At 64.6% G+C, this 56,481-nt stretch carries 53 protein-coding genes (1 of these 53 only partly in view); 24 read left to right on the forward strand and 29 right to left on the reverse strand.

Features of this window, described 5'->3' with window-relative positions; genetic code table 11:
• Positions 1-92 (reverse strand): SDR family NAD(P)-dependent oxidoreductase (locus DID99_RS29510; protein ID WP_124488979.1); only part of this gene is annotated, 92 nt, incomplete at its 3' end.
• 51 nt (positions 93-143) lie between these two features.
• Positions 144-884 carry an acetoacetate decarboxylase gene (locus tag DID99_RS29515; protein ID WP_044846508.1) on the reverse strand — a complete coding sequence of 247 codons (741 nt, stop codon included), beginning with the start codon at positions 882-884 and terminating at the stop codon, positions 144-146.
• Positions 885-1,333: 449 nt separating this feature from the next.
• On the opposite strand from DID99_RS29515, the gene DID99_RS29520 reads away from it, so the two are divergent.
• Positions 1,334-1,915: an undecaprenyl-diphosphatase gene (locus DID99_RS29520; protein WP_044846507.1), complete on the forward strand. Its 582-nt coding sequence runs from the start codon at positions 1,334-1,336 to the stop codon at positions 1,913-1,915.
• 39 nt (positions 1,916-1,954) lie between these two features.
• Here DID99_RS29520 and DID99_RS29525 read toward each other — a convergent pair whose 3' ends face one another.
• The 3 genes from DID99_RS29525 to DID99_RS29535 all read right to left on the reverse strand — a co-directional run bounded on the left by DID99_RS29525 (position 1,955) and on the right by DID99_RS29535 (position 3,869).
• Positions 1,955-2,179 (reverse strand): hypothetical protein, encoded by a 225-nt coding sequence (locus DID99_RS29525; RefSeq protein WP_124530144.1) that lies wholly within the window; start codon positions 2,177-2,179, stop codon positions 1,955-1,957.
• A 119-nt stretch (positions 2,180-2,298) separates the two neighbouring features.
• Positions 2,299-3,120, reverse strand: coding sequence for a siderophore-interacting protein (locus tag DID99_RS29530; protein WP_124668086.1), 822 nt, complete (start codon positions 3,118-3,120; stop codon positions 2,299-2,301).
• Between the two features lie 38 nt (positions 3,121-3,158).
• Positions 3,159-3,869 carry a PadR family transcriptional regulator gene (locus DID99_RS29535; RefSeq protein ID WP_044846504.1) on the reverse strand — a complete coding sequence of 237 codons (711 nt, stop codon included), beginning with the start codon at positions 3,867-3,869 and terminating at the stop codon, positions 3,159-3,161.
• 876 nt (positions 3,870-4,745) lie between these two features.
• On the opposite strand from DID99_RS29535, the gene DID99_RS29545 reads away from it, so the two are divergent.
• From DID99_RS29545 to DID99_RS29560, 4 genes are all read left to right on the forward strand, one after another.
• On the forward strand, positions 4,746-7,529 hold the full coding sequence (locus DID99_RS29545) for a type VI secretion system Vgr family protein (RefSeq protein WP_124668087.1): 2,784 nt from the start codon (positions 4,746-4,748) through the stop codon (positions 7,527-7,529).
• 11 nt (positions 7,530-7,540) lie between these two features.
• Positions 7,541-9,715, forward strand: coding sequence for a DUF3274 domain-containing protein (locus tag DID99_RS29550; RefSeq protein ID WP_124668088.1), 2,175 nt, complete (start codon positions 7,541-7,543; stop codon positions 9,713-9,715).
• Between the two features lie 149 nt (positions 9,716-9,864).
• Positions 9,865-11,349 (forward strand): DUF2875 family protein, encoded by a 1,485-nt coding sequence (locus DID99_RS29555; protein ID WP_260434459.1) that lies wholly within the window; start codon positions 9,865-9,867, stop codon positions 11,347-11,349.
• A gap of 19 nt (positions 11,350-11,368) precedes the next feature.
• On the forward strand, positions 11,369-11,629 hold the full coding sequence (locus tag DID99_RS29560; protein WP_124668089.1) for a PAAR domain-containing protein: 261 nt from the start codon (positions 11,369-11,371) through the stop codon (positions 11,627-11,629).
• Between the two features lie 69 nt (positions 11,630-11,698).
• Here the strand turns inward: DID99_RS29560 and DID99_RS29565 are convergent, their stop codons facing one another.
• From DID99_RS29565 to DID99_RS29575, 3 genes are read right to left on the reverse strand one after another with little or no spacing between them, the layout of a single operon-like run.
• Positions 11,699-12,820, reverse strand: a complete 1,122-nt coding sequence (locus DID99_RS29565; protein ID WP_124488989.1) for an aromatic ring-hydroxylating dioxygenase subunit alpha — start codon at positions 12,818-12,820, stop codon at positions 11,699-11,701.
• Entirely contained in the window at positions 12,814-14,394 is a 1,581-nt protein-coding gene (locus DID99_RS29570; protein ID WP_124668090.1) for a GH3 auxin-responsive promoter family protein, read from the reverse strand. Before DID99_RS29570 ends, DID99_RS29565 begins: the two co-directional genes overlap by 7 nt.
• Before the next feature lie 13 nt (positions 14,395-14,407).
• Positions 14,408-15,343 carry a fatty acid desaturase gene (locus DID99_RS29575; RefSeq protein ID WP_124668091.1) on the reverse strand — a complete coding sequence of 312 codons (936 nt, stop codon included), beginning with the start codon at positions 15,341-15,343 and terminating at the stop codon, positions 14,408-14,410.
• A 113-nt stretch (positions 15,344-15,456) separates the two neighbouring features.
• Here DID99_RS29575 and DID99_RS29580 point away from each other — a divergent pair, with 113 nt between their 5' ends.
• Complete coding sequence (locus tag DID99_RS29580) at positions 15,457-16,341, forward strand: metal-dependent hydrolase (protein WP_063927848.1); 885 nt, start codon at positions 15,457-15,459, stop codon at positions 16,339-16,341.
• Complete coding sequence (locus DID99_RS29585) at positions 16,338-17,258, forward strand: hypothetical protein (RefSeq protein ID WP_124530148.1); 921 nt, start codon at positions 16,338-16,340, stop codon at positions 17,256-17,258. Before DID99_RS29580 ends, DID99_RS29585 begins: the two co-directional genes overlap by 4 nt.
• On the opposite strand, the gene DID99_RS29590 is transcribed toward DID99_RS29585, so the two are convergent.
• Positions 17,246-18,364 (reverse strand): hypothetical protein, encoded by a 1,119-nt coding sequence (locus DID99_RS29590; RefSeq protein ID WP_260444730.1) that lies wholly within the window; start codon positions 18,362-18,364, stop codon positions 17,246-17,248. The genes DID99_RS29585 and DID99_RS29590 overlap by 13 nt on opposite strands.
• Positions 18,357-19,046, reverse strand: coding sequence for a hypothetical protein (locus DID99_RS29595; RefSeq protein ID WP_260444731.1), 690 nt, complete (start codon positions 19,044-19,046; stop codon positions 18,357-18,359). Before DID99_RS29595 ends, DID99_RS29590 begins: the two co-directional genes overlap by 8 nt.
• Here DID99_RS29595 and DID99_RS29600 point away from each other — a divergent pair.
• Positions 19,045-20,604 (forward strand): fatty acid desaturase family protein, encoded by a 1,560-nt coding sequence (locus tag DID99_RS29600; protein WP_260444732.1) that lies wholly within the window; start codon positions 19,045-19,047, stop codon positions 20,602-20,604. The genes DID99_RS29595 and DID99_RS29600 overlap by 2 nt on opposite strands.
• Before the next feature lie 327 nt (positions 20,605-20,931).
• Positions 20,932-21,300 carry a cobalamin-dependent protein gene (locus tag DID99_RS29605; RefSeq protein WP_260444733.1) on the forward strand — a complete coding sequence of 123 codons (369 nt, stop codon included), beginning with the start codon at positions 20,932-20,934 and terminating at the stop codon, positions 21,298-21,300.
• Positions 21,301-21,465: 165 nt separating this feature from the next.
• Here DID99_RS29605 and DID99_RS29610 read toward each other — a convergent pair whose 3' ends face one another.
• Positions 21,466-22,413 carry a ketopantoate reductase family protein gene (locus DID99_RS29610; protein ID WP_124668093.1) on the reverse strand — a complete coding sequence of 316 codons (948 nt, stop codon included), beginning with the start codon at positions 22,411-22,413 and terminating at the stop codon, positions 21,466-21,468.
• Between the two features lie 227 nt (positions 22,414-22,640).
• Here DID99_RS29610 and DID99_RS37440 point away from each other — a divergent pair, with 227 nt between their 5' ends.
• The 4 genes from DID99_RS37440 (at position 22,641) to DID99_RS29625 (ending at position 25,889) form a co-directional block, all read left to right on the forward strand.
• Complete coding sequence (locus DID99_RS37440; protein WP_185733837.1) at positions 22,641-22,793, forward strand: hypothetical protein; 153 nt, start codon at positions 22,641-22,643, stop codon at positions 22,791-22,793.
• A gap of 134 nt (positions 22,794-22,927) precedes the next feature.
• Positions 22,928-23,836: a LysR family transcriptional regulator gene (locus tag DID99_RS29615; RefSeq protein WP_124668094.1), complete on the forward strand. Its 909-nt coding sequence runs from the start codon at positions 22,928-22,930 to the stop codon at positions 23,834-23,836.
• 352 nt (positions 23,837-24,188) lie between these two features.
• Positions 24,189-25,121, forward strand: coding sequence for an MBL fold metallo-hydrolase (locus DID99_RS29620; protein ID WP_124668095.1), 933 nt, complete (start codon positions 24,189-24,191; stop codon positions 25,119-25,121).
• Between the two features lie 237 nt (positions 25,122-25,358).
• A complete protein-coding gene (locus tag DID99_RS29625; RefSeq protein ID WP_124668096.1) occupies positions 25,359-25,889 on the forward strand; it encodes a YbhB/YbcL family Raf kinase inhibitor-like protein in 531 nt (176 codons plus the stop codon).
• A gap of 16 nt (positions 25,890-25,905) precedes the next feature.
• On the opposite strand, the gene DID99_RS29630 is transcribed toward DID99_RS29625, so the two are convergent.
• Entirely contained in the window at positions 25,906-26,655 is a 750-nt protein-coding gene (locus DID99_RS29630; RefSeq protein WP_124668097.1) for an SDR family NAD(P)-dependent oxidoreductase, read from the reverse strand.
• Between the two features lie 110 nt (positions 26,656-26,765).
• Between DID99_RS29630 and DID99_RS29635 the strand changes: the two genes are divergently transcribed.
• Together DID99_RS29635 and DID99_RS29640 are read left to right on the forward strand one after the other, a co-directional pair.
• Complete coding sequence (locus DID99_RS29635) at positions 26,766-27,650, forward strand: LysR family transcriptional regulator (protein WP_124668098.1); 885 nt, start codon at positions 26,766-26,768, stop codon at positions 27,648-27,650.
• A 435-nt stretch (positions 27,651-28,085) separates the two neighbouring features.
• Positions 28,086-29,081 (forward strand): alpha/beta fold hydrolase, encoded by a 996-nt coding sequence (locus DID99_RS29640; protein ID WP_124668099.1) that lies wholly within the window; start codon positions 28,086-28,088, stop codon positions 29,079-29,081.
• A 224-nt stretch (positions 29,082-29,305) separates the two neighbouring features.
• On the opposite strand, the gene DID99_RS29645 is transcribed toward DID99_RS29640, so the two are convergent.
• Together DID99_RS29645 and DID99_RS29650 are read right to left on the reverse strand one after the other, a co-directional pair.
• Positions 29,306-31,030, reverse strand: coding sequence for an ATP-binding protein (locus DID99_RS29645; protein WP_185733838.1), 1,725 nt, complete (start codon positions 31,028-31,030; stop codon positions 29,306-29,308).
• A 708-nt stretch (positions 31,031-31,738) separates the two neighbouring features.
• Entirely contained in the window at positions 31,739-32,689 is a 951-nt protein-coding gene (locus tag DID99_RS29650) for a helix-turn-helix domain-containing protein (protein ID WP_124668101.1), read from the reverse strand.
• Positions 32,690-32,953: 264 nt separating this feature from the next.
• On the opposite strand from DID99_RS29650, the gene DID99_RS29655 reads away from it, so the two are divergent.
• Positions 32,954-34,441, forward strand: coding sequence for an NAD-dependent phenylacetaldehyde dehydrogenase (locus DID99_RS29655; protein WP_124668102.1), 1,488 nt, complete (start codon positions 32,954-32,956; stop codon positions 34,439-34,441).
• Positions 34,442-34,513: 72 nt separating this feature from the next.
• Here DID99_RS29655 and DID99_RS29660 read toward each other — a convergent pair whose 3' ends face one another.
• The 5 genes from DID99_RS29660 to DID99_RS29680 all read right to left on the reverse strand — a co-directional run bounded on the left by DID99_RS29660 (position 34,514) and on the right by DID99_RS29680 (position 39,511).
• Complete coding sequence (locus DID99_RS29660) at positions 34,514-35,605, reverse strand: porin (protein ID WP_124668103.1); 1,092 nt, start codon at positions 35,603-35,605, stop codon at positions 34,514-34,516.
• Between the two features lie 220 nt (positions 35,606-35,825).
• A complete protein-coding gene (locus DID99_RS29665; RefSeq protein ID WP_124668104.1) occupies positions 35,826-36,548 on the reverse strand; it encodes an SDR family NAD(P)-dependent oxidoreductase in 723 nt (240 codons plus the stop codon).
• On the reverse strand, positions 36,526-37,647 hold the full coding sequence (locus DID99_RS29670; protein ID WP_124668105.1) for a 2,3-butanediol dehydrogenase: 1,122 nt from the start codon (positions 37,645-37,647) through the stop codon (positions 36,526-36,528). The genes DID99_RS29665 and DID99_RS29670 overlap by 23 nt, the downstream gene beginning before the upstream one ends.
• Before the next feature lies 1 nt (position 37,648).
• Complete coding sequence (locus tag DID99_RS29675) at positions 37,649-38,959, reverse strand: MFS transporter (RefSeq protein ID WP_124668106.1); 1,311 nt, start codon at positions 38,957-38,959, stop codon at positions 37,649-37,651.
• Between the two features lie 18 nt (positions 38,960-38,977).
• On the reverse strand, positions 38,978-39,511 hold the full coding sequence (locus DID99_RS29680; RefSeq protein WP_044846474.1) for a 2,4'-dihydroxyacetophenone dioxygenase family protein: 534 nt from the start codon (positions 39,509-39,511) through the stop codon (positions 38,978-38,980).
• A 177-nt stretch (positions 39,512-39,688) separates the two neighbouring features.
• On the opposite strand from DID99_RS29680, the gene DID99_RS29685 reads away from it, so the two are divergent.
• Entirely contained in the window at positions 39,689-40,651 is a 963-nt protein-coding gene (locus DID99_RS29685; RefSeq protein WP_124668107.1) for a helix-turn-helix domain-containing protein, read from the forward strand.
• 92 nt (positions 40,652-40,743) lie between these two features.
• Here the strand turns inward: DID99_RS29685 and DID99_RS29690 are convergent, their stop codons facing one another.
• From DID99_RS29690 to DID99_RS29705, 4 genes are all read right to left on the reverse strand, one after another.
• Entirely contained in the window at positions 40,744-42,333 is a 1,590-nt protein-coding gene (locus DID99_RS29690; RefSeq protein ID WP_409362712.1) for a GMC family oxidoreductase, read from the reverse strand.
• A gap of 187 nt (positions 42,334-42,520) precedes the next feature.
• A complete protein-coding gene (locus tag DID99_RS29695; RefSeq protein ID WP_124668109.1) occupies positions 42,521-43,489 on the reverse strand; it encodes a helix-turn-helix domain-containing protein in 969 nt (322 codons plus the stop codon).
• 583 nt (positions 43,490-44,072) lie between these two features.
• The gene (locus DID99_RS29700; RefSeq protein ID WP_124489009.1) at positions 44,073-45,020 is read right to left on the reverse strand and encodes an aldo/keto reductase; all 948 of its coding nucleotides are present in this window, start codon (positions 45,018-45,020) and stop codon (positions 44,073-44,075) included.
• 359 nt (positions 45,021-45,379) lie between these two features.
• Positions 45,380-46,000 carry a LysE/ArgO family amino acid transporter gene (locus tag DID99_RS29705; RefSeq protein ID WP_124489010.1) on the reverse strand — a complete coding sequence of 207 codons (621 nt, stop codon included), beginning with the start codon at positions 45,998-46,000 and terminating at the stop codon, positions 45,380-45,382.
• 106 nt (positions 46,001-46,106) lie between these two features.
• Between DID99_RS29705 and DID99_RS29710 the strand changes: the two genes are divergently transcribed.
• A complete protein-coding gene (locus DID99_RS29710; RefSeq protein ID WP_124663577.1) occupies positions 46,107-47,000 on the forward strand; it encodes a LysR family transcriptional regulator ArgP in 894 nt (297 codons plus the stop codon).
• A gap of 60 nt (positions 47,001-47,060) precedes the next feature.
• Here the strand turns inward: DID99_RS29710 and fnr are convergent, their stop codons facing one another.
• The 3 genes from fnr to DID99_RS29725 all read right to left on the reverse strand — a co-directional run bounded on the left by fnr (position 47,061) and on the right by DID99_RS29725 (position 49,229).
• Positions 47,061-47,807 carry a fumarate/nitrate reduction transcriptional regulator Fnr gene (gene fnr / locus DID99_RS29715; RefSeq protein ID WP_124668110.1) on the reverse strand — a complete coding sequence of 249 codons (747 nt, stop codon included), beginning with the start codon at positions 47,805-47,807 and terminating at the stop codon, positions 47,061-47,063.
• 184 nt (positions 47,808-47,991) lie between these two features.
• Positions 47,992-48,459, reverse strand: a complete 468-nt coding sequence (locus DID99_RS29720) for a universal stress protein (protein ID WP_124489012.1) — start codon at positions 48,457-48,459, stop codon at positions 47,992-47,994.
• Positions 48,460-48,818: 359 nt separating this feature from the next.
• Complete coding sequence (locus DID99_RS29725) at positions 48,819-49,229, reverse strand: DUF3005 domain-containing protein (protein WP_044846465.1); 411 nt, start codon at positions 49,227-49,229, stop codon at positions 48,819-48,821.
• Positions 49,230-49,508: 279 nt separating this feature from the next.
• On the opposite strand from DID99_RS29725, the gene DID99_RS29730 reads away from it, so the two are divergent.
• Both DID99_RS29730 and epsC read left to right on the forward strand, forming a co-directional pair.
• Positions 49,509-49,742 carry a hypothetical protein gene (locus DID99_RS29730; protein ID WP_044846464.1) on the forward strand — a complete coding sequence of 78 codons (234 nt, stop codon included), beginning with the start codon at positions 49,509-49,511 and terminating at the stop codon, positions 49,740-49,742.
• A 146-nt stretch (positions 49,743-49,888) separates the two neighbouring features.
• Positions 49,889-50,809 (forward strand): serine O-acetyltransferase EpsC, encoded by a 921-nt coding sequence (gene epsC, locus DID99_RS29735; protein ID WP_124524118.1) that lies wholly within the window; start codon positions 49,889-49,891, stop codon positions 50,807-50,809.
• 125 nt (positions 50,810-50,934) lie between these two features.
• Here the strand turns inward: epsC and DID99_RS29740 are convergent, their stop codons facing one another.
• From DID99_RS29740 to DID99_RS29750, 3 genes are all read right to left on the reverse strand, one after another.
• Positions 50,935-51,738 carry an SDR family oxidoreductase gene (locus tag DID99_RS29740; protein ID WP_044846462.1) on the reverse strand — a complete coding sequence of 268 codons (804 nt, stop codon included), beginning with the start codon at positions 51,736-51,738 and terminating at the stop codon, positions 50,935-50,937.
• Positions 51,738-52,367 (reverse strand): GTP cyclohydrolase I FolE, encoded by a 630-nt coding sequence (folE, locus tag DID99_RS29745; RefSeq protein ID WP_044846461.1) that lies wholly within the window; start codon positions 52,365-52,367, stop codon positions 51,738-51,740. Before folE ends, DID99_RS29740 begins: the two co-directional genes overlap by 1 nt.
• Positions 52,368-52,468: 101 nt before the next feature.
• A complete protein-coding gene (locus DID99_RS29750) occupies positions 52,469-53,395 on the reverse strand; it encodes a LysR family transcriptional regulator (protein WP_044846460.1) in 927 nt (308 codons plus the stop codon).
• A 117-nt stretch (positions 53,396-53,512) separates the two neighbouring features.
• Between DID99_RS29750 and pobA the strand changes: the two genes are divergently transcribed.
• The 4 genes from pobA to DID99_RS29770 form a co-directional block, all read left to right on the forward strand.
• Positions 53,513-54,745, forward strand: coding sequence for a 4-hydroxybenzoate 3-monooxygenase (pobA, locus tag DID99_RS29755; RefSeq protein ID WP_044846459.1), 1,233 nt, complete (start codon positions 53,513-53,515; stop codon positions 54,743-54,745).
• 145 nt (positions 54,746-54,890) lie between these two features.
• The gene (locus DID99_RS29760) at positions 54,891-55,607 is read left to right on the forward strand and encodes a 3-oxoacid CoA-transferase subunit A (protein WP_124489018.1); all 717 of its coding nucleotides are present in this window, start codon (positions 54,891-54,893) and stop codon (positions 55,605-55,607) included.
• 15 nt (positions 55,608-55,622) lie between these two features.
• Positions 55,623-56,279: a CoA transferase subunit B gene (locus DID99_RS29765; protein ID WP_012365076.1), complete on the forward strand. Its 657-nt coding sequence runs from the start codon at positions 55,623-55,625 to the stop codon at positions 56,277-56,279.
• 88 nt (positions 56,280-56,367) lie between these two features.
• Positions 56,368-56,481, forward strand: partial view of a 3-carboxy-cis,cis-muconate cycloisomerase gene (locus DID99_RS29770; RefSeq protein ID WP_124668111.1) — the 5' end (the start) only. The gene runs 1,260 nt beyond the window's last position; the window shows 114 of its 1,374 coding nt (coding positions 1-114); it begins with the start codon at positions 56,368-56,370; its stop codon lies off the right edge, out of view.

Consider the following 56,481-nt stretch of genomic DNA (forward strand, 5'->3'; position numbering starts at 1 on the left):
GCGCCCGCTTTCGCGAGCTCCAGCGCGATTTCCTTGCCGATGCCGCTTGCGGCGCCCGTGACGACTGCGGTCTTGCCATTCAGGTTGCTCATTTCGAATTCCCGTGGTGAAAGGATTGACAGGGAGAAAGGACTGCGGACGTGTTACTGAGCCAGGTAATCGTAGACGACTTCGCCGAGGCCGAGTGTCAAATCCGCGACGAGGTGGCGCGCTTCGACGATCTCGAGCACCGGCAGGTCGGCCACCGGCGCGAGCGCGTGCGGTGCCAGTTCGAGCGACGCGGGGCCCGTCCACGCGCCCTTCATCCTGATGTCCTGCATGTAGTAGCGCACCAGTTCGCACACGCGCGCGGTGCCGTCGACGTGCGGGATGATCTTCAGCAGGAAGTTCGGGCCGGCGAGGCGCTTCGTCTGCTCGTCGATGTCGAGTTCCTTGTGCTTGTAGCCCATCGTGCCGGTCGCGACGCGCACCTTGCCGTAGTCGAGCGTGCCCAGGAGGTGGTCGGTGTTCACGTGCAGCGTGGGCGACGCGAGTTTTTTCGGGAAACCCCACAGCTCGCGGCCGCCGGCGATCGGCGGGTGATCGTCGAGATACATCGCGAGCGTGTAGCCGCCGGCCTGGCCGTTGTACTCGACGGGGATCACCTGGCCGCTTTCCGTGTAGTCGCCGAAGCCGGTCGAATCGGCCATGCGAATGAATTCGTAATGGACGAGCGGCTCTTTGACCTGCAACGGCTCGGGCACGATTTCACGCAGACGGTCCGGATCGGTGCGGTACGTGATGATCAGAAACTCACGATCGACGAAACGGTACGGGCCCATCGGAAAGGCCGGGCTGGTCAACGGCATCGCAAACGCTTTCGATCGGACATCGCTGGGTTTCATGCGGACTCCTTGTTGTTGATCGCTTCGTGGATGAGTGCTCGTAAGCTCGTAATCCTATGCCTGTGCGTTGCCGTTGTGCGATGCCGCATATGGAATTAATTGTTGCCGATTTCGAATGATTTGCGAGGCAAATATTGAGACGAACGGTGCAAACGGCATGGCGCGCGTGAGCGGTCCGATACTCGCACGGGTCGGTGACGCCACGATGTGAAAAAGGTGAGCCTTTACGGGATGGTCGGTGAGCTTTTACGGGAGACCGTCGCGCGTGAATGTGACAATTGTGTGAACTTGTGTTGCAGTACAGGCTCTAAGTGCGTTCGCGCGCGGGCCTCGGTCCTGGTCACCGGTCGCCCGGCGCATTAAGCACTGCTTAAGCGAGTGAGCACTAGCATCGTTCGCATCCGACCGGCACCGCCGGTCCCGTCACGACATCCCACGCAACCGGATTCATGCAGAACCTCAATCTCACCCTGTTTTCCGCCTTCAATGCCGGCGCCGCGCCGCACCCCGGCGTTGCCCACCTCGCGATCTTCGCCGCCGACTGGCTCGTCTATGCGCTGCCCGCGATGCTGCTGCTGACCTGGATCTTCGGCGAACGCCCGACGCGCCGCCAGGCGATCGAGGCCGGCGTCGGCACGTGTGTGGCGCTGGCGCTCGCGCAGGTGATCGGGCATTTCTGGTTTTCGCCGCGGCCGTTCATGGCCGGAATCGGCACGCAACTGATTCCGCATGCGCCGGACAGCTCGTTTCCAAGCGATCACATGACGTTTGCCTGGAGTCTCGCGGTCGGCATGATGCTCGCCGGTACCACGCGGCTGACCGGCGTCGTGATGGCCGCGATGGCCGTCGCGATTGCATGGGGGCGTGTGTATGCGGGCGTGCACTGGCCGTTCGACATGGCCGGCGGCGTGCTGGTCGGCACGGCCGGCGCGCTGGCCGCGCACCTGTACGGACAACGCGTGGTCGAGCTGCTCGAACGGATCGGCGACGTCGTGCACGCGGTGCTGATGGGGCGCGAGCGCACGCCCTGAGCGGCAGGACTACGCGGGAGAAGTGCGGGCCGGACGCCGTCAACCGGGCGTCTTGGCTGCTTCCGCCGAAGCGGACGGGCCGCCGCCCGCTTCATGCAGTTCGGGCGTCTCGCCCGGATGCTGCGCGGCGTCACGTTCGAGCGCGCTTTCCTTCAGGATCGCGCACATCGCGACGAACAGCGCGAGCACGACGACCGCCAGGCCGCAATAACCGGCGATCTTCAGATTGCGAAGGAAAGGCGAAGCGTGGCGTTCTCTCGTCATGACCGGGCGCTCCTGGGCGGGCTGCGGCGGCTGTCGCCCGACAGCGGCGTCGCAGACACAGATATATACCAGCCGCCCCGCCGATGCCAAGCCCGCCCGTGCGCGGGCACCCGTTCGCGTCAGTCTTCCAGCGTTTCGTGCACGGCCGTCGCGCCGCGCTTCCAGTAGGCCGCCGCGCGGATGCGCGACTTGTCGACGCCGCGCTCGCCGGTCAGGTACTGACGCACCGCGCGCATCGCTTGCGCTTCGCCTGCCGCCCACACGTAACCGTCGCCGGAGGACGGCAGCGGCAGCTCGCGCACCGCGTTCAGCAGCAGGTCGCCGTCCGCGGCGTCGGCTTCGTCGCGAAAGCGCCAGATTTCATGCACGTCGGCACGCGTATCGAACGCGATCTGCGCGGTGCGATCCGCGACTTCCAGCACGACCGCCGTGCGTGCGCCGGCAGGCAATTGCTCGAGACGCCGCGCGACCGCCGGCAGCGCCGTATCGTCGCCGATCAGCAGATGCCAGTCGAAATCGATCGGGACCACGAACGATCCGCGCGGGCCGCCGATGCCGAGCCATTGGCCGACGCGTGCCTGTGCCGCCCAGTGCGATGCGGGGCCCGGATGGTTCAGCACGAATTCCAGATCGAGTTCGCAGGCGGCGCGGTCGAAACGGCGCGGCGTGAAATCGCGCGCGACCGGCTTCGGTTCGCCTTCGGGAAACTCGGGGCCGTTCGCGCCGAGCGTCGGCATCGCGGGGCGTTCGGCGCCGGGCGGCGGGAAGAACACCTTCACGTGATCGTCGAACGACGACGATTCGAAATCCGCGAGGTCGGGGCCGCCGAGGGTGACGCGCAGCAGGTGCGGCGTCACGGCGTGCACGCGCACGACCTGCAGCAGGCGGAACTTGAGGGTATGGCGCACGCGCGTGACGGCGCGTTCGGAGGGGTTCTGCATCAATCCGTACTCCTTGGGTTTTGACGGGACGGCGCGGGTTACGCGCCGGTGCCGCCTTCGATTTCGGCCGTCGCGCGGCGCATGATTGCCGCGATGCGCCGCTGTTCGTCGGCATCGGCCGCGCTCTTGTGGAGCAGCGCCCGCTTCAGTGCAAGGCGGGCCTCGACGAACTCCGGCAGCCAGCCGGGCTGCGTGTCGTCCTGTGCCTCGCTGCCCGCCGCTTCGCCGGCGAACGCGCGACGCATGAATTCCATCTTGCGTGCGAGGTGCGTGAGGCGCGCGAACAAGGTGTCGACGCGTTCGCGCTGTGCATCGAGATGCGCGCGGCCGGCGTCGGTCAGCGCATAGCGCTTGCGGTTGCCTTCCGCCTGCGATGCGACGAAACCGACTTCGTCGAGATACGTGAGCGCCGGATACACCATGCCGGGGCTCGGGCTGTAGAAGCCGTTCGAGCGCGTATCGAGCGCCTTGATGAGTTCGTAACCGTGGCTCGGTTGCTCGGCGACCAGCGCGAGCAGCAGCAGCTGGAGATCGTCGGAGCTGAACTGGCGGCCGCGCGGCATGCCGTCGTCGCCGAAATCGCCAAAGCCGCCGCGTCCGCCACGGCCACCGAACGGGCCGCCGCCGAATGGATCGTGGCCGCGCCGATGGCGGCCGATCAGTTGCCAGACACTGGTGTACCAGTCAGGGCCCGCATGCGCACCATGACCGTCGCATCGGGCATGGCCGCGGGAGGAGTTGTGTCGCATGATCGTGTCCTATATGTCGTAAAACATATCTAAAGATATATATCGAAAGATAGGGTGTCAAGGAGGATTATTGGGGGGCGGATGTTGATAGGAGGGGGATGTAGGCTGGAAAAACGGTGGCCCTTTTTTGCAGTATTTGAACAAAACTATTAATTTCCCAATCCAATAGCTACCGCTCGAGGTTGACGGGAAGTTCCGCCTAAATGGCGCCCAGCGTCTCGAGACGGGAGATCGTTGCTGTGGCATTGCGGATTGGCAACGGGGCATTGCGATACCAGAAGAGCGTGCTCTGTACGTCGCCGGAAATATCGGTTGCTGCCCGAATGATCCGAGGCGCGTCTCCAAGGAACTTCCGTACGCTCTCGGAGCCTGCCAAACGGCTCATCATGTTACGGTGTACATGGGCCAGCCCCGCGAGCGTTTGCATATGGATGTGGATGTGCAAAGCGAGAGCGAATCGCTTCGCCGAGACGATCGGAGCGATGCTCGTCGGTCCTCTCAATGACGCCATGAATTAGGCGAAATCGCTGGAACTGCCGGTGATATCGGATTCCACGACTGCTTTTTATTGCACGCTATATGCACATTTATAGCACCAGCATTCACTTCGGCCCGTCCAGCCAAGACGAACACAGCGATGGAAGCGTGTACGCGCCTTGGGCGGGGCCCGGGAGACATCCGACGTTCGGAGCACTGCGCGTCGGTCCAGATAGAGCGGCGGAATATAGTGTTCTTCGTCGAATAACATGAAAAATTGTTAGTCGGCATCCCCGATTGTTATTTCCGTGTCACATTTTGGTAAACTCGCGCGCAGCCGCCAGCTATTTAGAACAGCAACATCCGGCGGGTCATAACGAATCAAACTGAGAGACCGTCGTGGATATCCGAGAGTCGTTCCGCAAATTCGTATCGGGAATCGATGCGAATCGCCGGCCGGTCGTGCTGAATTGGGGTAAGGCGCAGCACGCGCTGGCGTCGAAGATCGCGTTGCAGCACGCGAGCATCCGCGAAAGCATGATGACCGGCATCAGCGGCTATCTGACCTGCATTTCGCAGCAGGGCGATTTGCCTCCGAAGCTTTTCATTGGTGCGCCGGTCTCAGTCGGTATCGTCACGGATCGCGGCCAACTGCATGCCATCAACGCAATCGTCAGCGCCGTTCAGATCGGCCGGACCGACGGGGAGCTGACGGTTTACCAGTTCACCGTGACCGACGCGGTGAACCTGCTGCAAAAGCGCACCAATTCCCGCATCTTCCGTAACGTCAGCGTTGTCGATGTACTTGGAGTCGTCCTGAGCGAATGGCGACAGCGTAGTGTTGCCCTCGCGCAGGCGTTCGAGTTCGACCTGTCCCAACTCGACAGATCCCGCTATCCAAGTCGCTCTTTCGTACGCCAGGTCAACGAATCTGATGCCCGTTTCATCTCCCGGATTGCACGTCGCGACGGCATCACGCTGTTCGTGCGCGCCGGACGGGTGAGCGGGGAGGCGAAAGACGGCGATCCTCCCGTGCATACGCTGGTGTTCTGCGATGACCCTCAGAAACTGAGCGAGTCCGCCGCAGGTACAGTGCGCGTCCATCCACGAGACGCTGGAACGGAACAGCGCGACACCATCACCGCTCTGACGATGCGCCAGCAACTGATTTCGGGGGAATCGGGGCGACCTTCGTGGGACTACCGATATGCCCGCGTGGACCAGTCGAGCGCATCGACAAGGATCGATCAAGGCGAATCGGGTAACGATCTCGCGAAATTGCTATCGGACTTCGTGATCGACGTCCCGCATATGGCGGACTCGTGGGCAGACCACGAACGGATGACGGAAGATCGCATTCTGGCTCATGAAGCGCAGGCGGTTCGATACGACGGCGTGAGCGGAATTCGCGACCTCGCAGTCGGCTCATGGATCACGATCGCCGGAGAGGACGAGTGGGGCACGCTCCCGTCCGACAAGCAGCAATTCGTGATTACGTCACTGCACCACGAGATCTGGAACAATCTGCCCAAAGGGTTGAACGAGCGTGCGCAGACGCTGTTCGCCGCCAGCCACACGCTTCAGCAGCCACGCTCGCTGAGCGATGGCGACCCGTCCGGGCAGGATACGCGCTACGAAAATACGTTCTCGTGCGTGCCGCGTGGCACGCCTCTCACGCCGCTTTACGATCCCAAGACCGACCTTCCGCCGACGCCGTTGATTACCGGGCGCGTGGTCGGGGCCGAGGGCGAGGAGGTCAGTTGCGACGAGAATGGCTGCGTGTTCGTGCAGATTCTCGGTCAGGATTCCCGCGATCATGCGCACGCGCAGGGTGCCGGAACGAACAGCAACGAGAGCGACAGCGCACCGATCCGCGTGGCATCCAGTCTGGCCGGGCCGAATTTCGGGGAGACTTTCTTGCCGCGGGTGGGCACCGAAGTTCTGCTCGGGAGCCTCGGCGGGGATCCGGACAGGCTGGTCATCATCGGCGTGCTGGCAAACGGCGCGAACATGCCGGCGAGTTTCACTCATACGGGCAGTCTGCCGGGCAATCGCTTTCTCTCCGGTATCAAGACGAAGGAAATCAAGGGGCAACGCTACAACCAGCTTCGTCTTGACGATACACCGCAGCAAATCAGCGCGCAGCTTGCATCGGAGCATGCGCATAGCCAGTTGAATCTCGGCTACCTGACGCAACCACGCGACAACGGACAGGGTGCAGACCGCGGCCAAGGCGCCGAATTGCGCACGGACGCGGCAGCTGCGTTGCGCGCGGCGCAAGGGATGCTTCTGACGACTTACGCGCGTACGCAGGCGAGCGGCGGACAGCTTGACCGCAATGAACTCGTCGAGTTGCTCGGCGAATGCGCTGAGCTGTTCAAGGCGTTGGGAGATTACGCCGGACAGCACGGCGGCACGGCGACCGATGCGACGGGGCAGCAAGCTGTCGTGACCGCCTTCAAGGGATGGACGCCGGGCGGCCACGCTTCAGGCGACGACCGTGCGTCGAACGCCGACGCAGACGACTCACAGGCGCTGATGGCATTCGGCGCAAAGGCGGGCGCGCTCAATATCACCCCGAAGACTTACGTGACCTACGCCGGCGAGAACATCGATCAGATCGCGCGGCAGAACCTGCAATTCGCCGGCGGTCAGCGCGTAATCACGACGGCGGGCCAGGGCATCCACCTGTTCGGGCGCGGAGAAGGCGTCCGTGCGATTGCCGGCGAGGGCCCCGTTGTCTTGCAGGCGCAACAGGACACGCTTGCGGCGACTGCTCAGAAGGGGATACAGATCATGTCGGTCGGCGACGAGGTGTTGATCTCGGGCAAGTCGATCCGGCTCGTCGCGGAAGACGGAAGCTACGTGAAAGTCGGTGGCGGCGTCGAGGTCGGTTCCGACGGTGCGTTCACCGCGCACACGGCGGGACATGATTTCGTCGGCCCGAACACGGACCACGTTGCGCCGCCGGCGTTCAATCGCGGAGGAGCCGATCAGAAGTTCCGCTTGCGGTACCCCGGCACAGACGGTGACGACGGTACGCATCCCGTGCCGAATCGTCCGTACAAGATCACGCTGCGCAATGGCCAGGTCATTAACGGGGTCTCGGATGCACACGGGTTGACGGAGCTGGCATCGAGCGACGCGATGCACATTGCACACATTCAGGTTTTCGACGTTTAAGGCAGGCGATCATGTCCGATACCACAACCTCGTCGCCCCGGATCGTCGGCGAACATCAGGCGATTCTCAATTGCAATCGGCCGCAGGATGCGTTCGTCAATACCGACGTACAAAATCGCTTCCCGTGCACGACGATCCTGATCCATGGCGTGAATGACCTTGGAACGGATTTCGGCACGGTCGAAGGCGGACTGTGCGATGGATTGAACGACCGCCTCGGTCGCACCGATTTCAAGGGCGCGGAGTACTCGCACGGCCGCATGGCGAACGACCCGAGCCAGGTGAGCGTTGCCGACATGATGAAGAACATGGACGACGCCATCTATCGTCGGCAGGAAAGCGAAGAGACAAGGAGCCCGTTGATTCCGTTTTATTGGGGGTTACGCGTCGGGAAGGAGGATTTGCCCCGGGACCCCAATAAGGAAACCGTCAACGGCCAGTACGTCGACCGGTTCGGCAACCGCCTCGATGAGCACCGCGCGCGCAACGGCGGATTCTTCGCCAACGCGACCAACAACATCCCCGACATGTTCGACTCGAATTTCAAAGGGGGAATGACGACGAAAATTCTCGACCGGATGCAGGGCGACCCGACGCACCCGCTTCGCGAGGCGGAAAATCGGCACTACATGTTGCTGGCAGCTCGGCGGCTCGCGGCATTGGTGCGGCAAATCCGCCTTATCGACCCGGACGGGACGGTCAACATCATTGCGCACAGTCAGGGCACGCTGATATCGCTGCTCGCCCAGGCCTATCTCGTCGAGGGGCTGATTCCCAACCAATGTGGCCCGGCTGACCGTCCTGCCGACACGTTGGTCCTGATCGACTCGCCCTACAGCTTGAGCGAGGAGTTCATGGATCGGCTGCTGCAACGCGGGGACCAGCAGCAGACGGCTTACGCGCGTGCAAAGACCCTGGCAAACCTGGCCGGGTTTGTGGCGAGCGGCAAATATTCGACGCCACCACTCGATCAATTGAAGTACGTGCCAGGTCGGGACAATTTCGGCATCGTCGGCCCGACGTGGGATCCCGTGCAGGCGACGCGCCTGAGCGCGTTGCAAGGCAACGAATGCGTCGTGTTCGCCGAGCGCGACAATCGCGGCAAAGTGTATATGTACTTCAGCCCGGAGGATGCGACCGTCGGTCTGCGCGGCGTCAATGGCATGGGTTGCTCGGGCTTGCCCGACTCAATCCACGTGCGTGCGGCGCAGCGGGGAAGCAAGCCTGAGAAAATCGATCTGCTGTCGGCGGCTTTCCGGCAGCGTGTCTTTACCCGGCGTCTGCGGCAGGGCAAGCCGGTTCAGGTTGGTACGCCGCCCGGAAACTTTACGATGCGGGAAAAGGGTGAAACATCCCATGGCTTGCCCGGCGGCTTCACGACATGGGTGAAATCGACGCAGATAAGCGTCGGTACCGAGCGCAATATCAATGGCGAAGCATTGACGCCACCGTTCGATCCCGAAATGGAAGGCAATGTGCTGCCTGGAACGGAGGTAACGCCGCTTTCGGCAAATAATGCTGGCGAGTATGCGCCCGGCAAACAATCCATTGACCAGCTCGAAGCGGAAATTGCCTTGAGCACGAACAGTGGCGAAGGTGCGTTGCAGCCATTGCCCGCACAAACCATCGAATGGCCAACGAGCGAGGATGGGACGCTGCCGACCACCGCCGAGGTCGAGGCGTCGTTGAATGCGGGCAAGGATCCAGACGATCAGTGCAAGGTAGGCCGGGTCGTGTCGACGGTACCGCCGTCGCCCGGGCACATCGTCGTCTATCGGCAGGAGACGCTCAACGAAGCCAAGGTTCGGCTGATGAATAATCATCAGGGAGAAAGCTCATATCACTCGGCGGTCATGAGCGGTCGTAGAAATCACCGCTGTGCGACCGCGTTCGATGTATCGGTAGGCCAGGCGCGTGCGCTGGACGATCCGGACTGGGCAAAACTCCTGCGGGCAATTGCCGATTGGAGACTTCCGGAGAGCGATATAGTAAAAGCCGAGAGAAAACTCGGCAAAAAGCTCGACCCCGTAACGTCCGAAATAGTAAAAGCCAATTGCAGCTATTACGAAAGCGGAGTTTTCCCGGAAGAAAATATCGTGCCCAAGGATTTTCCTGACGGTGTGGTCAGTGAAACCAGGAAAGATCGAAATAGCGAAGATACAAAAGAAGCACGATCGGTACATTGACAAATTGATGCGCCATGATTACGACAAACGTCACACGACCACCGGCTTCACGAATATTTCTGCTCGCACTCGCAATCCTGACTCTCTTATGGATTGCAGTCTTTGAGTTTGTTGTTGGAAGGGAGGGATTTTTGGGAGGGAATATTGCAATGTATCGACGCTTGTCGCTGCTGATCTTGCCGCCGCTATTGTTGGCGGCATGCGTCAGTATCGCCTATGGTGCCTCGTTGCGTCGAGACTCGCCGCCTCGAGACACGCCCGCTGCCGCTCGTCCCTCGAGCGTAAATGAAGCTGTCGTTGCCGGGGACGGATCTCGGGACGCACGGTTCACATTGGAGATACGACGCTTTGGCGTCGCCGTTGACCGGTTTCGCCAGCGTGCGCTATTGATGCGGCTGGACGAGGCAGGAACCAATGGAACGTTGCTCCTGCAAGATCCCAAACAATATCCGTGGTCGAGTAGTGATCGAAGCTTTGCGGGACATAAGCGCGAGAACAACGTTTTCGGCTATACATTGCGTGGATGGGTCGATTATTGGCCGATTCCCGTGATAGTGGCCGGGCCGCCCCGAAACGAGAGTGATCCGGATGCGGGGCGGATGGCAACCCACATCAGTAGTGCGGATAACGGGGCGGGGATTGGCAATACAATTTATACGAGACTCGATGAAATACATACTGCGTATGGGGACGATGTAGTCTCTAGAGCGTTTGATATTTTTGACCGCGAGCCGGACTTGCCGGCAGTAGTGTTGCTGGTTGAGGATGGAATCAACACGCGATCCTATTTGGGTACTCCGGGCGCCGATTACCTGGGTTTGTCCACAAAAGATGGAAACTTCGTACCAAAGAATCCGGACAGTTACGTTGCGTTGCTCGTGACGAGAAAGGATCGCGTTGACCGATTGATTCGTCCATATGTGGTGGACGCACCAGAGGCAATCGACAACACCCAGACCCGATATGACGTGATCAAGCTGTGGAATTATTTCTGGCAGCTTCAGAAAGCCTACTGGAAGAAGGGTGAAAAGGAGATGCCGGCGGATTATTGGCAGGCGAAGCTCCCCGAGTTCTGGAAGACCGCGTCGCTGAAGATACCGGACGGCTTCAAGCCGAACCCGTGGGTGCCGATTCCGTGGACGACGTGGCAACTGAAGGAGTACGACAAATGGCCGGTCCTGGCCAATCTGCATCGGCCGGTGCGAGTCGATCTGAGCAACGGGCACGGGGCGCCGTTGAAGAAGGGCGAGCGAATCGAAAAGATCCGCGCCGGCTGGCAGCAGGCAGTGGGCACGCTTGCGCCCGGCGAGCAGCCGGGACGGATGTTCTACGACACCGGCTCTTCGACCGCCAATCTCGCGTTGCTGGTGCAGTCGCTGCACGACAACCCGCAGCATATCGATATTGATGATCCGAAAGACGCATTCGACATGCAACGCCGTATCGGCGGCGACACCGGAACGAGCTCGATCTGGGTCCAGACCGCGCTGGCGCTGATGATGGGTTATGGCGACGGGAAGACGAGCGCGCTGATCAACCTGCGGGATCCGCTGCATGCCACGATCGTCATGCTGACGCCGTCGGACGCCGCGTCGCGGCAAGCGCATCCGCAGACGTTCAGCTGGGATTTCTGACGGACCGGATCGACACGTCATGGGTCAAAAGCGATACATCATCGAAGGCGATTTGCACAGCCACGGCGGACGCGTTGTGTCCGGGGCGCCGAACTCGCGAATCAACGGGCGCGCGATTGCACGCTTGCACGATCCCGCGATTTGCGAGATTCACGGCCTGACCTTCATTGCGACGGTGTCGGGGCACGCCCGGTTCGACGGGCAAGTCGCCGCATGCGACGGCGACTTGCTGGCATGCGGAGCACGCCTGATCGCGAGCCAGGAACAGACGGGAGGCTAACGGAAATACGGGGCACGTGGGCGGTGCGCCGGTCGAGCCGGGCGCCTCGCCCGATCGCGCCGGTGACGCTCAGATCACGAATTCCATCGGCTTCGTGCCGCATTGCGCATCGGGCAACGGCTCGCCACGCTGCGTCGCGGCCAACAACCGACCGATTGCAATGTGGACCACATCGGCGCGCACGCTCGACGGCGTGAAGCCTGCGGCGTTGTCGAGTCCCTCGCGGTGCGCTCGCATGATTCGCACGTCTTGCTGGATCACGGAATGCGTGTAGAGGTGCAGCAGCGGTTTCAGCGCGCGCAGCACCGCAGCCGGCAAGGAAAAGCGATAGGCGATGTATGTATAGACACGCGATCGACGCGTGTCGAGCGGCGTGATCTGGCTGATGATCAGAAAACTCGAACGGCTACCCCAGTGATAGTCGCACCGTGTGACGTTCGGTGCATAAAAATGATCGGTATGCCGAAGCGGTTCCCTGGACGGATTGGTCAGCCAGTCCAGCATGCCGATCTTGTCGCCATCATCGTGATACGTGACCTCGACGCTCTGCTGCTTCAGTTCGACGGTCGCCCGTAGTCGCCGCCCAGTGGATGAGCGAAAGATCCGGTCGTGCACGAACACCGTATGCGGGACGTCCATGAAGTTCTCGACCAGCGCACCGAGATCGCCATCGAACGTATTGACCATGTAGTACGACTGCCACGGCCGTTCGCCGTGGTGCGGCATGTCGAACGGCCGCTTCAGCGCTGGATCACCTCGCCCGCGATAGACCCAGACGAGGCCGTGCCGAGTCAGCACCGGCAACCTGCGCTGACGATATGGGTAGGTCGTACCGGTCGATTCGGCGCTTGCGCCGTCGATGCTGGGAATTCGGGTGACGCGGCCGTGCTGGTCGTAATGCCAGCCGTGATACGGACAGACGAGGCAGCCGTCGATGACATTCCCGGCCGACAACCGGGTGCCGCGATGCACGCATTGGTCGACGAGCGCGACGATCTCGCCGTCTGCCGCCCGGAATAGCACGATGCCGAGGCCGAGTACGCGCGTGCCGAACGGTTTGTCCCGCTTGACCTCGGCTTCGGTGCCCGCGACGTACCATTGCTCGACGAGCGCGCCGAAGGCTTCGCCATCGGCGTCCGGCTCGGATTCGTCGCACGGGGGGCACGTTGATGCGATCGATATGTTCAACATGAGCACGCGTCCTCGATGAATGCGCGGAGTGCGTCCGCCACGGCGGGCTTGGCCACCAGTGCGCGGGGTTTGACGTCGCCAGCCCGGATGCCAGCACGCTCGTGGGCTCGCTGGACGAGATCCGCCAGCTGGGCGGCACCCCCGGGTATACGAACCACGCGCAACGGGCCAAGCTGGCCGACCGTGCGTGCGTGTCGGTAGTGAAAAGCGCGGGCGAGAGCCTGTTCCAGCGCATCACGCAGGGCGGCGACGTCCTGCGTACCGCTTGCAAGCAACAGCAGGTAATGGGGCGGATCCGCGTCTGCGCACGGAATCACGCAACCTTCATCGCCCGGTTGCAGCACCTCGGAAAGCGACGCAGCCAGATAGGCTTCGTCCAGCTTTTCACCGACCAGATCGCTTTGCGTGCCAGCCCGCCCGACGAAGGCCACGCATGGCGTTCGTCCCGCATATCCGGTCACACGGACCCGATCGCCGAGCCGATAGCGGTACAGGCCGCCTCCGGTCGTCACGACGACCTCGACCGTATCGCCCGGCTTCAGTTCTTCCACGCCTATCGCGGTTCCATCGTCGAGCAGGAACTCCAGGAAGTGGCTGCAGACGGCGAGGGGACAGCCGGCCATATCGCCGAACGGCAGGCTGACCACCGCCTCGGTGGAAAACAAGCCTTTCGGAAGCCATGCGGCCTGCGGAAACAAGGTGCGGGCATGTGCGGCGTAGTGTTTGCTCGGACCGTCCATCCAGCAACTCACTGCCGCGAGCTGCGGCCACAGCCGGCTGCAGTGGCCATCGTCGAGTGCGCGCCGCAGCGCTGCCGTACGGTTCGACGGCAGCGAATCGAACAGGAAGGTGAGCGTATCGCCGCGTTGCGGTTCGGCTTCGTCGAACAGCGGACGAAGCAGACTGGTCAGGAAGGTCGGGCTCCATACGCTGATGAAGGCCAGATCATCAGCGGCGATCAGCGCGCGCAACGTTTCGTTGCGCCACGCCCGACCGTCACCCGATAGCGATGGTGCGACGAGCGTCGGCAGCAGATCGACGAGCGGGCTGTCGGCCAGGTATTCGAGATCGCTGTCCGATCCGATCATGATGCCGTTGGGAGCGCGTTCGCGCGCGTGCATTGGAGGTGACATCGACCAGTACGCGCGCCCGGCCGCGACGCCGGGCACGGCGCGATGCAGATCGGAGAGCCAGACGATCAGCGCGAACTGCAATTCTTCGAGAAAGGCCGGCGTATAGGGAATGAGCTTTTGCTGCTCGCTGCCGCCGCTCGTGCGCTCGAAGAAGCGTGGCGCTTGCGCGGTCAGGATCGGAGCGGACTCCTTGAGTGCACGATCAATCCATCGGGACATGCCGGCGTAGGGGGCCACCGGCACGCGCTCGCGAAATTGTGCCGGATCTGCGATATCGGCAAACCCGTTGGCAATGCCGAACGTCGTGTTCCGATTCGCGGCGAGCAAGCGTGACAGATAGGCCGCCTGCGCGTCGCCCGGCGCATCGAGCGCGCTGAGCCACGCGCGACGGAAGGGTTCTGCTGCCGCGCCAAACGTGGCCCACGCATCCTGTGCACGCACGTGCGTCCTCTCGTCAGAAATAGGTCTTTTCGAGCTGTGTCGGATCGCTGGGCAAACGCCGGGGCGCCTCGAACACATGCAGCCAACCGTACCACAGCGGTCGCGTCTCCGCTGCGTCGGAGCATGCATGAAGCTCCTGCCAGCGCAGGCTCGGATGCCGGTGATGCGTCAGGTTGTAGTTGAAGTTGAGCAACGCCCAGCGGATCAGTGCGGGGGCACGCATGTTGTATGTGCCCTCGACAACGTCGAGCGGAGTGTGCATGTGATACACCCATTGGAGCGACGACCACGAAAACGCGAATGCGAGGTAGGCAATCGCGATGTCGAGCACGCGCCAGTCCAGCAATGCACCCAGTGCAATCCACGCGGCCACGGCTGCGAGGGTTTCGTATCGAATTCGTCGAAAGTCGGCCTGGTCGAAGTCCCTGAACGCAGCCGCATACGTGTTGTCGTGTCCGTACTTCGCCCAACCATGCGGGATGCGACTCGGAAGCACGGCCAGGACGAAGCTGCCCGCGAAACTCGCCAACCAAATGCCGCCGACGATCGCCACGTAGTATTCGATTCGCTTGCGCCACAGCGAAACGTCCGGCTCGACGAAGTCCACCCGCTCCGCAGGCGTTCGATTCCGCACGTGGTGACCGAGATGATTCACGTGGATCAGCGTTGCTGCGGCGCCGAACATCGTCGATGCCCACCACATCATCAAGTAGTTGATTTCCCCGCGCCGATGCCCGAAACCGTGGAATGTTTCGTGCATCATCGAAAACACACCTTGCATGATCAGGCAGAACGGTACGAGCGACACCCAGCGCAAGGGGCTCGTACCATGCGACAGCCACGTCAGGATGCCGGCCCATGCAACGCTCTGCAGCGCGAGCACGCAGAGATTCAGCCGATCGAACCGTCGCGAACGATTATCTATGGCGCTTGCATTGGCAACGAACATACAATTCGGACATGGATGGTGGCGGCGACGCAGAGCATACCTTCGATCGCCATCATCGAACAATACGCCCGCCTGCGCTGACCCTGCGCGTTACGCCACGATCGGCCACGACCATGTACGCCAAACGAACCGACGATTCAACGCATGAACGCCGCAACGACGCGGCAGACATCCGTCGGCGCAATCCGCGTTTTTGTTTCGCCGACCACATTCCGCGCTATTGGTATCGTGACAACCGCCGCGTGACGCGCTTTTTCGACGCGTTCTCGATCATGTTTCCGCTTGGCGAGAAGTTCTTTGTCGATAGCGTGAGGCAGTACTGCGACGCGCTGCCGGCCGACGGCACGCTCGCCGCGCAAGTGGATGCTTTCCTGTACCAGGAAGCCGCTCACATCCGCGAGCACCGCGCGTATAACCGGCGCCTGGCTCGCCAGGGCATGCCGGTCGACGCACTCGAGGCGCTCATGCGGAGACGGCAGCAACAATGCCGGCGTGTCGCTTCGCCGCTGCTTCAATTGACCTTCACGGCATGTCTTGAGCACTACACGGCCATTCTGGCCGATCTGCTATTGCGCGATCCGGCCATTCTCGACGGCGTCGACCCGTCGATGGCCGCAATCTGGCGGTGGCATGCGATAGAGGAAACCGAACACAAGGCCGTCGCGTTCGACGTATTTCGCGCTTGCGGCGGCGGCGCGATCAAGCGCTATTTCATGCGGACGGCGGCGATGCTCGGCGTTACGGCATGCTTCGTCGTCGATCTGGGCTATTTCATCGTCCGTCTCGCGCGTGCCGACCGCGACGCCGGCAATTGGCGAAGCTGGGCACAGCTTGGCTGGTGGCTGTTCGGCGCGCCGGGCATCGTTACCCGCGTGCTGCCTGCGTGGCTGGCATGGTTCTCGCCGCGTTTTCACCCTGCCCGAATCGGGAATCCAGCCACGCTGGCTGCTGCCCGCGCGGCGCTCGCTGCCGATGGCGTGACAACGGAGCCGGCATGAGCGCACGGTGTCCGGCATGGTCGCCGTCCGGCTTCGACGAGTGGCGGCAACACTACCCGTTGACGCCGTTCGAACCGGCGCCCGCAGCACTCGACTGGACCGGGCGCTTCATCGAATGTTGGCACGCACATGGCGCTCACGCATTCCCGGACACCGTCATCGTGCTGGTTGCGGGACTCTATTCCGAATGGATACCTGCCTGCTTCGGGCATGCTGCGCGGGCGTTGCGTGCCGCGCGGTACTCAGTCCTTCGTGTGCCGGTCCGCTCGTCGCGCGCCGTTGCCGAGCAGGGCGCGCATATCGTGCGCAACCTGTATGCGCGCTTGCCCGCTGATCGCCGTTTTATCGTCCTTACCCATAGCAAGGGCGGGCTCGATGCATTGGCGGCTCTGCATGCGGATTCAGGGCTTCGTGCTCGCTGCGACGGTATCGCACTCGTTCAGCCGCCCGTCGGCCCGAGTGCGATCGTCGATGGCCTGCTCGAGCAACGGGGGGCGCGCATCGATCCCGCATGGTTGGGTCGAGCCGCCGGGAGATTGCTGCGCACACGCTGGCTGCATGCAGGCTCGCGCGATATCGGCAGCGGGCGCGACGCGGGCATCGCGAATCTGTTGTCTGCGGTGCCCGGTGGCCTGCACTGTGTGCATGTCGTGAGCTGGTCGATAGAACGCACGTCCCGGTTCGACGCACATCACTCACGCCTCGACCGCTACCGTCCCGGTTGTGCGCATGACGGACAGTTCTACCTCGATCACCAGACGATTCGCGGCATGCCCCAAGTGTGCGTGCCGCATCTCGACCATGGCCAGCCTGTACTCGGCGGCGCCGGCTTCGATGCGGGGCGTTTCTGGCTTGCACTCGTTGCGCTCCTGAACGACACGCGAGCGGCTGCGGTCGCGAGCGGTCAGACGAGATAGATTTCGAATCCCGGGATCGCTTCGGTGCCGCCCGGATCAAGTGCGCTCGCGCCGGGCGTGGATAGCGTGTATAGATCCATCGGCAGTGCGGTGTACCGATAGCCGTGCAAGGCGGGCCATAGCGGGTCGTGATCGTACAGGCAAAGCTGCAGCAACGCATAGCGGCTCCGCTCTCGTTGCCAGACCGCATCGAGCAGTGCCTGTGCGATGTCCGGGTTGCGTCCGCTCACATGCAGATGAGTCAGGTAGATGTCCTGAAGCGGCTGGCCGGGTGCTGCGATGGGAGGGCGTCCGAGCAACGGCGCGATGGCGTTGAAGCCGTGACGCAGCGCACCGAGCGAGCGCGGCAGACGTTCCAACACGATGCGCTTGATACGTCCTGCATCCCACGGAGCAACGCAGCCCACGATACGCCGCTGCGCGTTACGTGCGACCAGAAAGCGCTCGATTCCAAAGTCGGGCCAGACGTTCAGGCGGCGCGCGAATTCGTCCGCCGTAAAGACGCAACCGAAGGGTTGGGAACGCGACTCCTGGTCCAGAAATGCGCGGAGCGCGTCGGCGTCGGCGGCCGACGCGTTCGTGATCCTGACGGAACTGGCGCTCCGCGCAGCGATACGCCGCGCATAGATCGACACGTTACTGTAGCCGCGCCAATGTCGAAATCCGAGCCGGGTCCGCTTGCCTGTCTTGAATAGCGATTGCGTTGCGATCCTGTTGTCGCGAATGACGCAGCAGTACGTATGCTGCACATCTTCGTGCCGGGCGAGATCAGCGAGGCGATCGACGACATAGTCGACCCACGTGTGCGCCAGTTCGCGATCGGGTGCGATGCGCAAGTCGCCGAGGTAAGCGATGCGCTGTTTCCCGCCGGCGATGTAGCCGTCGCGAACGACCATGCTGGCTATTCCTTTGACGCGCCCGGCGCTGTCCTCCGCGAGCCAGGTTCGATAGTCGTTCGAATGACACCGATGCAGTGCGGAGTAATCCGGCGAGCGATCGAAGCGAAGCGGCATCCCGCTTAGCATCGCGTAACGTGTTTGAAACGCGAGGAGCCGTTCGTTGTCGACCGCTGTGGCTAGCCGGATCCGCGTCATCGGCTCATTCACCGGTGAAGATTCGTCTTGCCATCGGGCGCAGGTTTTCCGGCGTCAGTTCACACAGGCAGGCGAGCTCGTTGCCGCATGCGTATTCTGGATTGCGCTCCAGAAAATAGGCGACATCCGGCAGCCGTCGATGCACGTCCGGCACTTCGGCGAGGGCTGGGGCGAGGCGGCCTTGCGGTACCGGAAACTTGAGCACGCCGGACGCGGCGTCGTATGCGTGCCCGAAGCGCTCAACTGCCAGATGATCGAGCAGTGCCTGATTCACGGGCTCAGTCGGTCGGTCGAATCGCGGGGTGAAGTCATGCGCGAACGCTCGCAAGTAGCGGTACGTACGATGCCCTTTGCAGATCAGAAACCAGTATAGTGCCACGTCGGGCGAGTTGCGTTTGAGCTCACCTGCGAGTCGAATCCAGCAAAACGCGAGTTGCTGGCTGCCCCAGCAGGCCGGATCCACGATCGTGTCGCCGGAAAACAGGATGCGCAGTGTGGTGTCGCACCACTGCTGTTCATATAGTCTCAATGTGGAGAAGCCGCGCAGCTTGCCGGTGTCATCGCGCATGATGACGCAATGTGTCTTGTCGTCGAGATCGTGTTCGAAACGTGCCTGTTCCGTATCCCGGTAACAGGTCGAGTAGAGCGCGTACATATGTGCAACGTCGACGTCGCGCAGCTGCGCACGTGTCATGGAACTGGCTCGAAGCGGCATAGCGTCGTTATTCATGCGAGCTGAAACGATTTATCATGATACGCGATTGAGCCGCTCCTTTTTTCACATGCGCGCCATACCTCCTGTTTCCGCCTCCTATATACCGTCAGCGTTCGACGCGTGGCGCTGGCTCGCAATCTATGTCGTCGTGTCGGGTGCGCTGTACTTCTGGGTCACACACGCGCCGATGGCACCCGTGGCGCTGTTGCGTCCGGGGCCGTACGATGCGGTCATTCCGCGCGTGTCCGCCAGCGTGCCGCTTTATTTGAGTTACGCGCTCGTGATGCCGTCGATCGTCTGGTTCGGCCGATGCCGAAATTGGCTGCTGCCCGCGTTTTTCGCAGGTGCGCTTGCCGCAGGCCTGTGCATCGTCAGTCATCTGCTATGGCCGACTGCCGTGAGCCGGTCGCCGGCTGCGACAGGATGGATCGCGTGGCTGTATCGGATCGACGCGCCACTCGCCGCGAGTCCATGCGGGCATGTTGCGCTGCCTGTGGCTGTAACCGTGGTATTGGCTGCGCTACGTGTCCGTGCAGCGCGCTATTACGCTGCGTGGAGCGCAATGCTGGCGCTCACGGTTTTGACGACCGGGCAGCATCTGATCGCGGACATGCTCGCGGGACTCGCACTCGGTATTGGCGTTGGCGGTGCGACGACCGTGCTCATTCGTCTCGACGTTGACCTGCGTACGGCCGCCGCATTGTTGCTTGAATGGCTATGTATCGTAGTTATGCTGCGAGTTGCGTTATCGGTGGGGCATTGGGGAGGCTACCTCGTCGCTGCCGTTGTTGTCGCGACCCGGCAACACGCGTTATTCATTCTGTATCACGACGCGACACACTATCATTTGACCCGCCGCCGTTTCGCGAACGACTTTCTGATCAACTTGGCAATCGGCGTACCGGGACTCGTGCCCATCGAGTTTTATCGCCCGCTGCATCTCGCACACCATCGTCACGTCGGGACTTCGGAAGATCCAGAGCGGAATTATCTGTACCACGCGCAGCCATGGAAATTCGAGCCACTCGACACACTCCCGCTCGTCCGGCAACTGCTCGGTGATTTGTTCCTGGTCAACATGGTGAAAAACATGCGCGCATACCGGCGTGCGAACGGGCGTGGTGCGTCCATGTCACTGCCGCTGCTTACGGCGATAGCGACTTGGGGCATCCTGCTCGTGCCGCTCCTGCATGCATGCACAGTACGCGAACTGTTGACGCTTGCGGCGCTTTGGTTCGTTCCTCTTGTGACAATTGGGGCGCTGGTGCAGAAGATCCGTAGTATTGCAGAGCACAGCGGCGGGCCGGGTGTCACGGCTGGCTGGAATGACTGGACTTATTCGTGGCGCGTCGGGTTACTGGGCCGCTTCTTTATCTGGCCGTACAACATCAACTATCACCAACAGCATCATCGCGAACCCGGCGTGGCGTGGCATCGCTTGCCCGGATTGCGCTCGTCTGACGAGCCGGTTCTGCCTTCGCGGCAATTGCTTGCATTGCTCTGGTCGGGTGCTTGGCGCCGTGGTAGTCAAAGATAGAAAAAATCCCTTCCACGACGCGATGAAGTTTCCTATCGGTCCTGGAGCGAAAGAACGGCTCGACCCGTCGCGATCCGTCTGACGCGTGCCGCGCAACCATTGCACACGGATTGCGTCATGAGGTCCCACCGCTGCCCGGCAGATAGTCGAAAGTGATCGACGTGTTGCACACATTCAATGCGGCGATCCGAGCGTCGTCAGCGACGCGCTGAAGCGCATTCCGAACCCGCCCGTACACGCGGCCGTGTCGGTCAGCTCGCTCGCCGGCATCACCGGTTCGGCGTCGACCGCCTGGCAAAACGCGCGGGACGCAGGCCGCGCATCGCGATCGCCAAGCTCGGCCAGGACGGACACGACCGCGGTGCGGCCGTCGTCGCAGCCGCGCTCGAGGACGCCGGATTCGACGTCCTGCGCCTGCCGCTGTTTCAGCAACCGGCGTCCGTGGCGGCAGCCGCGCAGGCGCATGGCGCCGATATCGTGGGCATTTCGTCGTTGTCCGGCGCCCACCTCGAGCTCGTCGAAGGGCTGCTCGACGAACTGGCATTGCATCGCGCCCGGATTCCGGTGGTGTTGGGCGGAATCTTTCCGGCCGCGGATATTCGCCATCTGAAGGCGAAGGGCGTCGCGGCGACGTTCGGGCCCGGCACACCGCTCGATGCGATCGCGCAAGCGCTGTGCGCATGTCTCGACGCATGAGTCGTTCCTTGAGAAGTTCAGGGCGCGGTTAGAACGAGGTCTAGAGGAACGGGTGATCGTCGCCGATGCGCCGATTTGCGTGACGCTCCGCACCGCGGCCAGCTGCGTGGATGGGTCGACGGACGGACGCTTCGACGAAGCGCCTGGCGGCAACCGCCACGCGCTTCAGTGTCGAGCCGTCGCGCCGCCCGACTGACGTGTACGCGCGTCGACGAGCCTGACGAGGCAGGCCACGCTGTTCGTATATGGCACCTCCACCCCGGCCTTGCGAGCGGCCTCGACCACCGCGCCATTGATCGCTTCGATCTCGGTGCGCCGGCCGGCCAGCACGTCCTGCAGCATCGATGGCCGATGCGTACGATGATGGGCGAGCGCATCGCGCACATTCGACGCCACGTGCGCTTCACTTGCCGAAATGCCGAGCGCACGCGCGACGGCCATCACCTCTGAAACGATCTTCAGCGCCAGCTCTTCGCCGTCTGGAGTATTCGTCAATTCGCCGACCGTGCATTGCGTCACGGCACACAGACTGTTGAGGGCGGCGTTGAATGCAACCTTCTCCCAAATCGCGGCCCAGACGTCGGGATCGACATGGCACGAGAGGCCGGCGTCATTCAACGCATGCACGGTCTGTTCGAGCGCGCTCGTATGCGTGCCGTTCGCGTTCATCAGCCGGATCGTGCCCTGGCCATGCGAGCTGACGGCGCCAGGCTCCGACTTGTCGGCGGGCCACGTGGTGACGCCGACCATGACCCGGTCGGGCGAGACGGAACGGGCGAGCCGTTCGGCGTTCCCCAGGCCGTTCTGCAACGACAGGATGACGGTGTCAGGGCCGAGTACGGCGCTTGCGGCAGCGAGTGCGGCGGTCGTATGCATCGTCTTCGTGAAGACGATGACGACGTCGACGGGCTTGCCGGCCTCCTCCGGCCTCAGCACGACGAGATCGCGCACGATTTGCTCGCCGGAATCGGTCGAAAGCCGCAGGCCGTGGCTGCGAATCGATGCGAGATGAGCGTCGTCGATATCGAGCAGGCTGACCGAATGCCCCGCAAGCGCGAGGCGGCCGCCAAAGAACGAACCCATCGCACCGGCACCCAGAATGGCGATCTGCATGGCGTGCTCCTCGCAACGGATCGTGGTGGAGAGTGCTCTGCAGGGTAATCCCCCGCAAGTCGGTGAATTCCGCGACACCCGCGCGGCCGCCGAAGCACCGGAAGCCGCTGCCCGGCTTGAGCGGGCCGAATCCCGACCAGATCGGGAATGCGCGGGCCGCGGCGTCCACCGCTGCCTCGGCATCCTCGACGCCGGCGGCGGGCGCGCGCGACGCTACCTCACCGTCGATGAGCATCGACACTGTCTTCATCGTTTGTCTCCTGGATTTCTTCGACGCCGATGTCCTCGGCGAGACGGGCTTCACTCGGCGCTTGCAGCGCGACGGCGACCGACATGCGCTCTCACCCGGACCGGGCGCAAGCGCGCGCGGCGGAAACTGACGGGGCGCCTAGCGGCGGGAGGCTGAGCTCCATTGAAGTCTCCTGTCGTTCAGTACGGTTCTGGTGAACGCATTATCGAAACATCAGGAAGAATCCGAAATTGCCGATTTCGCAAAAAGGCATTACCTTCAGGCATGACTTTCAATCTCCAGCAGCTTCACGCATTCGTCACGATCGCTTCGGCCGGTAGTCTCGGGCGCGCGGCCGAGACCTTGCACGTCACCCAACCGGCCTTGAGCCGGGCGATCCGCCGGCTCGAAGACGAGGTTGGCGCCCCTTTATTCGAGCGCCATACGCGCGGCATGCACCTGACGGCGGTGGGAGAGGCGCTGCTGCCGCACGCGATTCTGTTGCAGCGCGAGGCGGAGCAGGCGCGTGAAGAGATCGACGCGATGCGTGGGCTCGCACGCGGGACGATTCGCTGCGGAGCGGTAGGCAGCATCGCGAGCCTCGTGCTGCCGCTCGCCGTGAGCGGCGTGTTGCAGAAGTGGCCCAATTTGCGCGTTCACGTCATCGAAGGCGTCTGGGATCGTCTTGCCGAGGCGCTGGTGCAGCGCGAAATCGATCTCGCACTCAGCATGGTGATGCCCGACACCGAGGAGATCGTCGCGATCGAGGACTGTCGCTGGGAGGACAACAGCTACGTGGTGGCGGCGCTCGATCACCCGCTGCGGGCAAAGCGGGGGATCACGCTGGCCGATACGCTGGATCAGCAGTGGGCGATCCCGCCGCGCGGCACCGCGCCGTTCGAGCACATGCAGCAGGTGTTCGTCGCAAACGGGCTCGGCTTGCCGAACGTCGTGGTCGAAACCCGATCGATCACCGTGCTGAAGAGTCTCGTCGCCCGATCCGGTTTTCTGAGCTGGATGGCCGAACCGATGTACGTGACGGAGAGCAAGGCGGGGGTGTTCGATACGCTCGAATTGCCGGGGGTGGTCGGGCGGCGCACGTTGACCGCATTTCGGCGTCGGCACGGTTTGTTGCCGAGCCCTGCCGTCAAGCTGCTCGAACAGTTGCGGCAACTGACAGCTGAACCGCGCTAGCGCCAGCGGTTGGACACATGCACGTCGGCGTTGCCCTTCGAGAGAAAAAAGGTCGGCGCCGACGGTGAACTGATTTGCGCTGAAATCCACCTCCTGTCGAAGGATCCGGTCGAACGCTCAAACACGACGGGTGACGGATCGGCTCGTGTTGCCTGCCGGACGTCGATTGTTGCCGGTTGGACAACGCGGTGTGTGCATTCCCGACGCTACTGGCGTTTGCCTCCCCCTGACTACAATTCGTCTCACGTTCGGTTGAAATGCGAGCGAAACCAGGCGAGCGAAATTCGTGGCCGCGCTCGTGAATCGCGCCGCGCCGAGCGCCTCACCCACTTGACCAACAGGACAATCGAAGATGAGCGAAACGACCCGCAATGTGCAGCCGGTTACCTCCGGGCTCGGCAAAGAAGGATCGGGAGAACTCGTGCCTTCCCGTTACGCCGTGCGCGTGGGTAACGTCGACGTCGTGCTGATCAGCGACGGCGTTCTGCCGCTGCCGACTTCCACCATGTCCACCAACGTGAGCGAAGCAGACAGAAACGAGTGGTTCGACGGCCGTTTCCTGCAACGTGACATGTTCGACTGGGCACTGAACATCGCACTCGTGCGTAGCGGCGAACGCCTGATCCTGATCGACTCGGGTGTCGGCGACGGATTTGAGTACTTCACGCGTGCAGGGAAGTCGGTGATGCGACTGGAATCGGCCGGCATCGACCTGGCTGCGATCACCGATATCGTGATTACGCATATGCACATGGATCACGTCGGCGGGCTGAACGTCGACGGTGTCAAGGCCAGGCTGCGTCCGGACGTGCGCATTCATGTATCGGCCGAGGAAGTGGCGTTCTGGAAAAATCCGGATTTCAGCAAGACGGTGATGCCGGAAACGGTTCCTCCCGCGCTCCGCAAGGCAGCTTCGAAGTTCGTGGAACTCTATCGCGAAAACATCGTGCAGTTCGATCGGGCCGTGGAAGTTGCAGCGGGTGTGTCGGCGCGCGTGACGGGGGGGCACACGCCGGGGCACTGCGTGGTGGATGTCGCATCGAACGGCGAGAAGCTGACGTTTGTGGGCGACGCGATTTTCGAAGTCAACTTCGACAATCCCGACTGGCAAAACGGCTTCGAGCACGATCCTGAAGCCGCTGTGGACGTACGTATCTTGCTGTTGAACGAAGCCGCCGAGACCGGCGCTCTGCTGGCCGCGGCACATGTCGCGTTCCCGTCCGTCGGCCACGTTGCAAAGAAGGGGAACGGTTTCAGCTTTGTGCCTGTTATGTGGGACTACTGATTGATTTTTGAACGTCGGCGGCCGATGCGGGAGGCGTCCGTACTTGGTCGGGCGAACGCACGCAAGCCTGCACGGTGATCTTGGGGCGGGCGGCATGCGCGCCAGCACCCTGGCAGCGCAAGTGTCGTCTCGTCCCGCCCCGCTCGGCCGGGTCGTTCTCGCCCCCTGCAGAAGCGCCCTCCTTTTCAACGGAGTACACCGTGCGATTCAACTTCTTTCCGCGCTCGACCCTCTGCAATGCTCTTGTCGATCGTGCCGACGATCGCTGTCGCGGGCGCGTTCTCCGTTAAAGTCGATGGCCTGAACCGTGGCCGGTTCGAGAACGAACAGGTCTACGGCGGATTCGGCTGCCACGGCGACAACGTCTCACCACGCATTTCGTGGTCCCATCTTCCTCATGGAACGAAGAGCGTCGTCGTGACCATTCACGACCCAGACGCCCCGACCGGCGGGCTGGGCTGGACGCATTGGGGCGTCGTCAATATACCGGCGTCGGAAGCGTCGATCGAAAAAGGCGCGTCCGGCAATCCGAAGCGGATGCCTGCCGGGGCCATCGAAACGCTGACCGACTTCGGGGCGGCGAAATACGGCGGCCCTTGCCCGCCTCAGGGGGAATCGCACCGATACATCGTCACGGCATCGGCGCTCGCCGTGCCAAGTATCGACGTGAACGCCACATCGAGCCCGGCCCTCGTTGCCTATCAGATGCACGGAAAAGTGATTGCACGGGCACGCTACGTTGCGATGTATCGCCGAGCGGCAGAGTGAGCGCCCTGGCGGGAGGTCAGCGCAGCGACATCCCGCCGTCGACATTCAGGTTCACGCCGTTGACGAAGCTCCCTTCGCTGCTCACGAGAAACAGTGCGGCGCGAGCCAGTTCTTCCGGGCGGCCGAAACGACCGAGCGGGATGCTGTCCGCGACGGCAGCCTCGAATGCCGGTCGGTCAGCGGATTCGATACCGAGCTTGGAAAGAATGGGGGTGTCGGTGGGACCGGGACTGATTACGTTGACCCGGATGCCACGGGTATTGAATTCGAGCACCCAGCTGCGGGCAAATGCTTCGATGGCGGCCTTCGTTCCCGCATAAACGGCATGTCCGTCGAACACTTTGGAACTGGCGATCGAACTCGTCAACAGGATCGCTCCGCCGTCGCGCACGTGGGGCGCGATCTTTTGCACGCCGAAGAACACGGCTCTGGTATTGGTGGCGAAATGTTCGTCATACGACTCGATGCCCACCTGGCTCGACGGTGCGATCGTATTGACGCCGGCATTCGCGACGTATATGTCGACGCCGCCGAACCGTTCGGCCACGAGGGTTGCCACGCGCTCGTGCGTTCGAAGATCGGCGAGATCTCCTGTCAGTCCCGTCGCGCGATTTCCGAGTTCTGCCACGGCCGCGGTCACGGCCTCGGAGCGACGGCCCACGATGACGACGTTTGCACCTTCCTCGACGAACAGCCTTGCCGTGGCATACCCGATTCCACTGTTGCCACCCGTAATGACGGCAACCTTGTTTGCGAGTCGATTCATTGAAATCTCCGTTGTTTCGCGCCGGTCTGGCGTACGGCGCCAATATAGTCCGGGGACTTCGAGTGCTGTAGTCATGCAACGGAACTATCAATTTTGCCGGAGAGTCACGAATGGCATTCGAGAAATTCAGCGGTCTTCCAGCGTTCGTGAGGTCGGTCGAGGCAGGATCGTTCACGGCCGCGGCACGGTCGCTCGAAACGACACCGTCCGCCGTGTCGAGGAGCGTCGCAAGGCTGGAGAAGCGGCTCGGCGTAACGCTGTTTCAGCGGTCGACGCGGGCGTTCGTCCTGACGAGCGAAGGGGAAACATACTATGAGCGCGTTGCGCCGCTCGTGCGAGGTCTCGAGGATGCGAGCGACGTTCTGACGACGCCTGAAAAAGCGGTAGGAAAGTTGCGCGTGAGCCTTCCAGTCGATCTGGGGCGGACCCTGCTCGAGCCGATCACGCGGGAATTGATGGGCAGCAATCCCGAATTGTCACTCGAAGTCAACATCAGCGATCGTCACGTCGATGTGATCCGTGAGGGCTTCGATATCGCCATCAGAGCCGGGCGCGCCGTCGATAGCAGACTCTATGCGCACACGCTGATGAGCTTGCCGCTGGTGCTCGTGGCTTCCCCGAACTATCTGCTCAAGCATGGCATGCCCAAGGGAAAGGACGATCTCGTTGCGCATCTTCATGTGCGTTACAAACTCGACGGACGCGTCGTACCGATCGCTTTTGCCGACGGAACGAGCATCCCCATCGATGGCATGTTCGATGCCGACAATGGTGATGCGATGAGAGTGGCTGCATTGAACGGACTCGGTATCGCCCAGATTCTGAGAACGGCAGTACAGCATGATCTCGATTCCGGCCGGTTGACGGAAGTGCTGCCTGACGTGAAGTTGAGTGCGGTGCCGGTCATTGCGCTGCACGCATTCGGAAAAGGTTTGCCCGCCCGCGCGAGAATATTCATCGATTTCGTCTCGCAACAGCTCGCTCGATCCAGATAGCGCGAGAAGGAACATGGGCCGACATGAATGAGACGCTCAAATTTGGCCGGCGAGACAAAATCGTCGAGTGATTCCTGTCGATATGCGTGAGGTGCGGATATTCGGCCCGGCGTCTGCTCCGGCGTCGAAATCTCGATGGCCGACCGCGTTCATCTTCACGCCGCAATCCCCCACATGTCCTGAGTTGGTCCGGGCGAGGGCATGTTGAGGCGCGCGGATTGGTGCTGTTTGAACAACACCGTGAGCACTTCTACGTAGCTACCGCCGGGTTAATGGCCGTCCTACGATTCCCGCCATATCGAGCAAACATGATCGCGAGTTCCAATCTCCTCATGAGCGCGTGCTTGTATCTGAAATTCGCCAACGGCGCGGCGGGTTCGTCTGGCCGATCGATCGGCCGGCATGATGATTTCTTCCACAACAGGAGCATATTGCATGAAGCCTGATTCTCACCTGTCTCCCGACGATGCCAGCCGTCGAGGTCTGATGCTGGGCGGTGTTCTCGCAACCGTCGCTGCCGTTGTACCGGCTGCAGCGGACGCAACGACTGGGCGCTTGTCGAAGTCCACTGCGGTTTCCGGCGCGAGGAGAAATCAATCGGCGGACAGGATCATCACCAGGGACGGCGTGGAAATTTTCTACAAGGACTGGGGACCGAAGGACGCTCCGGTAGTCACACTCAGCCACGGCTGGCCCCTTAGCTCGGATAGTTGGGACAACCAGGCATTTTTCCTTGCGTCGAATGGCTTCCGGGTGATTGCGCATGACCGGCGTGGGCATGGAAGATCAAGCCAGCCGTGGGACGGCAACGACATGGACCACTACGCCGACGACCTGGCTGCCGTCATTGACGGGCTGAACCTCAAGAACGTGACGGCGATCGGCTTTTCGACCGGAGGGGGTGAAGTCACGCGGTATATCGGCCGCCATGGTGGCTCGCGCGTGACGAAAGTCGGCCTGATTTCGGCCGTTCCGCCGTTGATGCTCAAGACTCCCGCCAATCCGCAGGGGGTACCGATAGAGGTTTTTGATGCCATCCGTTCCGGGATGGTTGCTGACCGGTCACAGTTGTTCAGGGAGATTGCCAGCGGCCCGTTCTATGGCTTCAACCGTCCCGGCGCCAAGGTGTCTCAGGGGATGATCGACTCGTGGTGGAGCCAGGGAATGATGGGGGGCTTCAAGAACACTTACGACTCGGTGCGGGCATTCTCGGAAACGGACTTTTCTTCGGATCTGAGCAAGTTCGACATGCCGACGTTGATCGTGCACGGGGACGACGATCAAGTCGTGCCGGTCGACGTCGGCGGGCGCGCCACGAAGAAACTGGTTCCGCACGCCATTCTGAAGATTTACAAGGGGGCGCCGCACGGTTTGACCGAAACGCACAAGGCTCAGCTCAACCAGGACCTTCTTGCGTTCCTGCGTAGTTGACCGGTACACGGACCTGTCGACCAGGGACCGCCCGCCGCATTGATGTCGCAATGAAGCCGGTGACGGGCGTTCCTGATGACTGGTCGGAAACCGGGAACCGCGAATGAGGCGTCGGTGGTCGATCGTTTCAATATCCAAACCGCGAGCCCGCATGGACTGACACCGCTTCAGAGTACGTGGCATCTTGCGGGCGCGTGGCGGGGCGGCGCTTCAAGGAACCGGCATCAGGCACCGTCCTGTATCGACGAGACACCCGGCAACGTCAGGATGAACGTGCAGCCTTCGCCCGGGCGGGTATGCAAATCGATGTTGCCGCCATAGCGCTTGGCGATCGTCTTCACGAAAGCCAGCCCGAGACCGGCGCCCGAAGGGTAACGAGGCGGTTCGACTTGCAGCCGTTGAAATGGCTCGAACAGACGTTGTTGGGCTTCGGCCGATATGCCGGGCCCGTGGTCTGCAACGGAAATGGCGTAGCCATGTTCGACGCCGGTCAGGCGCACGGTTACCGTCGCATTGCCAGGACTGAACTTGATGGCATTGCTCACGAGATTGACGACCGCGCGCATCAGCAGGAAGGGTTCCACGCGTGCGATGCAGATCTCATCCCCGACGTTCACGTCGAGCCGGATGCCGCGCGCTTGAGCGAGTGCCCACAGTTCGTCGATCGCATCGAGTACCACGCTGCCGATATCCGTTTCCACCAGTGACCAGGTCGGTGCTTCGGCGCGCGCCAGCAGAACGAAGTCGTCGGCCAGTGCCAGCGTACGGCGCGCGTACGCGGCAATTCGATCGAGCAGGTCCTTTGCGGGCGGGGCCGGTTCAGCGGCTCGCTGAAGATCGATCAACGCGAGAATCGATGCCTGAGGCGAGCGCATGTCGTGGGAAATGAAGTGCAGCCATGCCTCCCGGCGCCGCTCCGCCAGGCGAATCTTCGTCACGTCGAGCACGAACCCGATCGTTCGCTGGGTCACGCCGTCTTCATGCTGCGGATAGGCGGTGGACTGAACCCATCGAATCTCGCCGTTGGGCTGAATGACGCGATACTCGACGCGATAATCCCTGCCGAACGAATTGAATTCCTCCGCGGTCCGAGTGACCTTCATCGCCTTGTCGACGTCGTCCGGATGAATCAACGCGCGAAACTGGTCGATCGAGGTAATCGCCTTCCCGGGAGCGTGGCCCATGATTCGATGCCAGTTCTCGTCGCAGTGCAGTGTGTCCGATGCGATGTCGTAGTCCCAGATTCCCAGTCCGCCGACGCGGGCCGCGATGGCCAGCCTTTCTTCGCTTCGCCGAAGCAGATCGAGCGCCACGCGCTCGCGCGTCACGTCTCTCGAAACACACAGAATGGCGGTCGTTTTTCCATCGGCGTCCAAGATGGGCGTCAGCATGTTGTCCCAGTATTGAACGTCGCGCCCCGGACGCTCGCTGCGCCCGGGAAACCTGCCGAACACACCGTTCCTGGCGGATTCGAGCGCGACATTTCCGTCGGGCCACACGTCTTCGGGCAGGAGCGGCAGCCACGGCATACCGAATCCCGAGTCTTCGTCGACGCCCAGCGCCTGGCATCCGGCGCGGTTCATGTGCAGCACGTTGCCTGTCGGCGAAATCAGTTTGATGCAGTCGATGCTGATATTCAGCATGTCTGTCTGTATCGACGTGTGACTCTTCAGTTCGATTTCCTTGGCCTTCAGGTCATGGATATTCGTGCAGGTGCAGAGCCATCCGTCGTCGACACGGTGAAGGTCGACGGTGAACCACTGGTCGATGCCGTGGGAACCCGCCAGCCGGCACTCCAGCGTTTCGTGTACCGAGCCGGGTTGAGCCGCGTGAAGTGTCGACTCGGCGGTGCATCGGTGCTCCGGATGGATCAACTCCGTCCATTGGAGTCGATACGTGGCCTCGGCGGAGCGATCCGCGTAGGCAAGCCATGCATCGTTGATGTTCACGACCCGCCCGTTCTCGTCGAAATGGCATGCCGGTGTCCGAAGGACATCGATCAGGCGGGCAATCCTGAGACAGTCGGGGCGTGCGGCGGGTGTTTCGTCGGGCGAAACAACAGGAGATTCCGTCTTCGAACGTGTGGGGGGCGCAAGGTCCGGGCCGTCTACGTTGCATGCGCAAGAAATTTCATTTTCAAGACGAAATCCATTCATGTTTGTTACATTCCATGCATCGCTGACACGCTTCCAGAATGTCAGACATCAAATGATGCATCAATGGGTAGTCAGCACTATGGATTGGCACCGTAGTAGTGCATATTATTTTCGAGTGATGGAATCAGGTGAAGATGCGGAGCTCGTCGAGTGGAAGTTGGGCCTGATTGAATCTCATGTTGCACATAGTGTCGGCCTCAAGCGTCGCATTGAATGCTGATCATGTTGAATGACTTGTGCGGAGGCCGGACGGGGCGATACGCGTGGTGTCGCCGATTTTTTGCAGTAACGGACCGTCGAGCCGACACGCCGGAATCGCAAGTGGACGATCGCATGTGCGTTGGCCGACGTCGTCGAACCGTGCCGGGATGACACGAATGCACGTGTGGTCGACACCGGGCGGCGATGCCAGGTTGCGGATGATGCATACTTCCCCGGGGCACGCGAGCGTCGCCCTCGAGATCGTTCATCGAAGCCGCTGCAGTTCGCGGCGATCCCGCTTCACGCCTCCGAAATACCGCGACACGCGACGCGATACGCGCCCGGGCTGCATCCGAACCGTGCCTTGAACGCGCGCCCGAAATGCGTGATGTCCGAGAAGCCGCACGCGATCGCCAGCTCCAGCAGGTTGCGGTTGGGATCCGCCGGATCCTCCAGCGCGCGCCTGCTCGCCTGCAGCCGGTATTCCTGGATCAGGCTCTGCGGCGTGCGCCCGGTCGCGGCCAGCGCGCTGTACAACGTGCGCCGCGACACGTACAGCGCACTCGCGAGCTTGTCCGGCGACAGGTCGGGATCGCTGTAGTGATGCGACAGATGGATTTCCGCATTCATCCGCAGCGTCGCGCTGCGCGCATCGGCGCCGCTCAGCGAATCGCTCGCCTCGCGGCGGATCACCGAATCGAGCAGCATCAGCGTCGACTGCTCGAAGCCGAACAGGCTTTCCGGATCGTTCGGCACCTGCCCGTCCATCAGGTAATGGATCGATTGAAGCGCCAATTGCGCATTGCCGACGGTTCGACGGACCTGCACGCCCGCGCGCTCCACGAACCAGCGCCACATCGTGCCGCTTCTCGGCGGCGTCAATGCCGCGACGAAGCGCGACGCGTTCGCCGATTCGATCATGTACGGCTGCGTCGCATCGTAGATCACCCACTCGCCGGGATTGACCGTCGACGCCGCGTTGCGCTGCGTGACGCGGCTTTGTCCGGCGATCTGGAACAGGATCTTGTAGCAGTCGCTGTCGGCGCGCGACGCGAGAGAGCGGTCGCGATCGACGCGGATCGCGGTGGTGTCGACCTCCGCCATCCGCAGGCCGCCGACCGTGGCAACCCGCACCGACATCCGGAACTGCGGGCCGGTGTCGTGAAAGACCAGCGGCAGGAAGCTGTCCGCGATCAGGTCGCGCAGATTCGCGTTGCTGTTGCTGGCGTCGACGACGAGTTCGTGTGCCATTGCCGGAAGAGGGAGAGGGCCGGGGAATGCGTCGAGCTTAATGCATTCGGCGCGGACGCGGGGCGCAACGCCATCATCGTCGGCAGCGGCGACCTTCAGCGCCAATGGCGGTTTCCACAGGGAAACCGTTGCGTCGCACCGATCTGCACGCTGAAGCCAAAAGTGTGCACGCAACGCCGATCCGCGTGCGCGACGCGTCCCTAGAATCGAAGAGCGGCCGGCAAGTCGGGCCTTTCACTCAATTCGAATTCCGGAGGGACACAGATGGCACGGGTACGAATGCTGGACGAAGTCAGCGCGTTTCTCGCGCGCGAACACGGTCACTACATCGACGGCCACGCGGTAGCCGGCCGCGGCGAGCGGATCGACGTGCGCGATCCGTCGACGCGCGCGGTGATCGGCTCCGTCGCGCAGGCGACCGACGACGACGTCGAGGCCGCGGTCGCGTCGTCGCATCGCGCGTTCCGCGGCGAGTGGGCCAGCCTGACGCCGGCCGATCGCGAGCGCATCCTGCTGCGTTTCGCCGACCTGATCGACGCGCACGGCGAAGAGATCGCGCAGATCGAAACCGCGCAGTCGGGCAAGCTGATCGGGCTGTCGCGCGTGATCGAAGTCGGCTGGTCGGCTCGCTGGCTGCGCTATTACGCGGGCTGGGCGACGAAGATCGCGGGCGAAACGCTCGCCCCGTCGTTCCCGAGCATGAACGGCGAGCGCTACACGTCGTTCACGCTGCGCGAACCGCTGGGCGTCGTGTTCGGGATCATTCCGTGGAATTTCCCGGTGATGATCCCCGTATGGAAATTCGGCGCGGCGCTCGCGACCGGCAACACGGTGCTCATCAAGTCGTCGGAGTTCACGCCGCTCACGATGCTGCGCATCGCCGAACTGGCGACCGAAGCCGGCCTGCCGCCCGGCACGCTCAACGTGATCAACGGCACGGGCCAGGTCGGCGCGAAGGTGATCCGCGATCCGCGCGTGGCGAAGGTGTCGTTCACGGGGTCGGTGCCGACCGGCCGCATCATCGGCGCGGAGGCCGTCAACGCGAACTTCACGCGCTTCACGCTCGAACTGGGCGGCAAGAACGCGGCGGCGTTCCTGCCGGATACGCCGGTCGACAAGATCCTCGACGGCATCGTCGAAGCCGGGTTCCTGCATAGCGGGCAGGTGTGCGCGTCGGCGGAACGCTTCTTCGTGCATCGCGCGAAGTTCGACGAGGTGGTCGAGAAGATGAAGGCGCGCCTGGACGGCTTCCAGCCGGCCGACCCGATGGACGACGCCGGGATGATCGGCCCCGTCTGCAACGAGCCGCAGTTCCGCAAGTGTCTCGACGCGTTCGAGCTCGCGCGCACGGAGGGCGATACGATCGTCACCGGCGGCGGTGCGTATGCGCGTGACGGCTTCTACGTGAAGCCGACGATCGTGCTGCCGCGCTCGCTGGAATCGGCTTCGTATCGCAAGGAGATCTTCGGGCCGGTCGGCGCGTTCGTGCCGTTCGACGACGAGGAAGAACTGATCGCGATGATGAACGACACGCCGTTCGGGCTGACCGCGAGCCTGTGGACGAACGACCTGTCGAAGGCGCTGCGCTACGTGCCGCGGATCGAAGCCGGCACCGTGTGGGTGAACATGCACACGCTGGTCGACCCGGCCGTGCCGTTCGGCGGCGCGAAGGGCTCCGGTATCGGACGCGAGTATGGCTCGTCGTTCATCGACGCTTATACCGAGCCGAAATCGGTGACCATTCGCTTCTGACGACGTGACCCGCCAACGGAAACCCGCCCGGCATCGACCGGGCGGGTGTTTTCCGTTCAACGCCGACGTCGATCAGAACCGCGTACTGAACCCGATCCGCGCGACCGACTGCAGCGCGCCGCTCGACGCGCCGTTCGCATCCATCACGCCGTTGATCTGCGCGTTGCTGCCGTGGCTTGCACGCTGATGCACGCCCGCGACATACACCATCGTGCGTTTCGACAGCCAGTACTGGACGGCGGCCAGGAACTGGTGCGCATGCGCGTTGTCGAGCGTGTCGTTGCCCTTCATGTACGTGTAGCTCGCCCCGATCACCCAGACCGGCGACGGATGCCACGCGGCGCCGGCTTCCGCCGACCACGCACCCGCGCCGTTCCACGCGTTGTGCACGGTCGTGAAGAGCGCCTTCGCCGTGACCGTGCCGAGCGTGTAGTGGGCGCCCGCGCCCCAGTTGCGCACGGTGGTGGCCGGCAGCCCGCCCGCCGCGCCGTACTTCTGGTTCGTATAGGCCGCGCCCGCGCCGAACGGGCCGTTGTCGTAGCTCGCGCCGACGCTGACCGTATTGTTCGCGCCGATCGATCCCGCGACATTGCCGAAGCCGTACAGCGCGCCGAAGGTCAGGCCCGAGATCGACGCGCTCGTGTACTTCACGGAATTCGCGACGCGGTTGCTGCCCGCGACGCGATCCCAGTCGAACGCGCCGGTCGGGTTGTTCGGCAACGCGAGCTTGTCGAACGGGCCGTTGCGAAAGCCGTACAGCCCGACGAGATCCTGCGCGATCTCGTTGCCGCTCGCGGCCAGCGCGTCGACCATGAACTCGTACTGGTTGCCGAGCGTCAGCGTGCCGTAGCGGTCGTTCTGCAGCCCGACATAGGCCGTGCGCGCGAACAGGCCGCCGCCGATCATCGATCCGTTCGCGAGCGAGAACTGATTGACGAGCCGGAAGATCGCGCGCGTGCCGGCGCCGAGGTCCTCCTTGCCCTCGAAACCAAGCAGGTTCGGGAAGAAGATGTTGTCGTCGAATTTCGCGTTGCCGTGGCCGCCTTCGTTGCTCACGTAGCTGAGGCCGGCGTCCAGCAGCCCGAACATCGTCACGCTGCTCTGCGCGAACGAGGCGGCCGGAATCGTGCAGGCCGCGAGGGCCAGCAAGGTCTTTTTCGTCATGTCCAAAGTGCTCCTCACATGTCCGGTCACGCCGGAATATTTTTGATTGGACTACTGATTGATATGAAGATAGTGAAACGTGCAACGGTCGATCGGGTCGCGCCCGGAAACAGGAGCCGAAAGCAGGAGCCGAAAACGTAAGCCGAAAACGGCACGCCGGCATTCCGACACGCGGACACCGACGCACACCTCCTGCGCCGATGCCCTCGCGCGCCCGGCGCTAGACCGTCGAATACCCGCCATCCACCGGCACGATCGCGCCGGTGACGAACGATGCGCCGGGCGAGCACAGGAACAGGATCACGTCCGCGACCTCGTCGGCCGTGCCCCAGCGCGCGAGCGGCGTGCGATCGAGAATCCGCCGCGACGCCTGCGCGTCGGCCATCAGCCCGCTGCTGAGCGGCGTGTCGATCCAGCCGGGCGCCACCGCGTTCACGCGGATGCCGCGCTCGGCCCACGCCTGCGCGAGCGAGCGCGTCAGTTGCGCGATGCCGCCCTTGCTCGCGCTGTATGCCGGGCGATCCTTGCTGCCGAAGTACGTGTACATCGACGCGACGTTGACGATGCTGCCGCCGTTCGCCGAGAGTGCCGGCAGCGCGGCGTCGGACGCCCGCATCACCGACGTCAGGTTCACGTTCAGCACGAGTTCGAACTGGTCCATCCGGTATTCGTCCGCGTGCCGGCTGATGCCGACGCCGTTGACGAGCACGTCGACGCGCGGCAGCGAGCGGATCTGCCGCGTCAATGCTGCGTCGTCGGTCACGTCGAGCTCCACGCAGCCGATGCCGGGATGCACCGGCGCATGCGGGCCGGCGGCATCGAGCCCGAGCGCGACGACCGACGCGCCAGCTTCCGCGAAATGCCACGCGGTGCGCGCGCCGATGCCCGACGTGCCGCCCGTGACAACGACGGTCTTGCCGTCAAACGACCAGGGGCGGCTCATGTTCGATGCTCCCGACGGTGTGAAGGCGGCGCGCATGCCGGCGCGATGGCGCAACCAGGATCTTGATCTGCGCGCGATCGGCGAGCAGCGCGTCGAAGCCGTCGCCGACGGCGTCCTCGAGCGAGACGGTGCGCGTGACGATCGACGTGAGATCGAGCGCGCCCGACCCGATCAGCCGCAGCAGGTCTTCGTACACGTGCCGGTAGCCGACGCTCGCCGTGAAGGTCAGCTCGTCGTTGACCGCGCGGAACGCATCGAAGCCCGCATGCGGCATCAGGCCGACCATCACGAGGCGGCCGCCCTTGCGCAGCCCCTGCATCGCCGCCTCGAACGTGGCCGGCAGGCCGGCCGCCTCGAAGCTCACGTCGACGCCGAGCCCGCCCGCCGCTTCGCGGATCGCGTCGCGCAGCACCGGGGCGTCGAGCGAGCGCGCGTCGAACGCGTGCGTCGCGCCGAAGCGCGCGGCCGCCGCGAGCCGCTCGGGCGACACGTCGACCGCGACGATGGTCGTCGCGCCCTGCAGTTTCGCGAGCATGATCAGCAGCAGGCCGATCGGCCCGAGCCCGAACACCGCGCAGGTGTCGCCGAGCCGCAGCTCGCCGCGCCGCAGCGCGTGCAGCGCGACGGCCGCCGGTTCCATCACCGCGGCCTGTTCGAGACTGACGTCGTCGGGCAGGCGGTGCAGCATGTAGGCCGGCACGACCGCGAAATCGGCCATTCCGCCGTCGCCCATCAGGCCGGCGAAACCCATCGACACGCACAGGTTGTACGACCCCGCGCGGCAATATGCGCACTGGTGGCAGTGATACTCGGGCTCGACCGCCACGCGGTCGCCGGGGACCAGCGTCGTGACGCCCGCGCCGATTTCGACGACGGTGCCGCAGAACTCATGACCGAGCGTCAGCGGCGCGGTGCGGCCGGACAGCGGATGCGGCGCGTCGACGGGAATCGCGTGCGGGCCGTCCGCGTATTCGTGCAGGTCGCTGCCGCAGATGCCGCAATACGCGACCGCGATGCGAACCTCGCCGGGCCCGGCGCGCGGCGTGTCGAGATCGACCAGGCGGATGTCGCGCGGGCCGTGCCATTGAAGTGCGCGCATGTCAGCGTCCTCCGAGGTTTTGCGTATCGAGACGGGGAGCGGCATCGGCGGGCGCGCGCTTGCGCAGCACCGCGGGCGCGGTTTCGACGAGGCCGAACGACAGCACGCCCGCGAGGATCGCGCCGGCGGCCGACGTCCACATCGCGAACTGCAGGCCGTACTTGTCGGCGGCGAAGCCCGCGACTGTCGGCGCGACGAAGCCGCCGATCAGCTCGCCCGCGCCCATGATCAGGCCGAGCGCGCTGGCGATCGCGCGGGGCGGCACCGTTTCGGCCGGGATCGTCGCCATGAACAGCGTGAAGCAGCCGAGGCCGGTGTACGTGACGAACACGAGCGCGCCGAGCGCCCAGAGCGAATCGACGTGGATCATCACGACCGGGCAGGCGGCGGCGATCAGCGCGAACGCGATCATCGTCGGCTTGCGGCCGATCCGGTCGGAGATCGCCGGCACCGCGAAGCCCCAGAACACCCACGCGGCGCCGAGGCACGTCATCACGACGCCCATGTCGGCCGGGGACAGGTGGCGGCTCTCGACGAGGAAGACCGGCGCGAACGAGATGATCACGATGAACCACGTGAGGAAGAAGCAGCTGATCAGCACGCAGAGCAGGATGTTGCGCTCCTTCAGCAGCGCCCAGCGGTCGATCGCGGCGCCGCCGGCCGTCTGCGTACCGTGCGTGGCCGCGCTTTCGGCCTGGGCGCGCCGTACGCCGCCGGGCGGCACCTCGCGCACCCAGCGCCAGATGCAGAACGCGATCAGGAAGCCGGGCACGCACGACACGTAGAACGCCTCGCGCCAGCCGTAGGCGGTCGCGATGCCGATCACGACGGGCGGGCCGATCATCGCGCCGAGCAGGCCGGCGGCCGAGCCCTGCAGCAGGCCCATGTTCAGCCCGCGGCGGCTCGGCGTCGAGCTCTCGACCATCAGCGATTGCGACAGCGGCAGCACGGGGCCTTCGGCGATGCCCATCAGCGCGCGGAACGCGATCAGGCTCGCGAAGCCGCCGACGAGCCCCGACAGCGCCGAGCATACGGAAAAGCCGAGCACGGCCGCGATCAACAGCGGCTTGCGCGTGCCGCGCGCATCGGACCACGCGCCGGTCGCGGCGCCCGACAGCGCCCACGTGAGCGCGAGCGCGGACGACACCATGCCGAGCTGCGTGTTCGACAGGTGCAGCTCGGCCGACATGAACGGGAACAGGAACGACAGCGCGAGGCGGTCGAAGAACACGAAGCCGAACGTCATGAACAGGATCAGCAGCAGCCTGTTCTCGTACGTCCATGCGAGTTTGGGGGAAGGGCGGGATGTCATGGGCGGCCTCGTCGCGCGTCAGCGGAACAGCTTCTCGATCGCGTGCGCGCCGAGGCCGACCTTCTCGTAATGCGCCTTGCACATCGCGATGTACGAATGCACGTCGAAGTAGCCGTCGGGGTTGCCTTCGTCGTCGAGCCAGATCAGCGGGCCCTTGACGATGAAGAACGCGCGCATCGGTTCCGGATGATCGAACGCGACGAGCGTGTGGCCTTCGCCGGGCGTTTCATACACGAAATCGCCGCGCGTCGCGGTCCATTCGTGCTCGAGGTAGCCCCACTTGCCGGACAGCGTGTAAGCGAACACCTCGTGCGGGTGGTAGTGCCGGTTCACGAGCCCGGCTTCCTTCGCCATCAGGATGTCGCACCATTTGTTCTGCGACGGCGAGATCCACAGCGGCCGCGACGAAACCGTTTCGGTGAACGGAACGTAATAGCGCGCGTCCTCGGTGGCCGCGTTCGGGATGTACGCTTCCGGCAGCGCATCGGGCTTGAACGGATTGGCAATCGGCGCGATGTTTTGCCAGAATTCGGATACGGCTTGGTCGACCACGGTTCGTCTCCTTGTGGTTAGGTGTCGTGGGGTCGACTTTAGCCAGCCGGTGCGCGCCGCTCTTGACTGGGCTGGACGAATTGCTTGATCGGGCCGGACATCGCGCCGCACCTGTAATCACAAGAACCATCCCCCAATCCGTGCCGCTCCGCACGACAGGCGCCCGCAGGAGGCGACGTGACGAATTCGACCGTTCTTTCATGCACGCGCGGCTCGACGGCCGACGTGCCGGTGCGCGACCGGATGGCCTACTGGGATGCGTTCAACGCCGCGACGCTGGTCGGCCTGCGCTGCTCGTCGCTGTCGCCGGCGGGGCTCGAGGTCGAGAAGACCGATCTCGCGCTGCCGGGGCTCGGCGTTGCCGACATCAGCGGGCGCGATCACGTGATCGAGCGCAGCCCCGCGCTGGTGCGCCAGTTGCCGAAGGAGTCGCTGTTTGCGTGCCAGATCCTGAGCGGTCGCGCGTATTTCATCCAGCGCGAGCGCTGCCTGCTCGCGGAAGCCGGCGACATCGTCGTGTACGATACGCGCGTGCCCTATCTGTTCGGATTCCTGACGCCGATGCGGCAATTGCTGATCGATATCCCGATTGCCACGTTCGACGATCGATTCGACGCGGAGCTGGCGGCGCTGCCGTTGCGGATCGCGCCGAAACCGGGGGCGGGCGCGATGCTCGGCGCGACACTGCGCGCGAGCGTCGAGCGCTTCATGAAGGCGCCGGTCGAAGACGACGCCGCGCGCTTCGTCGAACACACGCGCATGCTGGTCGCGGAACTCATCGACGCCGAAGTGAACGGCGCACGCACATCGCGCGCGTCGCTGTCGTACCTGCTGACCGCGAAGCAGTACATCGCGACCCATCTCGGCGATCCGGAGCTCGGGCCACAGGCGGTGGCCGATGCGGTCGGGCTGTCGTTGCGGCACCTGGGCCGGCTCTTCGCGGCCGAAGGCGAGTCGATCACGCAGCACATCTGGTCCGAGCGGCTGACGCATGCGCATCGCGAGCTGACCGACGCGCGCCTGCGCAAGACGAGCATCGGCGAGATCGCGTTTCGGTGGGGCTTCTCCAGCCAGGCGCACTTCAGCCGTGCGATTCGCGAGCGCTACGGTGCGTCGCCGATGGCGCTGCGCAGCGCTTGACGCTGAAGCAGCGGAACCGATGCCGACGCGGCGCGTGGCTCACGCGCCGCTTTCGTTTTCATTGCATGCCGGTCGCGGCGTGAGTCGCCGCGTCACTCCGCGAGCATGAACTCGGCACAGCGTTCCGCGATCATGATCGTCGGCGCGTTCGTGTTGCCCGATACGATGCGCGGCATCACCGATGCGTCGCAGATTCGCAATCCGTCGATCCCTTGCACCGCGAGACGCGGCGTCACGACCGCGGTTTCGTCGCTCCCCATCCGGCAGGTGCCGGCCGGGTGATAGACGGTTTTCGCGCGGCACCGTACGTAGTCGGCCAGCGCGTCGTCGGTCAGCGCTTCGGCTTCGCGGACGATGCGGGCGAGCGACGGCGCGCGGATGATCTTCCGGGCGAGCGCGACGCCGCGCACGAGGCCGTCGACGTCCGCCGGATCCGACAGTGCGCCGCTGTCGAACCGGATCGGCACGGCCGGATCGTTGCCGCGCAGTTGCACCGAGCCGCGCGAACGCGGCCGCAACAGGCACGGATTGATCGACAGGCCGTGGCCCGGCAGCGGTGCGCGATCGACGTCGCCGACGAGCGTCGGCAGCACGTGGAACTGGATGTCGGGGCGGCCGCTGCCGGTCGTATCGACGAACGCGCCGGATTCGACGACGTTCGACGTCAGCAGGCCCGTGCGGGTCAGCATCCATTGCAGCCCGTGCCGCAGCGCCTTCAGCCCGCGATCCTCGCCGAACAGGCTGATCGGCGCGTGGCTGTAGCCGTAGATCGAGACCTCGAGATGGTCCTGGAAATTCGCGCCGACTTCCGGGCTGTCGTGCAGCACGTCGATGCCGTATGCGCGCAGGTGTGCGCCGGGTCCGATGCCCGACAGCATCAGCAGCTTCGGCGTACTGAGCGCGCCGGCGGCGAGTACGACGTCGGCGCGGGAGGTGGCCGAGCCGGTCGCGCCGTTCTCCATCCGCCATTCGACGCCGGTCGCGCGCCGGCCGTCGAAGCGCACGCGGGTCACGCGGCAGCCGGTCAGCACGCGCAGGTTCGGGTCGCCGAGCGCGTCGGCGAGATAGGTCGCCGCGGTGCTGCCGCGCTGCCCGTCGAAAATCGTCGTGTGGTAGAAGCCGGCGCCGTGCTGCGCGGCGCCGTTGAAATCGTCGTTGTACGCGATGCCGGTTTCCTGCGCGGCCTTCACGAACGCGAGGCTCAGCGGATGCCGGAAGCGCGTGTCGCCGACCTTCAGCGGCCCGTCGGTGCCGTGGAACGGCTCGGACAGCCGCAGGTGCGACTCGGCGCGCTTGAACACCGGCAGCACGTCGCTCCAGCGCCAGCCCGTGCAGCCGAGCGCGGCCCATTCGTCGTAGTCGGCGCGCGTGCCGCGCACGTACAGCATCGCGTTGACCGAACTGCCGCCGCCGAGCGTGCGGCCCTGCGGCACGTAGGTCCTGCGTCCCGCCGCGCCGGCCTGCGGCTCGCTTTCGAACGTGACCGTGCGCTGCGTGCCGAGCACGCGGATGAACGTCGCCGGAATCCGGATGAACAGGCTGTCGTCCTTCGGGCCGTCCTCGAGCAGCAGCACGCGCCTGCCTGCCTTTACCAGTCGATGTGCCACCGTGCAGCCGGCCGAACCGCCGCCGACGACGATATGGTCGTACGTCTCCATCCTGCTTTGTCTCCTCGCTGTCAGGCGGCGGAACGAGCACCGCCGCGCAGGAAGCCAGCTTAGCGACGGGCGCGAGTCCCCGTTTGACCGGGGCGGACGCCGGGCTTGCTTCGCGCGGACACGGCGGGGCGCCGTGGCGGCTCATGCAGCGATCTCGTTGCGCTGACGGTTGGCCGTGGATTGCGCAGCAGGAGAACCCGGCGACGAGCGGCTAGCGCGGGTTGCCCGGCGCGCGCGTGTCGCTCGGCGTCTCGCCGAAGCGCGCGCGATAGCTGCGGCTGAAGTGCGCGCTGTTGTTGAAGCCCCAGTGGAACGCGATTTCGCTGACCGTCAGGTGCTTCAGCGAGCGGTCGCGCAGGTCGGCGCGGCAGCGTTCGAGACGCCGCGCGAGGATGTAGCGCGTGAGCGGCATCCCTTCGATTTCGAAGATGCGCGCGAGTTGGCGCGGCGACAGGTTGATCGCGCGGCTGACCGACCGGGTATCGAGGTCGTCGTCGGCGAGATGGCTGTCGATGAATGCCTTCGCGCGCGACAGCGTGTGGACGGTCGACTTGGTCGGCGACGCGTCGCCGTCGCGCAGCCGCAGCATCGACTGCATCAGGTCGAGCATCGCGGCGGCGCGCCGTTCGCGCGCGGTGGGCATCGATTCGTGCGGTTCGGCGAGCAGTGCGTAGAGCTGCCGCGCGGCCCACGACGTGACGCCGTCGCCGCGGTCGATCTTGACGACGCTGCGATAGCGCCACGGGCCGACGTGCGCTTCGAACACGTCGCGCGGCACGTCGAGCACGGTCATCGCCATGTTCGCCGGAAAGCCGTGACCGTACGGCGTCGACGTGTCGTACAGCACGATGTCGCCGGGCGCATGCTGGATGCACTCGACGTCCTGGAACGTATAGCCCTGCCCTTCGTGCATCAGGCACACGAACACGGCGTCGCGCGGGTCCGCGTGGATGTTGTGCGGCGTGCGCACGACCGCATGCCGGTTCGCGACGATGTCGCACACCCCCAGCAGCCCCAGGTCGCGCTTGCGCAGCGACGCGTCGATGCCTTCGGACGATTTACCGCTGCATTCGATGCGCACGAGCGAGCGGGCGACATGGTCGACCCAGAAGTCGACGCGTTCGTCGCCGCGTACGGCGCGCGTCGAGATCGACACGATTCCCGTGCTGATGTCCGGCATGACGTCCTCCCAATGACCGCCCGAGCGGCGCAGTCTCGGATACGCCGGCGGGCGCGGTCAATCGGTGAAAGACCCGGGGCGGGCCCGGGATGCGCTTGCGGCGGCGCGTTGCGGCCGGATGTCCGTGTGAGTCAACGAATATGGCCGGGAAAGGCAAAACGTGCGGGCGTGTTCGGGGTATGTTGTTCGGTTCGGTTCGAACGGTAAGACGCGAGGCTGCTTCGTTATACGGAATAAAAGTCGCGTGCCGCCGGATCGTCTCGTTGAAGCTGCGCGGTGGTCGCGTGATTCATCGAGCTCGCATCTCGCGCGCTGGCGAAGCGATGGCGGTATGCATGTTTGCGTGCCGCCGAAGACCTGGGGCAGCGGTGTGTCGTGGATTTTTTTCGTTGTGTTGGAGCAGAAGCGCGTGTTGTCGGATCGTCTTGCCGAAACCGCGCGCCGGTCGAGTGATTCGCGGCGCTCTTCCCGCGCGCGCGGCGTGAGCGATGCCGACATCCCTGTTCGCGTCACCCGCGCCTCGCACCGGCGGCTTGAAGCGCGAAACGCCGAGATTCAAGCCGTCATCTGCTTGTACGCGACGTCAGACCGCGCTGGCCGCGTCGATCTTCCGAATGTCCTCATCGTCGAGCCGCACGCGAATCGCCTCGCCGAGCAGCGCGAGCTGTTCGAGCGACGTCGCGCTCGCGATCGGCGCGGTGATCGTCGGCCGCGCGATCTGCCATGCGAGCGCGATCGCGGCCGGCTGCGTGCCGTGCTTCGCCGACACATCGTCGAGCGCCGCGAGAATGCGCAGGCCGCGCGCATCGAGATAGCGGGCGACGCGATCGCCGCGCACGCTCTTCTTCAGGTCGGCCTCGCTGCGGTACTTGCCCGACAGGAAGCCGCTCGCGAGCGCGTAGTAGTTGACGACGCCGAGCTGCAGGTCGCGCACGACCGGTTCGAGATCGCGCTCGTAGTCGGCGCGGTTGATCAGGTTGTATTCCGGCTGGATCACCTGGTACGCGGGCAGGCCGTCGCGCTTGCTGATGTCGGCGGCTTCGCGCAGGCGCGCGCCGCTGTAGTTCGACGCGCCGATGATGCGCACCTTGCCCGCGTCGATCAGCGTCTGGTATGCGGCGAGCGTTTCTTCGAGCGGGGCCGTGTCGGCCAGATCGCGGTGCGAAAAATACAGGTCGATGTAGTCGGTCTGCAGGCGGCGCAGCGAATCGTCGGCGGCCTTCAGGATGTTGTCTTTCGTGAGGCCCGCACGCGCGTCGAGCAGGCCGACCTTGGTTGCGATCACGACCTGGTCGCGCTTGCCGGAACGCTTCAGCCACTTGCCGATGATCGTCTCCGATTCGCCGCCGCGGTTGCCGGGCACCCAGGCCGAATAGACGTCGGCCGTGTCGATGAAGTTGATGCCGGTGTCGGCGAGCGCGTCGAGCAGCGCAAACGATGCGTTTTCGTCGACGGTCCAGCCGAAGACGTTGCCGCCGAAGGCGAGCGGGGAAACCTGGATGTCCGAGGTGCCGAGGGTGCGTAGTGCCATGTTGCTCTCCGGAATCTGAAGGGTGACGGGTTGGAACGACGGGATTGGCCGCGATGAATGCGACGGGACGGCGGTCGGGTGAAGCACGTTCGCCGTTGTCGCGGGACGCTGGAACATTCTCGCCGATCGACCGGATTCGTGCAGCGGGCGCGCGGCCGTGAAGACGGAGGAATTGCCGCGGACGGCGGACGCATCGTCTGCTGCGTGGGTCATTCGTGCCGCCGCGTTCGATCGGGAACCGAATTTTGTTGCGGCCGGGCGCGGCAACGGGAGAGACGGGCGGAGCCGGCCGCTTCGCCGCAGCGGAACGAAAAGCGGGCGGCAAGTTGCCGCCCGCGATCGATCATTCACCGAGGCCGTTATCGCAACTGCACGGCCGCCAGGAACAGCACCATGCTGCCGATCGCGCCGTCCAGCACGCGCCACGCGACGGCCTTGCGGAACCACGGCGCGAGCAGTCGCGCACCGTATCCGAGCCCGAGGAACCACACGACGCTGACCGACATCGCGCCGATCGCGAACGCCAGCCGCGTGCCTTCCGGCTCTCGCGCACCGGCCGTGCCGATCAGCAGGAACGTATCGAGATACACGTGCGGGTTGAGCCACGTGAACGCGAGCGTCATCAGCACGATCGCGACCGCGCTCTGCGGCGGCGGCGCGACGGCGTCGCCGCGCACGTCGAGCGTTGCGTGTCCCGGCTTGAACGCGCGACGCAGCGCGTTGAAGCCGAACCATGCGAGATACGCGAGGCCGACGTACAGCACCATGTGGACGAAGGTCGGATAGCGTTCGACGAGGACCGACGCGCCGCCGACGCCCGCGCCGATCAGGATCATGTCGGACAGCGCGCACAGCAGCACGATCTTGCCGACATGCGAGCGCATGATGCCTTGCCGGAGCACGAACGCGTTCTGCGCGCCGATGGTGACGATGAGCGACCCGCACAGGGCGGCGCCGTGGGAAAAAGCGATCCAGTTCATGATGGGGAGCGGTGACGCAGTAGACGGGTGAATCGGTTGGCGCTAGTCTGCGATGAGCTGGGACATAAGAGAAGCTAATTCACCTAATGCAGATTAAGGAAATCTAATGCTCGACTACGCATTGCTCGATGCCCTCGCGGCGGTGATCCGGCACGGTTCGTTCGAGCGGGCGGCCAAGGAGCTGAACGTCACGCCGTCGGCGGTATCGCAGCGCGTGAAACTGCTGGAGGAGCGTGTCGGCAGCGTGCTCGTCAAGCGCGGGCAGCCGTGCGTCGCGACGACGTCGGGTGCGCTGCTGTGCCGGCATACCGAGCGCGTGCAATTGCTCGAGGCCGAACTGGGCGGCCGGATGCCCGCCTTGCCGGGCCAGATCGCGAGCGCATGGCCGACGTTGCGTGTCGCCGTCAACGACGACAGCGTCGCGACCTGGTTCATCGATGCGGTCGGGCCGTTCTGCACCGAGCGCGAGACCTTGCTCGACCTCGTGATCGACGACCAGGACCATACGGCCGCGCGAATTCGCGATGGCAGCGTGCAGGGCGCGGTGACCGCGCAGGCCGAGCCGATCCAGGGGTGCCGGTCGACGCGGCTCGGGCGTATCCGCTATCGCGCGGTGTGTTCGCCGGCGTTTTACGCGCGCTATTTTGGTGCGGGCATCACGCGCGATGCGCTGCGCCGCGCGCCGTGCGTGATGTTCAATTCGAAGGACGGCTTGCAGGCGCGCTTCATCCGGCGCGTGACGCGCGCGGATCTCGATCCGCCGCAACACTGGATCCCGCACGTCGCGGGCTACCTGCGCGCTTGCGAAACGGGGCTGGGATGGGGGATGTGCCCGGACCGGATGGTCGATCGCCAGCTGGCGGCGGGCGAACTGGTCGACATGTCGCGCGGGCGGACCGTCGATATCGATCTGTACTGGCAGAGCTGGCGCCTGTCGATCGGCTGGCTCGACGACTTCAGCGCGGCACTGAAGGCGCGCGCCGCGCTGTTTCTCGACTGATCGAGGCGGGCGCGGCGAATGGCGGCCGGCGGCGGCGCGCAGGTCACGCGCCGCGCGGGGTCAGACGTGGTGCAGGCCGTCGAAGTCGACGATCTGCACGAGGCGGCCGTGCATTTCGATCAGGCCGCGCTTCTGGAACTTCGACAGTGTGCGGCTGACCGTTTCGAGCGTCATGCCGAGGTAGCTGCCGATGTCTTCGCGCGTCATTCGCAGGTTGAATTCCGACGGCGAGTAACCGCGCTTCAGGTAGCGTGCCGACACGTCGAGCAGGAATGCGGCGACGCGCTCTTCGGCGTTCAGCGAACCGAGCAGCATGGTCTGCGACGTTTCGCGCACGATCTGTTCGCTCATCAGCTTGTGCATGCGCAGCTGCATCGTGCCGGCTTCCGAGCACAGCGACTTGAGCGCGCTGTACGGAATCACGCAGACCGAGCTGTCTTCCAGCGCGACCGCGGTGCGCGGGTGCGTGTCGTCGCAGATGCCGTCGAGGCCGAGCGCCTCGCCCGCGAGGTGCAGGCCGGTGACCTGCTCGCGGCCGTCGTGGCGCGTGGCGACGGTTTTCAGCGAACCCGAGCGCACGGCGTACAGGTTGTCGAAGGTGTCGCCTTCGCGGAACAGCGCTTCGCCGCGCTTGACCGGGCGTGCCGCGCAGATGACCGATTCGAGGCGGCTGAGCGCGTCGGGTGCGAGGCCCTGCGGCATGCACAGGTGCCGCATTGCGCACGACGAGCAGTGCGGGGCCTGGCGGGGCGCCCAGGTGCCTGCATGGGGCGGTACGGCGGGGCGTGTGGCGACGGGCGTCAACATGATCGTTTACTCCGGCATTGAATCGACGGAATCATTGTCCCACCGCAAGTTGCCGCTGTCGGGCGACAAAACGTCGCGACCGCGCGCACATGCCGCGGGCATTGCAGCGGCCTGCGTGCAGGCACGCCGCTGCGCGTGCGCGCCGCGCCGCGCACGCCGATGCCGATGCCGATGCCGACACCGCTCAGCCTTCCTGATCGTCCGTATGCGCGGCGGCCGGGATCAGCAGCACGGGCAGCGTCGCATGCCGCACGCACTGTTCGGCGATGCTGCCGAGCACGAGGCGACGGAACCCGCGGCGGCCGTGCGTGCCGAGCACGAGGAGGTCGGCGCCGAATGCTTTCGCACCGTCGAGGATCAGCGTCGACACGTCGTTGAGCGACGACGCCTCGCTCGTCAGCGTCTCGCCCTTCACGCCGGCCGCCTGCATCAGCTTCCTGAAATCCGCCGCGAGCGCATTGCCTTGCGCGATGAGCTGATCGCGCAGCACGGACGGGTCGTAGCCCGGCACGTTGTAGTAGATCGCGGCGTTTTCGACGACGTAGAACGGCTGCAGTTCGGCACCGTGCTCCTTTGCGAGCGCGAGGGCGGCGTCGAACGCGTGGCGTGCGGTGTCGCTGCCGTCGATGGCAACCAGAATGCGCTTGTACATAGTGTCTCCGAGTGGCGGATTGAACGGAAATCGGCCGAACGGCCGTGCGTCGCTGCGAGGCAGGGTAAACCAACGGCGGGGACTTTGCAGCGACGTGCCGGCGGTCGCGAATGGGCATTGAATCGCATCCGTATCGCGAGGACGTGACTTCGATCAATGCCGATGCATCGGCGTCGTGAAATCCCGCGTGCCGAACCCGAACCGGGCGCCGATATCGATTCCGGCGCCGATTCGGAAGATCGCACCGCCTGCGCACCGAGCGACCGGCCGGCGCGCGAACGCGCACGCCGGTCCGCCGCCGTCGGCCGTCGGCGCCCTTCAACCCGCCGATCGAACGATCGATTCAAACGCTACGTGCGTTACCGCGGCACCGCGGTGATTTCGATCACCCGTTCCGGCCGGCGTCCGTGGCCGGGCCAGTGCGCGCTGCCGTACATCCGGTGAACCGGGCCGTACGGCGCGTCGCCCGCGTGCGACGGCGCGTCGAACCCCTTCTCGATCACCATGTAGCCGGCCCGCAGCGCGAACGCAGGATGATTGCCGCCCGGCCGGCTGTCGAAGCCGGCGAAGCCGTCACCGGCCTCGGGCATCGCGTTGACGAGCGACGCGTTGCTGCCCGTGATCTGGTCGGGCGGGAAGGGGTTGCCGCTCGCGAGACGCGCCGCCTCGCGATTCTTGCCGTCGGTGTCGACGGTGCTGTCGTGCGTGTCGTCGTTGTCGAGTTCGATGCTGCGCGGATGCGCGGCGTGCGCTTGAGCTGACGTTTCCATCACGGCTCTCCTGGCGGCGTAGCGCTCCGGATCGAAGCAAATCCCGTTCCGGGCAAGACGGGAAAATGGTGCGCGGGCGATCGCCGCGGTCGCGTGGCGCGCACTGATTTGTCATGATTTATTTCAGCTAGAACACCCGTTTTCTACAGAGTATGATTCTTTTCCTGCGAAGCGGCGACAGGGGATGCAGTACGCGCCGACTCTGCCCGCACCGGGCGCCGCAGCACCCTTAGAGACGGGTAGCGAACAACAAGCAAAGGGACTAGAGGTGGCGGATTCATGCAAGCGACTACTGCCTTCACGCACCGCGGTTATCTGTTGAATTGCGCGCCCGCGCGCGCCACTGACGGGTCGTTCAAGCCCTACGTCGTGATCTCCCGATCGAGTGACGGGGAACTCGTCGCGAACCGTTTTTTCCCGAGCGAGCTCCAGTTCAACGACGAAGGCGACGCGATCGCGCATGCGCGCGACTGGGCCGTGCGCTGGATCGACGCGAGCAGCGTCACGATCTGACGCCGTCGCGCGGCGGCAGCGGCGGCAGCGGCGGCCGTCCGGCCGATCCCCCGGCGTGCCGCTGCCCGGCGAAAACGCGGTAATCTTGCGGAACCCGTCACTTTATTAGCGGCCGTGCGATCGCGCGCGGCTGCCTGCATTGGCATATGTCGACATCACCCGCCCGTCAGTGGGGCCTCGAAGAAATCGTTGCCGGCTTGCGCGAATCGCGCGAGGAACTTCACCGCACGCGTCATCCGCGCGGCATCCGCGAGCTGCCGTCGCGCGACGCGATCTGCAAGATCGTCACCGGCCTGCGTGCGTCGATGTTCCCGACGCACTACGGCGCGCCGGATCTGACCGACGAAAGCGTCGACTACTACGTCGGCCACACGCTCGAAAGCACGCTGCGGATCCTGTCCGAACAGATCCGCCGCGCGCTGCCGTTCCTGCCCGAGCATGCGGACACGCCGTTCGCGGAACTCGACGAACGCGCGTTCGAGATCGCGCGCGAGTTCGGCCGGCAGTTGCCGGCGGTTCGCGCGCTGCTGGTCAGCGACATCCAGGCCGCCTACGCGGGCGATCCGGCCGCGCAGCACATCACCGAGATCCTGCTGTGCTATCCCGGCGTGTTCGCGATGATGCACCATCGGCTCGCGCATGCGCTGCACCAACTCGGTGTGCCGCTGCTCGCCCGTTTCATCAATGAAATCGCGCACTCCGCCACCGGCATCGACATTCACCCGGGCGCGCAGATCGGCCCGAGCTTCTTCATCGATCACGGCACCGGTGTCGTGATCGGCGAAACCGCGATCATCGGCGAGCGCGTGCGCGTGTACCAGGCCGTCACGCTCGGCGCGAAGAGCTTCCCGGCCGATGGGGACGGCACGCTGGTGAAGGGCAACGCGCGGCATCCGATCGTCGAGGACGACGTGGTGATCTATGCGGGCGCGACCATTCTCGGCCGCGTGACGATCGGGCGCGGCTCGGTGATCGGCGGCAACGTGTGGCTTACGCACAGCGTGCCGCCCGGCACGAGCGTCGCGCAGGGCAAGGTCCGCGAAGGCGGCAGCGGCGAGAAGCCGTAACGCGGCGCGCGAACGGCGAAACTGTCGTTCGCGCGGCGCAGGCGCAGGCGCAGCGAAGGCGCGCGCCGACACCCGCATACCGGTGTGCCAAGAGGGTGCACGGCTGCCGCCGCGCCCCCGCTTCGTCAGTGCTTGCCGGCCGGCGAGCGATGCTTGTAGAGCACGTCCTGGTCGACGCGGATCAGGTTCTGCCCCGCATCGACGACGAAATCCACGCCGTTGTACGCGCTGCCCGTCAACAGCAGGATCGCGCTCGCGACGTCGTCGGGGCCGGCGATGCGCGCGAGCGGCGTCGACGCGCGGCTCGCGTGTTCGAAGTCGGCCTGCGTCTGGTCGTCGCTCGGCAGCATCAGCCCCGGGAACACCGCATTCACGCGCAGCACCGGCGACGACGACAGCGCGAGCATCTGCGTGAGGTTGCCGAGCGCGGCCTTCGCGACCGTGTAGCTGAAATGGTCGCGGTGGAAGTTTTCCTTGATCTTCTGGTCGACCACGTTGACGACGACGCCCTGCGTGCCGGCCGCGCGGGCCCGTTCGTAGAACGCGCGCGTGAGCAGGATCGGCGCGCGGCAGTTGACGGCCCACGCCTGGTCGAATGCCGCGAGGTCGAAGCTCGGGAAATGGTCCTGCCAGAACACCGACGCGTTGTTGACCAGCACGTCGAGGCGGCCGAAGCGCGCATAGACCTGGTCGATCAGCGCGGTGATCTGCGCGGCATCCGACAGGTCGGCCTGCAACGCGACCGAATCATGCCCGCGTTCGGCGATCGCGCGGGCCGCCGCCTGTGCGGCATCGGCGGAGCGGTCGTAGTGGACCGCGGTGCGATAGCCGTGCGCGGCGAAATACTCGGCGAACGCGCGCCCGGCCCGGCGCGCGGCGCCGGTCACGAGCACGACCGGCGCGTGTGCCGCTTGCTTCGTGGACTGCATTACGTATTCGTCAGGTTGACTGAAGAAGGATTGGCGACGATCGACAGGAATTCGCGCCGCGTCGACGGATCGGTGCGGAACGTGCCGAGCATGCGCGACGTGACCATTTCGACGCCCGGCTTGTGAATGCCGCGCGTCGAGATGCACTGGTGCGCGGCTTCGAGGATCACGCCGACGCCCTTCGGCTGCAGCACGTCGAACAGCGTGTCGGCGATCTGCACGGTCATCTTTTCCTGGATCTGCAGGCGCTTCGCGAACGCGTCGACGAGACGCGCGAGCTTCGAGATGCCGACGACGCGATGGTTCGGCAGATACGCGACGTGCGCGCGGCCGATGATCGGCACCATGTGGTGCTCGCAGTAGCTCTCGAAGCGGATGTCCTTCAGCACGATCATCTCGTCGTAGCCGTCGACTTCGCTGAACGTGCGCGCGAGGATGTCGCGCGGTTCCAGCGCATAGCCGGCGAAGAACTCTTCGTATGCGCGCACGACGCGCGCCGGCGTGTCGAGCAGCCCTTCGCGGGCGGGATCGTCGCCGGCCCAGCGCAGCAGCACGCGAACGGCATCCTCCGCTTCTTCGCGGCTCGGCCGGGATGCGGCCGGCTCGGGCCGCGCGTTCTTTTTACCCATCTAGTCGCTCCATCGAATGCGGCCGCCTGCGGCGGCGCGGATATCCGGTCATTGTTTCATGCTTTCGCGGGTCGTGCGTGCGGCCTGCCGCACACCCCGCGTCACTTCGGCCACTCGTCCTGCTCGTCGTTGAACAGCGACGCGACGACGCCGCGCAGCCACGCGGTGCGCGGATCGTTGTGGAACTTGCGATGCCAGTGCTGCTTCAGGTCGAAGCGCGGCAGCGGCACCGGCGGCTCGACCGGCACGATGAACGCGTGCTCCGCCGCATACGCATAGCCGATCGCATGCGGCACCGTCGCGATCAGGTCGGTGCGGCTCAGGATGAACGGTAGGCTCATGAAGTGCGGCGTCTCGAGCACCGCGCGGCGCTGCATGCGCTGCTTCGCGAGGTATTTCTCGAGCACCTCCTGGCTGCGCCCTTCGGCGCGCACCACCGCATGCCCGCATGCGAGGAACTGCTCGGCCGTGAACGGGCGCGCCTGTTCGAGCGGATGGCCGCGCCGCATCAGGCAGACGAACCGGTGTGTAAACAGACGCTGCTGGAAGAAGTTGTTGCCGTCGAGATCGGGGAAATAGCCGACCGCGAGATCGATCGAGCCGGCTTCGAGGCCGCGGCCGACTTCGTCGTGCGCGAGCGAGACCGAGCGCAGGTTCGCGTGCGGCGCGCGTGTCGCGAACGCCTGCAGCAGCTTCGGCAGGAACACGATCTCGCCGACGTCCGACAGCGCGATCGAGAACGTATGCGTGCTCGCCGCCGGATCAAAGTCGTGCGGCGCGACGAGGCCGCGCTCGATCTGCGCGAGCGCATCGCGCGCGGCCGGCAGCAGCGCGAGCGCGCGTGGCGTCGGCTCCATCCCGCGCGACGTGCGCACGAACAGCGGATCGCCGAAATACTCGCGCAGGCGGCCGAGCGCGGTGCTCACGCGCGGCTGGCTCACGCCGAGCAGGTCGCCGGCGCGGCTGACGTTGCGCGTGTCGTCCAGCGCGACGAGGTACGGAATCAGGTTCAGATCGAGCGTATCCATCACGGGAGCCAGTATCTTCAAAGCGTATACAACATATCTCCTGAATCGCGTTGCTGCATAGTCGGGAAAGCGCTCAAATGGGTTCCATTACTCGAACCAATGTTCAGGAGACGAACAATGCGCACCCAGGTCGCCATCATCGGCGCCGGTCCGTCCGGCCTTTTGCTTTCCCATCTGCTGCGCCTGCAAGGCGTGGATTCCATCCTCGTCGAGGCGCGTTCGCGCGAATATTGCGAGAACCGCATCCGCGCCGGCGTGCTGGAGCAGGGCACGGTCGACACGCTGAACGAAGCCGGCCTCGGCGACCGGATGCGCCGCGAAGGGCTCGAACACCACGGCATCGAGCTGCTGTTCTCGGGCCAGCGCCATCGCATCGACCTGAGCGCGCTCACCGGCGGGCGCGCGATCACCGTCTACAGCCAGCACGAAGTGGTGCGCGACCTGATCGCGGCCGGCGTCGAGCACGGCCACGCGATGCATTTCGAAGTGAGCGACGTTGCGCTGCACGATGTCGAGAGCGAGCGCCCGTTCGTCACGTTCAAGCATGCCGACGGCCGCGAAGACCGCATCGACTGCGACTACATCGCCGGCTGCGACGGCTTTCACGGCATCGCGCGCCAGACGATTCCGGCCGAGCGGCTGAACACGTTCGAGCGCGTCTATCCGTTCGCGTGGCTCGGCATCCTCGCCGACGCGGCGCCGTCGCTCGACGAACTCGTCTACGCGCATCACGACAACGGTTTCGCACTGTTCTCGATGCGCTCGCCGACGGTCACGCGCCTCTACCTGCAGTGCAAGCCCGACGAAGACCTCGCCGAATGGTCCGACGCGCGGATCTGGGACGAACTGCACACGCGCTTCTCGAACGACACCGGCTGGACGCCGACCGAGGGCCGGATCACGCAGAAGAGCGTGACGCCGATGCGCAGCTTCGTGTCGGAGACGATGCAGCACGGCCGCCTGTTCCTCGCCGGCGACGCCGCGCACATCGTGCCGCCGACCGGCGCGAAGGGGATGAACCTCGCGGTGGCCGACGTCCGCGCGCTGTCCCGCGCGCTCGGCGCCCGCTACCGCAACGGCGACGCGACGCCGCTCGAGCGCTACTCGGCGACCTGTCTCGAACGCGTGTGGCGCGCCGAGCATTTCTCGTACTTCATGACGAACATGCTGCATGCGTCGCCGGAGGACTCGCCGTTCGTCAATCGCCTGAAGTTTGCCGAGCTGAAGTACGTGACGCGCTCGCGGGCCGCCGCGCAGTCGCTCGCCGAAAACTACGTCGGCCTGCCGTTCGACGACCAGACGCCCCCCGAGGGATCCCGCCTTGACAACGCGCTGTGCGCGACTCTATGATCGGCCCATCGTTCGCTAATCGAATCTCGGTTCGAATAGCGAACAAATGCCGAGGGTCGACGACGGCCTTCGACGCGGCACGCGACACGCGCGTGTCCCCTCGACAGGCCGCGCATCGTGCCGCGGGTTCGTATCAGGAAGAGACATGGTCAACAAGATTTTCGAATCGCTTCAATCGGCGGTCGCGGACGTCCACGACGGCGCGACCATCATGATCGGCGGGTTCGGCACGGCAGGCATGCCGTCCGAGCTGATCGACGCGCTGATCGAGCAGGGCGCGCGCGGCCTGACGATCGTCAACAACAACGCGGGCAACGGCGAGACCGGCCTCGCGGCGCTGCTCAAGGCGAAGCGGGTGCGCAAGATCATCTGCTCGTTCCCGCGCCAGAGCGACTCGCAGGTGTTCGACGCGCTGTACCGCGCGGGCGAGATCGAGCTGGAGCTCGTGCCGCAGGGCAACCTCGCGGAGCGGATTCGCGCGGCGGGCGCCGGCATCGGCGGCTTCTTCACGCCGACCGGCTTCGGCACGAAGCTCGCGGAAGGCAAGGAAACGCGCGTGATCGACGGCAAGTCGTACGTGTTCGAGACGCCGATCCACGCCGATTTCGCGCTGGTCAAGGCGTACAAGGGCGATCGCTGGGGCAACCTCGTCTATCGCAAGACCGCGCGCAACTTCGGGCCGATCATGGCGAGCGCCGCGAAGGTCGCGATCGTGCAGGTGTCGGAAGTCGTGCCGCTCGGCGGGCTGAACCCGGAACACATCGTGACGCCGGGCATTTTCGTGCAGCGCGTCGTCGAAGTGCCGCAGGCCGCGCACGCGGCCGAGCTCGCCGCCGAACATGCTGCATCGCAAGCTGCCTGACTGAGGAGACCCGACATGAAACGACTGACCCGCGATGAAATGGCCAAGCGCGTTGCCCAGGACATCCCCGAAGGCGCGTACGTGAACCTCGGCATCGGCGTGCCGACGCTGGTGGCGAACCACCTCGACCCGAGCAAGGAGATCTTCCTGCACAGCGAGAACGGCCTGCTCGGCATGGGCCCGGCGCCCGCGCCCGGCGAGGAAGACGACGAACTGATCAACGCCGGCAAGCAGCACGTGACGCTGCTCACCGGCGGCGCGTATTTCCACCACTCGGATTCGTTCGCGATGATGCGCGGCGGCCACCTCGACTACTGCGTGCTCGGCGCGTTCCAGGTGTCGGCGAACGGCGATCTCGCGAACTGGCATACGGGCGCGCCGGATGCGATTCCGGCCGTCGGCGGCGCGATGGACCTCGCGATCGGCGCGAAGCAGGTGTTCGTGATGATGGAGCACCTGACGAAGCAGGGCGAGAGCAAGATCGTCGCGCAGTGCTCGTATCCGGTCACCGGCGTGCAATGCGTGAGCCGCATCTACACCGATCTCGCGGTGCTCGACGTGACGGCCGACGGCCTCGCGGTGAGCGAGATCTTCACCGACCTGTCGTTCGACGAACTGCAGAAGCTGACCGGCGTGCCGCTGATCGACGCGACGCGCAAGGCCGCGGCCTGACCGGCAAGCGTGCCGGCGTGCGCGATCCCGCGCACGCCGGCACGCTTGGGTAGACAATAAGCGCACGCCGTTTCCCCAATCTGATGCCATGCTCGAAGACAGCGCCCGCCTGACCTCCCTCATTTGCGGCACCGAGTCGCTCAACCGGATCTGGTCGCCCCGCGCGACGATCCAGCGGATGCTCGACGTCGAGGCCGCGCTC

Source organism: Burkholderia sp. Bp8986 (genome assembly GCF_003854225.1).
GTDB lineage: Bacteria > Pseudomonadota > Gammaproteobacteria > Burkholderiales > Burkholderiaceae > Burkholderia.

What these genes read in the sequence shown, in the direction of transcription:
- DID99_RS29650 (WP_124668101.1), bottom strand. Translation starts at nt 32,689, where the DNA reads ATGGCACACGAACTCGTCGTCGACGCCAGCAACAGCAACGCGAATCTG.
- DID99_RS29720 (WP_124489012.1), bottom strand. Translation starts at nt 48,459, where the DNA reads ATGTACAAGCGCATTCTGGTTGCCATCGACGGCAGCGACACCGCACGC.
- DID99_RS29625 (WP_124668096.1), top strand. Translation starts at nt 25,359, where the DNA reads ATGCTCTTGTCGATCGTGCCGACGATCGCTGTCGCGGGCGCGTTCTCC.
- DID99_RS29535 (WP_044846504.1), bottom strand. Translation starts at nt 3,869, where the DNA reads ATGCGACACAACTCCTCCCGCGGCCATGCCCGATGCGACGGTCATGGT.
- DID99_RS29740 (WP_044846462.1), bottom strand. Translation starts at nt 51,738, where the DNA reads ATGCAGTCCACGAAGCAAGCGGCACACGCGCCGGTCGTGCTCGTGACC.
- DID99_RS29655 (WP_124668102.1), top strand. Translation starts at nt 32,954, where the DNA reads ATGGCACGGGTACGAATGCTGGACGAAGTCAGCGCGTTTCTCGCGCGC.
- DID99_RS29765 (WP_012365076.1), top strand. Translation starts at nt 55,623, where the DNA reads ATGAAACGACTGACCCGCGATGAAATGGCCAAGCGCGTTGCCCAGGAC.
- DID99_RS29595 (WP_260444731.1), bottom strand. Translation starts at nt 19,046, where the DNA reads ATGACACGTGCGCAGCTGCGCGACGTCGACGTTGCACATATGTACGCG.
- DID99_RS29730 (WP_044846464.1), top strand. Translation starts at nt 49,509, where the DNA reads ATGCAAGCGACTACTGCCTTCACGCACCGCGGTTATCTGTTGAATTGC.
- DID99_RS29695 (WP_124668109.1), bottom strand. Translation starts at nt 43,489, where the DNA reads ATGCCGGACATCAGCACGGGAATCGTGTCGATCTCGACGCGCGCCGTA.
- fnr (WP_124668110.1), bottom strand. Translation starts at nt 47,807, where the DNA reads ATGTTGACGCCCGTCGCCACACGCCCCGCCGTACCGCCCCATGCAGGC.
- DID99_RS29600 (WP_260444732.1), top strand. Translation starts at nt 19,045, where the DNA reads ATGGAACTGGCTCGAAGCGGCATAGCGTCGTTATTCATGCGAGCTGAA.
- DID99_RS29560 (WP_124668089.1), top strand. Translation starts at nt 11,369, where the DNA reads ATGGGTCAAAAGCGATACATCATCGAAGGCGATTTGCACAGCCACGGC.
- DID99_RS29640 (WP_124668099.1), top strand. Translation starts at nt 28,086, where the DNA reads ATGAAGCCTGATTCTCACCTGTCTCCCGACGATGCCAGCCGTCGAGGT.
- DID99_RS29615 (WP_124668094.1), top strand. Translation starts at nt 22,928, where the DNA reads ATGACTTTCAATCTCCAGCAGCTTCACGCATTCGTCACGATCGCTTCG.
- DID99_RS37440 (WP_185733837.1), top strand. Translation starts at nt 22,641, where the DNA reads ATGAGCATCGACACTGTCTTCATCGTTTGTCTCCTGGATTTCTTCGAC.
- DID99_RS29675 (WP_124668106.1), bottom strand. Translation starts at nt 38,959, where the DNA reads ATGACATCCCGCCCTTCCCCCAAACTCGCATGGACGTACGAGAACAGG.
- DID99_RS29635 (WP_124668098.1), top strand. Translation starts at nt 26,766, where the DNA reads ATGGCATTCGAGAAATTCAGCGGTCTTCCAGCGTTCGTGAGGTCGGTC.
- DID99_RS29750 (WP_044846460.1), bottom strand. Translation starts at nt 53,395, where the DNA reads ATGGATACGCTCGATCTGAACCTGATTCCGTACCTCGTCGCGCTGGAC.
- DID99_RS29665 (WP_124668104.1), bottom strand. Translation starts at nt 36,548, where the DNA reads ATGAGCCGCCCCTGGTCGTTTGACGGCAAGACCGTCGTTGTCACGGGC.
- DID99_RS29575 (WP_124668091.1), bottom strand. Translation starts at nt 15,343, where the DNA reads ATGTTCGTTGCCAATGCAAGCGCCATAGATAATCGTTCGCGACGGTTC.
- DID99_RS29520 (WP_044846507.1), top strand. Translation starts at nt 1,334, where the DNA reads ATGCAGAACCTCAATCTCACCCTGTTTTCCGCCTTCAATGCCGGCGCC.
- DID99_RS29710 (WP_124663577.1), top strand. Translation starts at nt 46,107, where the DNA reads ATGCTCGACTACGCATTGCTCGATGCCCTCGCGGCGGTGATCCGGCAC.
- DID99_RS29565 (WP_124488989.1), bottom strand. Translation starts at nt 12,820, where the DNA reads ATGTTGAACATATCGATCGCATCAACGTGCCCCCCGTGCGACGAATCC.
- DID99_RS29630 (WP_124668097.1), bottom strand. Translation starts at nt 26,655, where the DNA reads ATGAATCGACTCGCAAACAAGGTTGCCGTCATTACGGGTGGCAACAGT.
- epsC (WP_124524118.1), top strand. Translation starts at nt 49,889, where the DNA reads ATGTCGACATCACCCGCCCGTCAGTGGGGCCTCGAAGAAATCGTTGCC.
- DID99_RS29555 (WP_260434459.1), top strand. Translation starts at nt 9,865, where the DNA reads ATGTATCGACGCTTGTCGCTGCTGATCTTGCCGCCGCTATTGTTGGCG.
- DID99_RS29550 (WP_124668088.1), top strand. Translation starts at nt 7,541, where the DNA reads ATGTCCGATACCACAACCTCGTCGCCCCGGATCGTCGGCGAACATCAG.
- folE (WP_044846461.1), bottom strand. Translation starts at nt 52,367, where the DNA reads ATGGGTAAAAAGAACGCGCGGCCCGAGCCGGCCGCATCCCGGCCGAGC.
- DID99_RS29760 (WP_124489018.1), top strand. Translation starts at nt 54,891, where the DNA reads ATGGTCAACAAGATTTTCGAATCGCTTCAATCGGCGGTCGCGGACGTC.
- DID99_RS29725 (WP_044846465.1), bottom strand. Translation starts at nt 49,229, where the DNA reads ATGGAAACGTCAGCTCAAGCGCACGCCGCGCATCCGCGCAGCATCGAA.
- DID99_RS29515 (WP_044846508.1), bottom strand. Translation starts at nt 884, where the DNA reads ATGAAACCCAGCGATGTCCGATCGAAAGCGTTTGCGATGCCGTTGACC.
- DID99_RS29700 (WP_124489009.1), bottom strand. Translation starts at nt 45,020, where the DNA reads ATGGCACTACGCACCCTCGGCACCTCGGACATCCAGGTTTCCCCGCTC.
- DID99_RS29610 (WP_124668093.1), bottom strand. Translation starts at nt 22,413, where the DNA reads ATGCAGATCGCCATTCTGGGTGCCGGTGCGATGGGTTCGTTCTTTGGC.
- pobA (WP_044846459.1), top strand. Translation starts at nt 53,513, where the DNA reads ATGCGCACCCAGGTCGCCATCATCGGCGCCGGTCCGTCCGGCCTTTTG.
- DID99_RS29660 (WP_124668103.1), bottom strand. Translation starts at nt 35,605, where the DNA reads ATGACGAAAAAGACCTTGCTGGCCCTCGCGGCCTGCACGATTCCGGCC.
- DID99_RS29670 (WP_124668105.1), bottom strand. Translation starts at nt 37,647, where the DNA reads ATGCGCGCACTTCAATGGCACGGCCCGCGCGACATCCGCCTGGTCGAT.
- DID99_RS29580 (WP_063927848.1), top strand. Translation starts at nt 15,457, where the DNA reads ATGTACGCCAAACGAACCGACGATTCAACGCATGAACGCCGCAACGAC.
- DID99_RS29585 (WP_124530148.1), top strand. Translation starts at nt 16,338, where the DNA reads ATGAGCGCACGGTGTCCGGCATGGTCGCCGTCCGGCTTCGACGAGTGG.
- DID99_RS29530 (WP_124668086.1), bottom strand. Translation starts at nt 3,120, where the DNA reads ATGCAGAACCCCTCCGAACGCGCCGTCACGCGCGTGCGCCATACCCTC.
- DID99_RS29620 (WP_124668095.1), top strand. Translation starts at nt 24,189, where the DNA reads ATGAGCGAAACGACCCGCAATGTGCAGCCGGTTACCTCCGGGCTCGGC.
- DID99_RS29705 (WP_124489010.1), bottom strand. Translation starts at nt 46,000, where the DNA reads ATGAACTGGATCGCTTTTTCCCACGGCGCCGCCCTGTGCGGGTCGCTC.
- DID99_RS29525 (WP_124530144.1), bottom strand. Translation starts at nt 2,179, where the DNA reads ATGACGAGAGAACGCCACGCTTCGCCTTTCCTTCGCAATCTGAAGATC.